Here is a 56,548-nt window from a genome sequence, read left to right as displayed (position 1 = left end):
GATCTCGCGGGTGCGCTCGATGATGGCCATGGCCATCGCGTTGCTGACCACGAACACCACGATCACGCCGATGATGACGCCCAGCGCGCCGAAGATGCGGTTGTAGAGCTGCTTCACGCTGCGGTAGAAGCTGGCCTGTTGCTCCCAGGTGCGTACTTCCAGCTGCGGCGCCAGCGCCTGCATGCGTGCCTGCGCGGCCGGCGTGCTTTCCATGCGGTCGAGGAACACGCCCAGCGAGGAGACGCGCTGCGTCGCCAGCAGGGCCTGGGCGCTCGCCAGGTCCAGATAGAGCGAGCGCTTGTCCATCTCGGCGATGCCGGTGGAGAAGATGCCCACCACCTGCACATCGATCGCGTTCAGCGCGCCCTCGGTGGTGCTGGCCAGCAGCGTGAGCGCATCACCGGGCTTGGCCTTGAGGCTGCGCGCCAATCCTTCGCCCAGCATCACCGCGCGCTGCTGGGTCGAGCTCAGCACCTGGCCGGCCCGGATCTGCAGGAACGGGCCCTTGATGGCGAACTCGGCGTCGGCGTCGATGCCGGCCGCCATCATCACGGTGGACTTCTCGCCGTTGGAGATCAGGCCGCTGAACTCGACGCGTGGCAGCACCTGGCGCACCTGCTCGTCGGCCAGCATCCGCGTGCGCAGCCGCTGCCAGTCGTCCAGTCCGTATTGCAGCGGGGTGTCCTCGTCCTTGTTGAACTGCGCCGGGCTGGCCACGACAAGATGGCCGGTGCCGCGTGCCGCCGCCTGGGCCAGGCTCTGGTAGGTGAAGATGGCAAAGCCACCCGCCAGCAGGATGGCGGCCGTGCCCAGTGCGGCAATGCCCAAGGTGACGAGCGAACGCCGGCGGTTGCGCAGGCTGTTGAGCCAGGCGAATTTGAGCCACTTCATTGCAGGGTCTCCGTGGTCTTGCCGTCCAGCAGCGCCACCACGCGGTCGCAGCGGCGCGTCAGGCGAGCGTCGTGGGTGGCGATGATGAAGCTGGTGCCCTGGCCATGGGCCAGCTCGCGCATCAGGTCCACCATCGTCTCGGCGGTATGTGAATCGAGGCTGGCGGTGGGCTCGTCGGCGATCACCAGTGCGGGCCGCTTCACCAGCGCACGCGCGATCGCCACGCGCTGGCGCTGGCCACCCGAGAGCGCGTCCGGCCGGTGCGCCGCATGCTCGTGCAGGCCCACCGCGCGCAGCGCCTCGGCCACCCGCGTGGCGCGCTCGCCGGCCGCCACGCCGGCGAGAAAGAGCGGGTAGTCGACGTTCTCCGCCACCGTCATCACCGGCACCAGGTTGAAGCTCTGGAACACGAAGCCGATGGCATCGCGGCGCAGCAGCGTGGCGGCGCGCTCGGCGCGCGCATCCACGGCGTGGCCGCGCAGCAAGACCTGACCCTCATCGGGGCTGTCGATCAGGCCGCAGAGATTCAGCAAGGTGCTCTTGCCGCTGCCCGACGGGCCGGTGAGGGCCAGTAACTCGCCCGCCGGCACATCCAGGTCCACGCCCTGCAGGGCCGGAATCACATGCTCGCCGAGGCGGTAGGTCTTGCGCACGCCGCGCAAGCTCATGATGGGATCGCGGGTGGCGCTCATGGCTGCGCCGCCTTCGGCTCGGCGCCGGCCTGCTTGGCCGCACGCGCCCGCACCGCCGCCTGGAAGCCCGCCGGGCTGCTGGCGAACAGCGGGTCCTTGAGGATCTCCTGCAGCAGCTGGCTGCCGCGCGCGCCGCGGTTGAACATGCCGGGCAGCCCCAGAAAGGTGTTGGCGGCGACGAAGCGCGTCTCCAGGCTCACCGGCGTGCCGCGCACGCGCTGCTGCTCATGTTCCTTGCCGAGCAGGGCCAGGCCCTTGTCGATCTGCGCCAGCCCATCTTCCGCATAGCTCATCTTCTTCCAGGGCAGCAGGGCGGTGGTGGCGCGCAGCGAGGTGGCCGCGCCGGCATAGGCGCGCAGCAGCGGATGCGCGGGCTCGGCCTTGGAGAGCGTGGTGAAGCGCTCCGCCGATGCCTCGATCAGCTCGCTGTGGCCTTGGGTGGCCTGGTTGAATTGCTGGAAGGCCTCCTGGAACTCGGTCTCGCTCAAGGCGCGGGCCGGCCCATGCAGCAGGGCGAGCGTGGCGGCGAGGCTCAGCAGGGTGGTGATGGCTGGGGTGGGTCTCATGATGGCTGGTGGCTGAGTGAAAGTGCGCTCAGCCTAGGCAGCCAGACCCGGGCGCCCCAGCGCGATGCGACCGGACCAAGCTGCGCGGCGCGAAGCGACGGTTTTGCGGCGCCAAAGAAAAGACCCGCCACCAGGGCGGGTCTCGCAAACGGGGGGCGAGTGGTCTTACTTCTTGGGCGCTTCGGTCTTGGCCGGCTCGGCCTTCACCGCGGGCTTGGCGGCGCTGGCTGCATGAGCTGCCTTGGCCTCGGCCTTGGCAGCGGAAGCCGCCGGGGTTGCGGGCGTGGCGGCGGTCGCTGGCGTGGCCGGCGTGGCGGCGGTTGCCGTGGCGGTGGCCGCCGGTGCCGGCATCTTGGCGGGGGCTGCGGCCGGGGCCGGCGTTTGGGCTTGGGCGACGGCGGCGCAAACAGTCAGCAGGCCGGCGATCAGGGTGGTCTTGTTCATGGTGTGTTCTCTTTCCGTCTGGTTCAGGATGTCAACAGGGCTTGAAGTCCGGGCGCGGCCCGGCTCAGGAGTTCTTGGCCGGCGCGTCGGCCTTGACGGCATCGGCCGCGGCTGGCTTTGCCACGTGCTTCTTCACATGCTTCTTGGCGTGCACGGCGGGCTTGGCGGCTTCGGCGGTGGTGGTGGTCGCGGCGGCGGTCTTCAACTCGGTTTTGGCCTCGGCCTTCACCGCGGCGGGTGCCGTGGTGGCGGCGGGAGCCGCGGTCGTGGCCGCCGTCGCGGGGGTTGCGGTCGGCGCAGGAGTTGCCGTGGCTCCGGGGTTTTGCGCCATCGCCAGGCCGGTGGACAGGGCCAGCAGAGCAGGGATCAGGGCGGTCTTCAGAGCATTCATTTGGATCACTCCAGGGTTGTTGAACTTGCCACTCCACAACGAGGCCCTGACCCCGGCAGTTGACGTTAACCCTAGGCGTTGCAAAGCGTTACACCGCACACCCATCGCACGGTCCGCCTGGGGTCAGGTCTTGCCTGGCACGCCGATGAGGCAAGATGGCGCATCGTTCCATCCACCAGCAGTGCCATGAGCTCACACTTCAATTGGTCCGCCGGCTATCCCAGTCAGCGCAGCCCGCTGTTCGCGCGCAACGTGGTCTCCACCTCGCATCCGCTCGCCGCGCAGGCCGGTCTACGCATGTTGGCCCAGGGGGGCAACGCGGTGGACGCGGCGATCGCGACCGCCGCCTGCATGACCCTGGTGGAGCCCTGCAGCAATGGTCTGGGCTCGGACGCCTTCTGCATCCTCTGGGATGGCAAGGAGCTGCACGGCCTGAACGCCTCGGGCACGGCGCCGCAAGCCTGGACGCCCGAGTACTTCTTCAAGACCTATGGCGCCGATGCCAAGGCCCCACCCAAGCGCGGCTGGGGCGGCGTGACCGTGCCCGGCGCGGTGGCAGGCTGGGTGGCCTTGAGCGAGCGCTTTGGCAAGCTGCCCTTTGCCGACCTGATGGCGCCGGCGATCGAGATTGCCGAGCGCGGCTATGCGGTGCCGGTGATCGTGCAGAGCAAATGGGCGATGGCCGCGGCCGTCGACGAGCTCACCCGTCAGCCCGGTTTTGCCCAGGCCTTCCTGCCACGCGGGCGCGCGCCCGCGGTGGGTGAGCTGTTCAAGTTCCCGGACGCGGCGCGCACGCTGCGCCTGATTGCGGCGAGCAAGGGCGAGGCCTTCTATCGCGGCGAGGTGGCGGCCGCCGTGGAAGCCTTTGCCAACGAGACCGGCGGCGCGATGACGGCGGCCGACTTCGCGGCCTACCGGCCCGAGTGGGTCAAGCCGATCTCGCAGGACTATGCCGGCCACACCCTGCACGAGATCCCGCCGAATGGCCAGGGCATCGCGGCGCTGATCGCGCTGGGCATCCTCAAGCACCTGGACCTGCCAGCGCATGCGGTGGACGGCGTGGCCTCGCAGCATCTGCAGATCGAGGCCATGAAGCTGGCGTTTGCCGATGTCTACCGCTACGTAGCCGACGCGGCGGCGATGCGGGTGACGGTGGAACAGCTGCTGGACCCCGGCTATCTTGCCGCGCGCGCCAAGCTCGTGCGCATGGACGCGGCGCAGGACTTCAAGGCCGGCAACCCGGTCAAGGGCGGCACCATCTACCTCACCGCCGCGGACGAGAGCGGCATGATGGTCAGCTTCATCCAGAGCAATTACATGGGCTTCGGCTCGGGCCTGGTCGTGCCCGGCTACGGGCTCTCGCTGCAGAACCGCGGCCATTGCTTCACGCTGGAGGCGGGCCACGCGAACGTGGTGGCGCCCGGCAAGCGCCCCTTCCACACCATCATCCCCGCCTTTCTGACCAAGGGCGGCCAGCCGGTGATGAGCTACGGCGTGATGGGCGGCAATATGCAGCCGCAAGGCCATATGCAGACCCTGGTGCGCATGCTGGACTATGGCCAGCAACCGCAGGCCGCCTGCGATGCGCCGCGCTGGCGCTTCAACGAGGGCCTGTCCATCAACGTCGAGCCGCACATGCCGCCGGCCACCATCGAGGGCCTGCGCGCGCTGGGCCACCAGATCGGCGACATCCACGACAGCTACCAGGACTTCGGCGCCGGCCAGTTCATCTGGCGCCTGGGTGATCCGGGCGTGGAGGGCTATGTGGCCGCCAGCGATCCGCGCCGGGATGGCGCCGCGGTGGGCTATTGAGCGCGCACGCCCAGCGCACCGCCCATACTTCTGGGACTTGCTGGGCGTCAAGCCGCGCTGCTACCATGCTCCGCAATCCCCTGCACCAAAACCCATGACCAAGCTGCTGGACCGCACCCGAACGCGCACACCCCGTGCCGGCGGCGTGCGCGCGCGCCGGTCTGGGCACTCGCCCGCGCCGCATTGACAACAACGCGCGCCGCGTGGCCCGCCGGTTCCTGACGCCGGCTTCGCGTTTTCCGTACTTACGCCCGCTGCGCGGGCCCGGCGTGGCGCTCACAAGGCGCGGCGCCTGCTGTTGGAGTGAATCCCATGCAAACCCAGGCGATCTCCTGGTTTGACCGGCTCAGACTTGCGCTCACCCTGCCACCCGGGGACCTGCTGCGCGACATGGTCTATCGCCGGCTCTGGACTTCGATACTGATCAGCTCGCTGGGCGGGCAGATCACGATGCTGGCCCTGCCGCTCACCGCGGCGGTGCTGCTGCATGCCAGCCCCACGCAGATGGGCCTGCTCACCGCCATGGAGATCGTGCCCTTCGTGCTGTTCTCGCTGCCCGGCGGCGTGTGGCTGGACCGCGTGCGCAAGCTGCCGGTCTATGTGGTGGGCGAGTCCATCCTCGCGGTGGCGGTGGCCACCGTGCCGCTGGCCGCCTGGATGGGTTGGCTGTCGATGACCTGGCTGTATGCGGTGGGCCTGGTGCTGGGCACGGTCTACACCCTGGCCGGCAGCGCGGCGCAGATCGTGCTGACCCAGGTGGTCCCGCGCGACCGCCTGGTGGAGGCGCATGCCAAGAACTCGCTCGCCTCCTCGGGCGCCGAAGTGGCCGGGCCCGGCATTGCCGGCCTGCTGATCAAGCTGCTGGGCGCACCCATGGCGCTGGCGGCCGACGCGGTGTTGGTGCTGATCTCGGCCGCCATCCTGCGCGGCATCAAGGTGCAGGAAGAGGTGCACAAGACCAGCGGCGCGGATTTCTGGCGCGACCTCAAGGCCGGCGTGGCCTTTGTGCGCAACAGGCGCCTGCTCATCAGCTTGGCCTGCACGGTGGGCGGCTGGCAGCTCTTCAACAACGCCGCCCAGGTGGTGCAGATCCTGTTCGCCACCCGCGTGCTGGGGCTGTCGGCCCAGACCGTGGGCCTGAGCTATGTGGCGCTGGGCGTGGGCACGGTGCTCACCAGCATATTCGGCCATCGCATCTCCAAGGCGATGGGGCCGGGCCCCTGCCTGATCCTGGGCCTGGCGGTGTGCGGCCTGGGCTGGCTGACGCTGGGGCTGGCGCCGGCCAATGAGCTGGGCATCGCGGCCTTTGCCTTCATGCTGTTTGCCTTTGGCGTCGGCGCGGTGCTGATCTTCATCAACTTCCTCTCGCTGCGCCAGGCGGTCACGCCCGGCCCGATGCTGGGCCGCATGACCAGCACGATGCGCTGGTTGATCCTGATCCCTGCCGGCCCTGGCGCCCTGATCGGCGGCTGGCTGGGCGAGTATGTGGACCTGCGCGCCGCACTCTTGTTTGCCGGCCTGGGCGCGCTGGCGGTGGCCGCGGTGGCGCTGCGCGTGCCCGCCATCCGCGAGGTGCGCGAGCTGCCCAGCATCGACAGCGGCGAGCCCGAGCCCGCGCTGGGCGCCGAGGCCCAGCCGGGCCGCATCGACCCCGACTGGGCCCCCAGCAAGTGACGAAGAATGAGCGAACCCCTCCCGCATGACAACACCTGACCCCATCCTGATCAAGGTTCCCGAAGAGATCGTCACCGAGCGGCTGGTGCTGGCGGCGCCGCGCGCCGGCCTGGGCCAGGCCCTGGCGGCGGCCGTCACCGAATCGATCGAGCACCTCAAGCCCTGGATGCCCTGGGCCCAGCTCGCGCCCACGGTGGAAGACAGCGAGGCGGTGATGCGCCGCATGCAGGCCGACTTCATCCTGCGCCGCGATCTGGTCTACCAGATCTACCGCAAGGGCGAGGACGGCCGCGCCGGCCGCCTGCTGGGCGGCACCGGCCTGCATCGGCTCGATTGGGAGGTGCGTCGCTTCGAGATCGGCTACTGGATGCGCAGCAGCGCGCTCGGCCAGGGCTATGTGAGCGAGGCGGTGCAGGCGCTCACGCGCATGGCCTTCGAGAGCCTGCGCGCACGCCGGGTCGAGATCCGCATGGACGAGCTGAACCCCAAGAGCCGCGCGGTGGCGGAGCGTTGCGGCTACGAGCTCGAAGGCGTGCTGCGCCAGGACGCGCTGAATGTGAACGGCGAGCCGCGCAATACCTGCGTCTACGCCCGCCTGAGCAACACCTGACCCTCGGCAGCTGCAGCTCGTCGGTTTCTCCTGGTGCCTGTGCGTCGTCCGCCCTAGAGTGCGCCGCTTGCACCACCAGGAGGAGAGTCGATGTTGCCCATGTCCGTCATGCGAGGGTTGGCGCAGCGCTGCCTGGTGGCGCTTGCGTTCGGCTGCTGCGCTGCGCAGGCAGCGCCGGCGGCACATGCGCTCACCGAGGCCGATCTGACCAGCTATCTGGACGGCTATGTGCCGGTGGAGATGGCGCGCGCCGGGATTGCCGGGTTCGGCATCGCCGTGGTGAAGGACGGCCGCGTGCTGCTGGCGCGCGGCTACGGCATGGCCGACCGCGCCAGCACGCGCCCGGTCTCGGCACAGGACACGCTGTTCCGCATCGGCTCGGTGTCCAAGCTGTTCGGCTGGATGGCGGTGATGCAATTGCAGGAGCAGGGCAAGCTGGACCTGGACGCGGATGTGCAGCGCTATCTGGACTTCGCGCTGCGCTCACCCGAGCTGGGGCCCATCACCATGCGCCAGCTGATGACGCACCGGGCCGGCTTCGAGGAGAGCATTGCCGGCCTCTGGGCCAGCCCCGGCGAGGACATGGAGCTGCGCCACTACCTGCTGCAGCACCAGCCCGCGCGCATCCATGCGCCGGGCACGGTGCCGGCCTATTCCAACTATGGCGCCACCCTGGCCGCCTATGTGGTGCAGCGCCTCAGCGGCCAGCCCTTCGAACGCTATGTGAAGCAGCACCTGCTGCAGCCCCTGGGCATGGCGCACACCAGCTTCGCCCAGCCCTTGCCGGCGGCGCTCAAGCCCTTCATGTCCTCAGGCTACGAGAACGCCTCGGGCGCCGCGCGCGAGTTCGAGCTGATACGGGTCGCACCGGCCGGCGCCGCCTCGGCCAGCGTGGCCGACATGGCGCGCTTCATGCTCGCCCAGCTCGGCGGTGGTGACCTGGACGGGCAGCGCGTGCTCAGGCCCGAGAGCATGGCGGCCATGCTCGCGCCGCAATGGCGCCACCATGCCCAAGGGCCGGCGCTGGGCCTGGGCTATTACGAGGAGGATGGTTTTGGCCAGCGCGTGATCGGCCATGGCGGCGATACGCAATGGTTCCACTCCGGCATGTATTTGCTGCCCGAGCAGGGGATGGGCATCTTCATCACCCAGAACAGCCTGGGCGAGCGCAGCCTGCGCGGCGAGTTGCTGCGGCGCCTGCTGGAGCGCTACTACCCGCCCGTCGCCGTGGCAGCGGCGGTCAGCGCCCCGGATGTCAGTGTGGCCGGTCGCTACCGCAGCAGCCGGCGCATCGACACCGGCCCCTTGCGGATGGCTGGCTGGTTGGGGCAGACGCAGATCAGCCTGGATGCCGAGGGCCGCTTGCTCAGCAGCAGCCAACGCGGCACGGACGAGCAGCCGCTGCGCTTTCGCGCCTTGGGCCAGGGCGTGTGGCAGGCCGAGGCGCAGGACCCGGCGGGCCCGGGCCGGCGCCTGTTCTTTCGCAGGGGCGAGGCCAGCGGCCGCTGGGAGATGAGCGGCCGGGCAGCGGTGCAGATCGAACAGCAGCTGCCCTGGTGGGAGGATGGCCGGCTGCTGCTGGCCCTAGTCGCCTCGGCGCTGGGCCTGGCCGGCCTGAGCCTGCTGAGCTGGCCGCTGGCGGCGCTGGCGGGGGGGCGGGCGCGCCGCCACTACCGGCAGGCTCGCCCCGAGCCGCGCCTGCAGCGTGCCCGTCAGGCCTTGCGCGCGGCCTCGGCGCTGCTGCTGACGCCCTGGTTGGCGCTGGCCCTGCTGGCCCTGCCGGGTCTGGGCGACATGGCTTACCTGAGCGGCCGCGTCTTCGGCCTGGGCTTGCGTGGCGTGCAGGTGCTGGGCTGGCTGCTGCTGCCCGCGCTCTGGCTGGCCCTGCGTGGCGCGGCGCTGCAATGGCGCACGCCGGGCAGCTGGTGGTGGGCGCGGCTGCACGCCGCGCTGATGGTGCTGGCCTGCTTCGTGGCGCTGGGCCTGGGCTGCTGGGGTCAGATCTTGCTGGGGAGCTGAGCGGCGCTTGCCGCCTCAGCCCGCCGGCGAAAACTTGTCCACCGCGTCGGTGATGATGCCGTCCACGCCGTTGGCGATCAGCCATTGCGCGCTGGCCTTGTCGTTCACCGTGTAGACCAGCGCCCGCATGCCGGCGCCATGGATGCGCGCCACCGTGGCGGCATCCATCAAGTGATAGTCGGCGATCACCGCCTGGCAGCCCAGGGCCTGGGCCTCGTCCAGCCAGGCGCCGCGCAGCTTGTCCAGCAGCAGGCCGCGTGGCATCTCGGGCGCGGCCGCGCGCGCGCCGCGCAGGGCCTCGGGTTCGAAGGAACTGAAGACGGGCAGCTCGGTCCGGCCAGCCCACAGCCGAAGCACCTCGCGGCCCAGCACCTCGCCGGTCTCGAGTTCCTGCCCGGGCGTGGGCTTGATCTCGATATTGAGCGAAAAGCGATTGGCGAGGATGAAGTTGGCCAGTGCCTCCAGACTCAGCAGCGGTTCACCGGCAAACGCGCGGCTGTGCCAGCCGCCGGCGTCCAGGCGCGAGAGCTCGCTCCAGTCGCGTTCCGCGGCGCGCCCGCGCGCCGAGGTGGTGCGGTTCAGCGTGCTGTCGTGCAGCAGAAAGGGCACGCCGTCGCGGCTCAGTTTGACGTCGCACTCGAAGGCGCGGTAGCCGTGCTGGGCGCCCAGGCGGAACGCGGCCAGGGTGTTCTCCGGCGCCAGCTTGCCGGCGCCGCGGTGCGCGATCCAGAAGGGCAGCGGGAGCGCTTTTTTCATACGCGTTGCGTGCTCTGGGCGTCGAACCAGTGCAGATGCTTGGCGCTCAGCTCCAGCATCAGCGTCTCACCCACCGTGGGCGGCACGTGGGTGGCGTCGATGCGCAGGGTGAAGAGCTCGCTGCCCAGCCGCCCGTAGACCAGCCGCTCGGCACCCAGCATCTCGATCATCTCCACCGTCAGCGGCCAGCCCTGACTGGCATTCCAATGGTCCAGGTGCTCGGGCCGCAGGCCCAGGATCAGCTCGCCATCGCGCGGCGCGGCGGCCGGCAGCGGCAGGCTGATGCCGCCGACGTGGAACATCGTGCCCTCGGCGCGGCCCTTCAGCAGATTCATGGGCGGCGAGCCGATGAAGCCGGCCACGAAGGTGCTGGCCGGGCGCGCATAGACCTCCTCGGGCGTGCCGATCTGCTCCATGCGGCCGCCGTTCATCACGATCATGCGCTGGGCCAGGGTCATGGCCTCCACCTGGTCGTGGGTCACGAACAGCGAGGTCACGCCCAGCTCGCGGTGCAGCTTCTGGATCTCCAGCCGGGTCTGGGCGCGCAGCTTGGCGTCGAGGTTGGAGAGCGGCTCGTCGAACAGGAACACCTGCGGGTTGCGCACGATGGCGCGGCCCATCGCCACGCGCTGGCGCTGGCCGCCCGAGAGCGCGCGCGGCTTGCGGTCCAGCAGCTGGCTGAGCTCCAGGATCTTGGCGGCCTTGTCGACGCACGCCTTGATCTCGTCGACCGGCACCTTCTTGATCTTGAGCCCGTAGGCCATGTTGTCGAACACGCTCATATGCGGATAGAGCGCGTAGTTCTGGAACACCATGGCGATATCGCGGTCCGCCGGCTCGACCTGATTGACCACGCGTGGCCCGATCGCGATCTCGCCGCCCGAGATTTCCTCCAGCCCCGCCACCATGCGCAAGAGCGTGGACTTGCCGCAGCCCGAGGGCCCGACGATGACGATGAACTCGCCATCGGCGATCTCGGCATCCACGCCGTGGATGACCTGGTTGGCCTTGGGGCCGGTGCCGTAGCGCTTCACGACCTTGCGCAGGGAAATGCTTGCCATGTTCTTTTCTCTTTACTTCTCGGCGTCGACCAGGCCCTTGACGAACCATTTCTGCATCAGGATCACCACCAGCGCGGGCGGGATCATCGCCAGCATGGCGGTGGCCATGACGATGTTCCATTCGTTGGCCGCGTCGCCGCCGGCGATCATGCGCTTGATGCCGATCACCACCGGGTACATGTTCTCCTCGGTGGTCACCAGCAGCGGCCAGAGGTACTGGTTCCAGCCGTAGATGAACTGGATCACGAACAGGGCGGCGATGCTGGTGCTGGACAGGGGCAGCAGCACGTCCTTGAAGAAGCGCATGGGCCCGGCGCCATCGATGCGCGCAGCCTCCACCAGCTCGTCGGGCACCGTCATGAAGAACTGGCGGAACAAAAAGGTGGCGGTGGCCGAGGCGATCAGCGGGATCGTCAGGCCGGCATAGCTGTTGAGCATCTTCAGGTCCGACACTACCTGGTAGGTGGGACCGATGCGCACCTCCACCGGCAGCATCAGGGTCACGAAGATGGCCCAGAAGAAGAAGCTCTTGAAGGGGAAGCGGAAGTAGACGATCGCAAAGGCCGAGAGCAGGGAGATGGCGATCTTGCCGATCGCGATGCCCAGCGCGCACATCAGGCTCACCCACATCATGCGGCCCACCGGCGCCTTCGAGTTCCCGCCGGTGGCGCTGCCCAAGAGCGCGTCGCGGTAGTTCTCCAGCAGGTGGCTGCCGGGCGTCATCGGCATGGGGGCCTGGACGATCTCCTGCGCCGTGTGGGTGCTGGCCACGAAGGTGATGTAGAGCGGGAAGGCGACGATCAGCACCCCCAGGATCAGCACCAGATGGGAGAGCAGGGTGAGGGCGGGGCGGCGCTCGATCATGTCAGTACTGCACCTTCTTCTCGACATAACGGAACTGCAGCACCGTCAGCGTGATGACGATGAACATCAGCACCACCGACTGCGCGGCCGAGCCGCCCAGGTCCATGGCCTTGAAGCCGTCGTAGTAGACCTTGTAGACCAGGATGGCGGTGTCCTTGCCGGGGCCGCCATGGGTGGCAGCGTCGATGATGCCGAAGGTGTCGAAGAAGGCGTAGACGACGTTGATCACCAGCAGGAAGAAGGTGGTGGGCGAGAGCAGCGGGAACACGATGGTCCAGAAGCGATGCCAGGGGCTGGCGCCGTCGATGGCCGCGGCCTCGATGAGCGATTTCGGGATCGACTGCAGGCCCGCCAGGAAGAACAGGAAGTTGTAGGAGATCTGCTTCCACACCGCGGCCAGCACCACCAGGGCCATGGCATGGCGCGAGTTGAGCAGATGGTTCCACTCGAAGCCGAGCGCGCCCAGCGCGTACGAGACCACGCCGATGCTGGGCGCGAACATGAAGAGCCACAGCACGCCGGCAATCGCCGGCGCCACCGCATAGGGCCAGATCAGCAGCGTCTTGTAGACCGCCGCACCCTTCACCACCCGGTCCGCCATCACCGCCAGCAGCAGCGAGACGCTCAGCCCCAGCACCGCCACCAGGGCCGAGAACAGCGCGGTGGTCTGGAAGGACTCCAGATAGCTGGCGTCACCGAACAGCGCGCGGAAGTTCTCCAGCCCCGCCCATTCGGTGGAGGTGCCGAAGGCGTCCTGCTGCTGCATCGATTGCAGCAGCGCCTGACCCGCCGGCCAGAAGAAGAACACGCTGATCACCACCAGCTGCGGCGCCAGCAGCAGCCAGGGCAACCAGGCGGATTTGAAGAGAACGCGTTTTTCCAGGGCCATGGCTCAGGTCTTGCTCAAGCGATCACAGCTTGGCCGTCTTTTGGAACTTTTCCAGTTGCTCGTTGCCGCGCTGGATGGCCGTGTCGATGCCTTCCTTGGGCGTCTTCTTGCCGGACCAGACGTTCTCCATCTCCTCGTCGATGATGGTGCGGATCTGCACGAAGTTGCCCAGGCGCACGCCGCGCGACTTGTCGGTGGTCTTGCGGATCATCTGCGTCACCGCGACATCGGTGCCGGGGTTGGCCTTGTAGAAGCCGCTCTTCTCGGTCAGCTCGTAGGCGGCCTTGGTGACCGGCAGATAGCCGGTGCGCTTGTGGCTTTCCGAGGCCACCTCGGCCTTGGCCAGGTAGCTGAAGAAGGCCGCGATGCCCTTGTACTCGGCCGGCTTCTTGCCCGCCATCACCCACAGGCTGGCGCCGCCGATCACGGTGTTCTGCGGCGCGCCGGCCACATCGGGGTAATAGGGCAGGGGGGCGATGCCGCTGGCGAACTTGGCGTTCTTCTTGATGTTGGCGTAGAGGCCCGAGCTGCCGGTCAGCATCGCGCATTCGCCCGAGTAGAAGGTGGCGTCGCCGGTGTTGCCGCGGCCCTTGTAGACGAACAGGCCCTGCTTGGCCATGTTCGCCAGGTTCTCGATATGGCGCAGGTGCAGCGGGGTGTTGAAGGCCAGGCGCGTGTCGGTGCCGCCGAAGCCGTTGTTCTTGGTGCTGAACTCCACGTTGTGCCAGGCCGAGAAGCTCTCGAACTGGGTCCAGCTCACCCAGGTGGTGGTGAAGGGGCACTTGTGGCCGCTGGCCTTGAGCTTGGCGGCCGCCAGGGCCACCTCGGGCCAGGTGCTGGGCGGCTTGTTGGGGTCCAGGCCGGCGGCCTTGAAGGCGTCCTTGTTGTAGTGGAAGACGGTGGTCGAGCTGTTGAAGGGCATCGACAGCATCTGGCCGCTGGGTGCCGTGTAATAGCCGGCCACCGCGGGCACATAGGCATTCGGGTCGAACTTGGCGTCGCCCATCTTCATCACCTCGCCCACCGGCACGATGGCGCCCTTGCTGGCCATCATGGTGGCGGTGCCGACCTCGAACACCTGCAGGATGTGCGGCGCATTGCCGGCACGGAAGGCGGCGATCGCGGCGGTCATCGATTCGTCGTAGCTGCCCTTGAAGGCCGGCACGATCTTGACGTCCTTCTGGCTGGCGTTGAATTCGCGGGCGAGGTCGTTGACCCAGTCACCCAGGGCCCCGCTCATCGAGTGCCACCATTGGATCTCGGTTTGTGCCTGTGCGCCGACGGACAGGCTGGCGATCAGGGCCGCGGCTGCGAGCTGATGTGCTTTCATGGACGTTGATGCTCCTCTCGAATGGGAAACCAGGCAGATTAGCCGCGCATTGTGACAGTTCACCAACTGGTAAATGTCATCCCGGGGTCAGTTCTTGCCCTGAATCAGAAGGCCGGCAAAGCGCCGGCGCGGGCCAAGGGTAATCGGGCTTGCGCGGGGCGTCCATGCTGCGCTGCGGTAGGATCAACGCCCTGCGCAGTCCGGGCTGCGGCGACTCGCTCCACGCCCTGCGCGCCACCCAGGCCACAAGCCAGCGGACCTTGCCTGCTCCTCGCTCTTTCCCTGCCCCCGCCGCCATGAATGCACCGCATCCCCTGATGCCCACAGAGTCCGCTGCTGCTGCCGCCGCGCACGAGGCCCCGCGCCTGCGCGAGATTCCCTACAACTACACCTCCTTTTCCGACCGCGAGATCGTCATCCGCCTGCTCGGCGCGCGCGCCTGGGAGCTGGCCAACTCGCTGCGCGACGAGCGCCAGACCGGCCGCTCCGCCCGCATGCTCTACGAGGTGCTGGGCGATATCTGGGTGGTGCAGCGCAACCCCTATCTGCAGGACGATCTGCTCGACAACCCCAAGCGGCGCCAGCAGCTGATCGATGCCCTGAAGCACCGCCTGCACGAGGTGGAGAAGCGCCGCAATCCGGCGCTGGACCCACAGCGCGACGCCTCGGTGGGCGAACTGCTGACGCTGGCCCAGGCCGCGGTGGCGCGCTTTGCCGCCCAGTTCGACGAGGTGGCCGAACTGCGCCGGCGTGCGACCAAGGTACTGGGCAAGCACACCGCCAAGGACAACATCAAGTACGACGGGCTCTCGCGCGTCTCGCATGTCACCGACGCCACCGACTGGCGCGTCGAGTACCCCTTCGTGGTGCTGACCCCCGATAGCGAGGCCGAGATGGCCCATCTGGTGAAGGGCTGCATCGAGCTGGGCCTGACCATCATCCCGCGCGGCGGCGGCACCGGCTATACCGGCGGCGCCGTGCCCCTGGTGTGGAAGAGCGCCGTCATCAACACCGAGAAGCTCGAGGCCCTGCGCGGCGTCGAGATGCTGGAGCTGCCCGGCGTGGGCCGGCCGGTGGCCACCATCTTCAGCGAGGCCGGGGTGGTGACGCAGCGCGTCTCCGACCTGGCCGAGCAGCATGGCTATGTGTTCGCGGTGGACCCCACCAGCGCCGAGGCCTCCTGCATCGGCGGCAATGTGGCGATGAACGCCGGCGGCAAGAAGGCCGTGCTGTGGGGCACGGCGCTGGACAATCTGGCCTCCTGGAAGATGGTCACGCCGGATGCCAAGTGGCTGGAGGTCATTCGCCTCAACCACAACCTGGGCAAGATCCACGATGTCGAGATGGCCAGCTTCGAGCTGCGCTATTTCGATGCCTCGGGCAAGAAGCTGGAGCGCAGCGAGCGCCTGGACATCCCCGGCCGCACCTTCCGCAAGGAGGGCCTGGGCAAGGACGTCACCGACAAGTTCCTCGCCGGCCTGCCCGGCATCCAGAAGGAAGGCTGCGACGGCCTCATCACCAGCGCACGCTGGATCGTCCACCGCATGCCCAAGCATGTGCGCACCGTCTGCCTGGAGTTCTTCGGCAACCCGAAGGACTGCGTGCCCTCCATCGTCGACATCAAGGACTACATGTTCTCGCTGGCCACCCAGGCGGGCGGCGCGAACACCGACGCCGAGGGTGCCGGCGCCACGCCGGTGCTGCTGGCGGGCCTGGAGCATCTGGACGACCGCTATCTGAAGGCGGTGGGCTATGCCACCAAGAGCAAGCGCGGCGGCCTGCCCAAGATGGTGCTGGTGGGCGACATCGTCGGTGACGACGAGGATGCGGTGGCGCGCGCCACCTCCGAGGTGGTGCGCCTGGCCAATGGCCGCAGCGGCGAGGGCTTTGTGGCCGTCTCGGCCGATGCGCGCAAGAAGTTCTGGCTCGATCGCAAGCGCACCGCGGCGATCTCCAAGCACACCAATGCCTTCAAGGTGAACGAGGACGTGGTGATCCCGCTGGAGCGCATGGGCGAGTACACCCTGGGCATCGAGCGCATCAACATCGAGCTGAGCCTGCGCAACAAGCTGGCCCTGGTGGAGGCCCTGCAGGCCTTCTTCACGCAGGGCAAGCTGCCGCTGGGCAAGAGCGACGACGCCAGCGAGATCCCCAGCGCCGAGCTGCTGGAAGACCGCGTGCAGCAGGCGCTGGCGCTGCTGAACGAAATCGGCCACCGCTGGACGCGCTGGAAGGACGAGCTGGATCTGCCGCGCCCGGAAGAGCGCAGCTACTTCGACCAGCTGCAGGACCATTCGCTGCGCGCCTCCTGGAAGACGCAGATCTTCAAGCCGCTGCAGAGCATCTTTGCCGGCGCCGCCTTCGAGGCCATCCTGGCCGAGTGCAAGCGCATCCATGGCGAGGTGCTGAAGGGCCGCGTCTGGGTGGCCCTGCACATGCATGCCGGCGACGGCAATGTGCACACCAACATCCCGGTCAACTCCGACAACTACCAGATGCTGCAGACCGCCCATGAGGCGGTGGCGCGCATCATGAAGCTGGCGCGTTCGCTGAACGGCGTGATCTCGGGCGAGCATGGCATCGGCATCACCAAGCTAGAGTTCCTCACCGACGAGGAGCTGGCGGGCTTTGCCGGCTACAAGCAGCGCGTCGACCCTGAGGGCCGCTTCAACAAGGGCAAGCTCTTGCGTGGCGGCACCGACTATGCCGACCTGACCAACGCCTACACGCCCAGCTTCGGGCTGATGGGCCACGAGTCGCTGATCATGCAGCAGAGCGACATCGGCGCCATCGCCGACAGCGTCAAGGACTGCCTGCGCTGCGGCAAGTGCAAGCCGGTGTGTGCCACCCATGTGCCGCGCGCCAACCTGCTCTACAGCCCGCGCAACAAGATCCTCGCCACCTCGCTGCTGGTGGAGGCCTTCCTCTACGAGGAGCAGACGCGCCGCGGCGTCTCGATCAAGCATTGGGAAGAGTTCGAGGATGTGGCCGACCACTGCACGGTCTGCCACAAATGCCTGAACCCCTGCCCGGTGAAGATCGACTTCGGCGACGTCACCATGAATATGCGCAATCTGCTGCGCAAGATGGGCCAGAAGACCTGGCGCCCCGGCAATGCCGCGGCCATGTTCATGCTCAACGCCACCAACCCCGAGACCATCAAGCTGGCGCGCACCGCCATGGTGGGCGTGGGCTTCAAGGCGCAGCGCCTGGCGCATGAGCTGCTGAAGGGCTTTGCCAAGAAGCAGACCGCCGCGCCGCGCGCCAGCGTGGGCGCCGCGCCGATCAAGGAGCAGGTGATCCACTTCATCAACAAGAAGCTGCCCGGCGGCCTGCCCAAGAAGACGGCGCGCGCGCTCTTGGACATCGAGGACAAGGACTACGTCCCCATCATCCGCAACCCGGCCAGCACCACGGCCGAGACCGAGGCGGTGTTCTACTTCCCCGGCTGCGGCTCCGAGCGCCTGTTCAGCCAGGTGGGCTTGGCCACCCAGGCGATGCTCTGGCATGCCGGCGTGCAGACCGTGCTGCCGCCCGGCTATCTGTGCTGCGGCTATCCGCAGCGCGGCTCGGGCCAGTTCGACCGCGCCGAGCAGATCATCACCGACAACCGGGTGCTGTTCCATCGCGTCGCCAACACGCTCAACTACCTGGACATCAAGACCGTGGTGGTGAGCTGCGGCACCTGCTACGACCAGCTGCAGGGCTACAAGTTCGAGGACATCTTCCCGGGCTGCCGCATCGTCGACATCCACGAGTTCCTGCTCGAGAAGGGCATCAAGCTCGACTCAAGCCAGGCCTACCTCTACCACGACCCCTGCCACAGCCCGATGAAGCTGCAGGAGCCGATGAAGACGGTGAAGGCCCTGGTGGGCCCCGAGGTGGTGAAGAGCGAGCGCTGCTGCGGCGAGAGCGGCACGCTGGGCGTGACGCGCCCCGACATCTCCACCCAGGTGCGCTTCCGCAAGGAAGAGGAGCTGCGCAAGACCGAGACGATGTTGCGCGAGTCCGGCAAGGTGGCGGCGGCCGAGAACCTCAAGATCCTCACCAGCTGCCCGAGCTGCCTGCAGGGCCTGACCCGCTATGGCGGCGACCTGCAGAACGGCCTGCTGGAAGCCGACTACATCGTGGTCGAGATGGCCAACAAGATCCTGGGCGAGAGCTGGATGCCGGACTACGTGGCCAAGGCCAACAACGGCGGCATCGAGCGGGTGCTGGTCTAGCCCGGGCTAGGGCAGGGCGGCGGCAGCGGCCTCGGCGCTCAGGTAGCGCTGCACGATGCGCTGCAGGCTGCCGTCGCGGCGCATCGCCTCGATGGTGCTGTTGTAGCGCTCCACGAAGCCCGGGTCGGTGCTGCGCATGCTGAAGGCGGTGGGGGCCGGTTCGTCCGACACCATCACCTGGGTCTTGAGCAGCTTGTCGCTCAGCTTCAGGCCCGCCAGCTCGAATTCGGCGGTCAGCTCGTCGGCAATCACGCCGTCGATGCGGCCGCGCTCCAGCATCTGCCACAGGCCGTGCCGATTGCTCACCTTGCTCACGCCGCGGGCAAACACCTCATCACGCATCAGGGCGGCGTAGTCGGGCCCGTAGACCACGCCGATCTGGGCGCCCAGCCTGAAGGGGCTGCCGCGCAGCTCGAGCAGGCTCTTGAAGGGCCAGCGCGCCGCGTCGGCGCGGCGTATGTAAAGCATATTGCGCGAGTGCAGCGCCGGCGTCGAGAACCAGGCATAGGCCTCGCGCTCGGGGCGCCTGAAGGCGCCGGCCAGCACATCCAGATCGCCATGCTCCAGCTCCACCAGGGCGCGCGCGAAGGGCATCTCCACCAGCTTCACGCCGCAGCCCATGCGGCGCAGCGCCTCGACGTTGATGTCGATCTGCACGCCCCCAATCGCGCCGTCGGGCAGGCGCATGGAGAAGGGCGGGTCGTCGTTCCAGCGCAGCTTCTTCTCGCAGGCCGGCGCGGCCGCCCGGGCCAGGCCGGCCAAGCCGGTCAGCGCGAGCAGCAGGGTGGCGGCGACGGCGTGTGGGTTCATTCCGCCGCCAGTTTGCGCTCCTTGATCAGCGCATGCCAGGTCTGGGTCTCGGCCTGCACGAAGCGCGCCAGCGCGGGGGCGTCGCTGGGCGCCAGCTCCAGGCCGAAGTCTTCCAGCTTGCTGCGCACCTCGGGCAGCTGGATCGCCTTCTGCATTTCGCTGGAAAGCCGCGTCACCGCCTCGGCCGGCGTGCCCTTGGGCACGAACAGGCCCTGCCAGGCCGCCACGTCCACGTTCTTCAGGCCCAGCTCCTCGAAGGTGGGCACGTCCGGCAGCTGCGGGATGCGCTTCTTCGTCAGCACCGCCAGCGGCTTGATCTTGCCGGCGCGGATATGCGGCAGGCCGGCGGCGGTGTCGAGGATGGCCATCGGCACCACGCCGGCCATCAGGTCCTGCACCGCGAAGGCGGTGCCGCGGTAGGGGACGTGCACGATGAAGCTCTTGCTGCGGTCCTTCACCAGTTCCATCGCCAGATGGTGCGGGCTGCCGATGCCGGGCGAGGCATAGCTGTAACGGCCCGGGTTGGCCTTCACCTCGTCCAGCCACTGCTTGCCGCTGCTGAAACCGGCGCCCGGGTGCACGGTGAGGATGAGCGGGAACTTGGCCATCAGCCCCACCGGCGCCAGATCGGCCGGCGCATAGGGCAGCTTCTTGTACATGGCGCTGTTGAACACCAGCGCGCCGTTGTCGCCGCTGAGGATGGTGTAGCCATCGGCGGGCGCCTTGGCCGCGGCGTCGGTGCCTATCATGCCGCCGGCGCCGGGGCGGTTGTCGATCACCAGCGGCTGGCCCAGCTGCTTGCCGAGCTGGGGCGCGAGCTGGCGCGCCAGGAAATCCGAGCCGCCGCCGGCCGGGTAGGCCACCACCCAGCGGATCGGTTTGGCCGGCCAGGTTTCGGCTTGGCTCGCATGACCGGCCAGCGCGGCCAGGGTGGAGATGGCGATGAGACAGACACGGCGAGCAAGCATCGATGCGTTCCTTCCACGGCAGGCGGCTACAGTCGCGGCATCTTAAGCCGCCCGGAACGCCTGCCATGAGCAACACCACCCACGCCTGCCCCCTGTGTGCCGAAGTTGGCGGCCTGCTCATCGTGGAGCGTCCGCAATGGCGCGTGGTGCGCGTCGCCGACGCCGACTTCCCGGCCTTCTACCGCGTCATCTGGCAGCCGCATGTGGCCGAGTTCAGCGATCTCGACCTGGCGGCGCGCAGCGCCTGCATGGAGGTGGTCTACCGCGTCGAGCAGGTGCTGCGCCAGGCGCTCGCGCCAGCCAAGCTGAACCTCGCCAGCCTGGGCAATATGGTGCCGCATCTGCACTGGCACGTGATCGCCCGCTTCGACTGGGACAGCCATTTCCCCAACCCGATCTGGGGCGAGCGCCAGCGCACGCTGGCCACGCCCGCCGAAGCCCGGCTGCCCCTGCCGCTGGCGCAGCTGGACGACCAACTGCGCGCGGCGCTGCTGTTCACCACGCGCTGAGCCGGTCAGACTAGCAAGACCTGACCCCCGGGGTCAGGTCTTGCTACGCCTGTCTAAGTGTTTTCACCCAACGGGAAACACCTGCCTGCAAGCTCTTACAGGTGGATGCGCCTGGCGCCGCCGCGCCTTCCTACACTGCGCGCTCCCTGTTGATTTGGGCGCATACCGCACCGAAATGGGGCTGCCCCGCCGCGCCGCGATCCGGCCTGGCGAGGCGCAAGGGGCGCCGCGATCGCGGCCGCCGCCAACACAACTTTGGAGCAAACATGAGCATCTTCCTTGGCAGACAGGGCGCCCTGGCGCTGGCCCTGTGCAGCTTGATCGGCACGGCGGCGCAGGCCGGCATCTCGGCCACCCAGGTGGACCGCCCCGCGGCGGCGCGCAGCACGCAGACCGACCGCCTGATCGTCAAATACCGCGACGCCAGCCAGACCCAGCAGATCGGCGGCCTGAGCATCCAGGTGGCGCGCAGCCTCGACGGCGCCACCCTCGAGGCGCGCCTGGGCCATGCGCAGGGCCTGGCCGCGCAGGCCGGCGTGAAGCTGCAGCTGCTGCGCCAGACCGGCGTGGGCGCGCATGTCTACAAGCTCGATCGCCGCCTCAGCCTGGAGCAGGTGCAGCGCCTGGCGGCGCAGCTGCAGCAAAGCGACGCCAGCATCGAATACGCGGAGCCCGATCGCAAGGTCTATGCCCTGTTCACGCCCAACGACAGCCAGTACAACCAGCAATGGGATCTGTACGAGGCCACGGCGGGCATCCGCGCGCCCGCCGCCTGGGACCTGGCCACCGGCACGGGCGTGGTGGTGGCGGTGATCGATACCGGCATCCGCCCGCACGCCGACCTGTCGGGCCAGACCGTGGCCGGCTACGACATGATCACCCAGACCAGCATTGCCAACGACGGCAGCGGCCGTGACGGCGATGCCAGCGACCCCGGCGACTGGGTGGCCGCCGGCGAATGCGGCACCGGCGAGCCCGCCAGCAACTCCAGCTGGCATGGCACCCATGTGGCCGGCACCATCGCCGCCAAGACCAACAATGCCAGCGGCGTGGCCGGCATCGCCTTCAATGCCAAGGTGCAACCGGTGCGCGTGCTGGGCAAGTGCGGTGGCTACACCTCCGACATCGCCGACGCCATCGTCTGGGCCTCGGGCGGCAGCGTGTCCGGTGTGCCCGCCAACGCCACGCCCTCGCGCGTCATCAATATGTCGCTGGGCGGTGGCGGCGCTTGCGATACCGCCACGCAGAATGCGATCAGCAGTGCGCGCTCGCGCGGCACGGTGGTGATCGTGGCCGCCGGCAACGAGAACCAGAACGCCAGCAACTCCAACCCGGCCAATTGCGCCGGCGTGGTGGCGGTGGCCGCCACCGACCGCTATGGCGCGCGCGCCTACTACTCCAACTACGGCACCGTGGTGGATCTGGCGGCGCCGGGCGGCGATGTGCGCGCCTCGGCCAGCAACGGCATCCTCTCCACGCTGAATGCCGGCACCAGCAGCCCGGGCGCCGACAGCTACGCCTATTACCAGGGCACCTCGATGGCCACGCCGCATGTGGCCGGGGTGGCCGCGCTGATGCTCAGCGCCAAGCCCGGCGCCACGCCGGATCAGATCGAGGCGGCGCTGAAGAGCAGCGCGCGCGCCTTTCCCGGCAGCTGCAGCGGCTGCGGCAGCGGCCTGCTGGATGCGGCGGCTGCCGTCACCGCCATCAGCGGCGGCGGCCTGCCCACGCTCAACGAGACCGAGGCCAACAACAGCATGGGCGCGGCCAATGTCGTGAGCGCGCCCGCCAAGGTGAGCGGCAGCCTGTCCAGCACCGACACGGTGGACTACTTCCGCATCAGCCTGCCGGCCGGCAAGACGCTCAGCGCCACGCTCACCGCCGGCAGCAGCAGCAGCGACTACGACCTCTATCTTTACAACAGCGCCGGCAGCCAGCTGCGTGCCTCGGAGAACGCCGCCGGCCAGAGCGACAGCTTCAGCTACAGCAATACCGGCAGTAGCGCCGTGACGCTCTACGTCCGGGCGCTGCGCTACAGCGGCTCGGGCAGCTACAGCCTGACGCTCAGCTGGTAAGCCGGCCGCCGCCGTTCATTCCTTCGATCCCTCCCTTTGCCCTGCGCTGCGGCGCAGGGTTTTTTTTGTGCGTGCCTCACCACACGGTGATCGGGTCGGTGCTAACCATGCCATCGCCCGGCTTGCAGTCGAAGGCCTTGGCGAAGGCCGGCGAGTTGGACATCGGGCCCAGCACGCGGAACTTGCCGGGCGAGTGGCCGTCGGTGCGCAGCTGGTTGATGAGGAACTCGGTGCGCACCTTGCCGCGCCAGACGATGGCGTTGGAGAGGAAGAAGCGCTGCTCGGGCGTGTAGCCGTCGACCTTCTCGGTCTTGCCGCTGCGCTTGAGCGCCAGCTGCAGGCCCTCGTAGGCGATCGGCAGGCCCGACATGTCGGAGATGTTCTCGCCCAGGGTCAGCTGGCCATTGATGGCCATCTCGGGCAGCGGGCGGTAGCCGCCATACAGCGCCACCACGCGTTCGGCACGCGCCTTGTAGGCGGCGGCGTCCTCGGCGGTCCACCAGTCCTTGAGTCGGCCCTGGCCGTCGTACTGGCGGCCGCGGTCGTCGAAGTGGTGGGTGATCTCATGGCCGATCACCATGCCGATGCCGCCATAGTTCACCGCGTCGTCGGCCTTGGCGTCGAAGAAGGGTGGCTGCAGGATGCCGGCCGGGAAGGTGATCTCGTTGAGGCCGCCCGCGAAGGCGTTGACGATGTGCGGGCTGGTGAACCAGCGCTTGCGGTTGGTCGGCTGGTCCAGCTCATTCATCTGGCGCTGCGTGGCCCAGGCATTGGCGCGCAGCAGATTGCCGGCGTAGTCGTCCTTGGCCAGGCTCAGGCCCTGGTAGTCGGGCCATTGCTCCGGTGCGCCGATCTTGGGCACCATCGCGTCCAGCTTCTCCAGCGCGCGCTGCTTGGTGGGCGCGCTCATCCAGCCCAGCTCGCTGATGCGGCGTCGCATCGCGCTCTTGATGTCGGCCACCAGCGCGAGCGCGCGCTGCTGCGCCTCGGCCGGGAAGGCCTTCTGCACGAACAGCTCGCCCAGCGCCTGGCCCAGCGGCGCGCCGCCGGTGCGCCCGCCGATCGCCAGGATCACCTCCTCGTTGCGCGGCGCGGGCGCCTTCAGGCCCAGGATGGTGGCGCCGTAGTAGTCGTAATGGGCCTGGGCAAAGGCCTTGGGCAGGCGGTCGGCGCTGGCATCCAGCAGGCGCAGGCGCAGGTAGTTGCGCCAGGTCGACGCGGGCGTGCCGGCCGCCAGCTGCCCGACGCGCTTGGCGAACTCGGGCTGGCTGACGATCAGGCGTTCCACCCCACCCTTGCGCGTGGGCGTGCCGGTAAGGCCGTTCAGATAGGCCAGCCAGTCGAAGCCCGGCGCGGCCGCGGCCAGCTCGGCCGGGCTCATGGGGTTGTAGCTGGCGCGCGGATCGCGCTGCTGGGCGCGCGGCTTGGTGGCCTCGGCCAGCGCGGTCTCCAGCGCCAGCACGGCGTCCAGCGCCGCCGCGTCCAGCGGCGTGCCGGCGGCGGCCATGAGGGCCTGGGCATAGCGGCGGTAGGCGGTCTTGATGCGCTCGGCGCTCGCGCTGGTGGCGAAATAGTCGTCGCGGTCGGGCAGGCCCAGGCCGCCGGCGCCCAGGGTCAGCGCCTGGCGGGTGGGCTCCATCGGGTCGGCGCGCACAAAGCCGCCCAGCGGCGCCACCACCTGCACGCGCGCCAGCTCGGCCAATAGCACGGGCAACTGGGTGGGCAACTGCTCGGGCGTCTGCAGGGCGTCGATGCGCTGCAGCAGCGGCTGCAGCGCGCCCAGGCCGCGCGCCTCGATGGCGGCCAGATCCATGCCGCTGCTGTAATAGGCGGCCAGCAGCGCCAGGCCCGGGCTGTTCTGCGCCTTGGCATCCTGCACCAGCTCGGCCAGCGCCTTTTCCAGCAGCGCGTCGTTGGCGCGGCGCAGGTCATCGAAGCTGCCGATGCGTGGGCGATTGGCGGGCAATTCGGTGCGGGATTCCCACAGTCCGTTCACATGGCCATAGAAATCGCTGCAGGCCGGCACCTCGCTGGAGAGGCCTTTCAGGTCCAGCGCCTGGGCGCCAAGCGTGGGCAGGAAGGCCAGCAGCAGGCCGGCGACGAGAGGGGCGGGGCGAAGCATTTTGTGCATCTGGGGTTCTGGTCAGAGGAGAGCGGTGCGGGCACCCTAGACCAGATCGGGCTCGGCAACCAGAGGTGATGCCCCGGCTACACTGGCGCCATGGCCGGCCTGAACCGCAATTCCCCCAAGCCCACCGAGCTCACCGTGCACCAGCAGTCGCGGGTGCTCGAGGTGGCGTTCGACGATGGCGCGCGCTTTCGCATCCCCTTCGAGCTGATGCGCGTCTACAGCCCCTCTGCCGAGGTGAAGGGCCATGGCCCCGGCCAGGAGACCCTGCAGACCGGCAAGCGCCTGGTGGGCATCGATGCGCTGGAGCCGGTGGGCCATTACGCCGTGCAGCCGCGTTTTTCCGACGGCCACGACAGCGGCATCTTCTCCTGGGACTATCTGTACGAGCTGGGCGCCAATGCCGCGCAGCTCTGGCGCGATTACGAGGCCCGCCTGGCTGCCGCCTGCGTGGATCGCGATGCGCCGATGCCTGGCAAGGCCGCCGCCCACGGCGGCAGCTGCGGCCACCACCATTGACGAATATTTGAAGGCCCCATCATGAGCAGCACCCATTTCGGCTTCCAGACCGTCGACGAGCGCGAGAAGGCCAGCCGCGTGCGCGGCGTGTTCGATTCCGTGGCCTCGCGCTACGACATCATGAACGACCTCATGTCCATGGGCATGCACCGCGCCTGGAAGGCCTACACCGTGGCGGTGGCCAACCTCAAGCCCGGCGAGCGCGCGCTCGACATCGCCGGCGGCACCGGCGACCTCGCCAAGGCCTTCGCCGCCAAGGTCGGCGAGACCGGCATGGTGGTGCACACCGACATCAACGAGGCGATGCTGCGCCAGGGCCGCGACCGCCTGCTCAACGAGGGCGTGGTGCTGCCCACCAACCTCTGCGATGCCGAGGCGCTGCCCTACAAGGATGCCAGCTTCGATCTCGTCAGCGTGGCCTTCGGCCTGCGCAACATGACGCACAAGGACCGCGCGCTGGCCGAGATGTGCCGCGTGCTCAAGCCGGGCGGGCGCCTGCTGGTGCTGGAGTTCTCCAAGGTGGCCGAGCCCTTGCAGAAGCCCTACGACTGGTACTCCTTCAAGATCCTGCCGCGCCTGGGTCAATGGATCGCCGGCGATGCCGAGAGCTACCGCTATCTGGCCGAGTCGATCCGCATGCACCCCGATCAGGCCACCCTCAAGGCCATGATGAAGACGGCCGGCTTCGGCCATGTGGACGTGCACAACCTCAGCGGCGGCATCGTCGCGCTGCACGCCGGCATCAAATGCTGACAGGCGCAGCTCCGAGGCCTGCCTCCTAGGGTTTCTTCCCCCCGCGTTTGAGCGCCAACGAGCCGCTCGCGTGCCCCAATTGGGGCTATGGTTTGCGCTATCCCTGCGCTGGCAGGGGGTCACGTCTTGCGCCTGCGGGCGAGCCGCCGCTTTTCGTAACGCGCTGACGCCTTAGGGGGGTCAACTGTCATTTCGCAAAGCTACACTCGCTGGCCGAAGACGGACCGGGTGCTGCCTGTGCTTGTGCGCGGGCGGCCGTGCAGGGTTGGGGAGAGCCGGGCACAGCGATGATCACTGTGATGTTGGTGGCTCTGGGTCCTTTGGAATACAGAAAGTCAAAGCAATGAACTTGATGATGAAGAAGCAGGGCGCGGCGGGTCTGCGCGTGGCCGTGATCGCAGCGGCCGCCCTCACGCTGGTGCTGGCCGGCTGCGGCGACAAGAAGGGCGGCGACAAGGCCTCCCAGACCGCCGCCAAGGTGAACAAGGAAGAGATCACCGTTCATCAAATCAACTTCGTGCTGCAGCGCCAGCAAGGCCTCAAGCCCGAGCAGGCCGAAGCCGCCTCGCGCCAGGTGCTGGAGCGCCTGATCGAGCAGGAGCTGGCGGTGCAGAAGGCGCAGGACCTCAAGCTCGATCGCGACCCCCGCGTGGTGCAGCAGATAGAGGCCGCCAAGCGCGAGATCCTGGCCCGCGCCTATGTCGAGCGCACCGGTGAGGCGGTGGCCAAGCCCACCGCCGAAGAGATCGCCGCCTACTACAGCGCCAAGCCTGCGCTCTTCAAGGAGCGCCGCCTCTACAGCCTGCAGGAAATCGCCATCGAGGCCAAGCCCGATCAGCTCGAGACCCTGCGCAGCAAGCTGCAGGCCGCCAAGAACATGGGCGAGTTCGTCGAGTTCCTGAAGGCCAACGAATTCCGCTTCACCGGCAACCAGGCCGTGCGCGCCGCCGAGCAGCTGCCGCTCGCCAGCCTCGACCGCATCGCCGCGATGAAGGATGGCGACTCCGTCATCAGCCAGGGCCCCAACGGCCTGCAGGTGCTGTTCCTGGTGGGCTCGCGCAGCCAGCCGGTCGGCGAGGACCAGGCGCGCCCCGCGATCGAGCAGTTCCTCACCAACCAGCGCAAGAGCGAGCTGGTGCAGAAGGACATGAAGGCCCTGCGCGAGGCCGCCAAGATCGAGTACGTCGGCAAGTTTGCCGAGGGCGCGCCCGGCGCGCCCGGCGCGCCCGGCGCGGCCCCGGCTGCCGAGGCCACGCCGGCGGCCTCCGTCGCAGCGCCCGCACCCGCACCGGCCGCCAGCGGCCTGGACGCCTCCGCCATCTCCAAGGGAATGGGCCTGAAGAAATGATCGCCAGCCACGTCAAGCACACGCAGCGCCTCGGCGCATGCCTCGCGCTGGTCGGCGCCTTGTCGACCGGCGTTTTTTCTGCCGGCAGCGCGCTCGCGCAGGCCGCCACCACCGCCACGGCCGAATACCGCCTGGGTTCCGGTGACGTGCTGCGGATCAGCGTCTACCAGAATCAAGACCTGACCCTCGAGACGCGCGTCTCCGAGGCCGGCGTGCTGACCTTCCCGCTGCTGGGCACCATCCGCATCGGCGGCCTCTCGGTCACCCAGGCCGAGGCGCTGATCGCCGACGGCCTGCGCAAGGGCAACTTCGTCAAGAACCCGCAGGTCACCATCGTGGTGCTGCAGGTCAAGGGCAACCAGGCCAGCGTGCTGGGCCAGGTGAACCGCCCCGGCCGCTATCCGCTGGAGCTGGCCGACACGCGCCTGACCGACCTGCTGGCCAATGCCGGTGGCGTGGCCGGCACCGGCGGCGAGACCCTGGTGCTGACCGGCACCCGCAACGGCCAGCCCTACCGCACCGAGATCGACCTGCCCGCCATCTTCGCCCCCGGCGGCCGCGGCCAGGACGTGGTGATCCAGAACGGCGACGTGCTGTGGGTCGACCGCGCCCCGATGGTCTACATCTACGGCGAAGTGCAGCGCCCCGGCCCGATGCGGCTGGAGCGCGGCATGACCCTGATGCAGAGCCTGGCCACCGGCGGTGGCATCAACCAGCGCGGTACCGAGAAGGGCATCCGCGTGCACCGCAAGGGCAGCGACGGCAAGGTCCAGGTCATTCAGCCGGCGATGGACGAGCAGCTGAAGGATGGTGACGTGGTGTACGTCAAAGAGAGCTTGTTCTAAGCCGAGGTCAGCATGTCATTCGCACAGTTTCTGTCTATCCTCCGGGCGCGCTGGAAGATCTCTTCCGCGATCTTCCTGACCATGTTGTTGGTGACCCTGATCGTGAGCCTGGTGCTCCCGAAGAAGTACACAGCGGTCGCCTCGGTGGTGCTGGACGTCAAGCCCGATCCGCTGAGTGCCGTGCTCTACTCGGGCGGCCCCAACCAGAGCCTGATTGCCACCCAGATCGACGTCATCACCAGCGATCGCGTGGCCTACCGCGTGGTGCGTAACCTCAAGCTGACCGAGAATGCCACCATTCGCGATCAGTGGCAGGACGACACACAGGGTGAGGGCACTATCGAGCAGTGGCTGAGCGACACCTTTCAGAAGAACCTCGACGTCAAGCCCTCGCGCGAGTCGAATGTGATCAGCGTGGCCTACAAGGCGCCGGATCCACGTTTCGCCGCGGCGCTGGCGAACGCCTTTGTGCAGGCCTATCTCGAAACCAATCTTGAGTTGCGTGTCGAGCCCGCCAAGCAGTACTCGGCCTTCTTCGACGTGCGGGCCAAGGAAGCGCGGGATGTGCTGGAGAAGGCGCAGTCGCAGCTGTCCGAGTTCCAGAAGGAAAAGGGCATCATCGCTTCCGACGAGCGCCTGGACGTTGAGAACGGCCGCTTGAACGAACTTTCTAGCCAATATGTGGCTCTGCAGGCGCAGGCCAGCGAGTCGGGCAGCCGCCAGGCTGCCGCCCGTGGCGGCTCGGCCGATCGCATCCAGGAAGTGCTGGCCAACCCGCTCATCGCCAGCCTGAAGGCCGACCAAGCGCGCGCCGAGGCGCGTCTGCAGGAATTGAACGCCAAGTTGGGCGACAACCACCCCCAGGTGCTCGAACTCAAGGCCAATCTGGCCGAGTTGCGCAAGCGTGTCGACGCCGAGACCAGCAAGGTGACCGGCGGCGTGTCGGTGGCGAATTCGATCAACCAGCAGCGCGTGAATGAACTGCGTGCCTCGCTGGCGGCTCAGCGCAACAAGGTGCTGCAAATGAAGGCCGTGCGCGACGAAGGCTCGGTGCTGCTGCGCGATGTCGAGAATGCCCAGCGCAGTTACGACCTGATCATGCAGCGCCTCAACCAGACCACCCTGGAGAGCCAGGCCAATCAGAGCAACGTCTCGGTATTGACGCCGGCTGTGGCGCCAGTGCAGGCCACCACTCCCCGCCTGGGCCTGAACATGGCGCTGGCGGTGTTCGTTGGCGGTCTGTTGGCACTTGGTGTGGCCATCATCCTCGAGATGAACGATCGTCGCGTACGCAGCGCCGAAGACATCGTGCAGGCGGTGGCCTTGCCCATCATCGGCACCATGCCTCGCCCCACGGCGAAGCGGCTCTTTGGTCGCACGGCCAAGGCCAATCTGATGCAAAGCCGTTTGCTTGGGCCGAACACCGGCTCGGGCGCGAGTGCTTGAACATGCACGCCGACACAGCAGAGGATTCCAAGACCGTGAGCACAGAACAAGCAGCGACGACCATCCAAGGTCGCACCATCGGTGACATCATCCGAGACGCCCGCAGCCTGAGCGCTGCGGAAGTCGAGAAGGTGCTGGTCTATCAACGCGAGCGTGGCGTGCGCTTCGGCGAGGCAGCGGTGGCGCTTGGGCTTGCCAGCGAAGACGATGTGCTGAGCGCATTGGCGCAGCAGTTCCACTATCCCTTGGCCACGGCCGAGCGGCGCGTGTCCAGCCCCGAACTGGTGGCCCTGAACCAACCCTTCTCCGTGCAGGCCGAGGCTATTCGTGCCACCCGCAGCCAGGTAACCATGCGCCTGAACGGCGCTGTCGGGCCGCGTACTGCATTGGCGGTAATCAGTCCGCAAGGTGGCGATGGCAAAACCTATCTGGCGGCCAATCTGGCGGTTGCGCTGGCCCAGTTGGGCGGCCGCACCTTGCTGGTGGATGCCGATCTGCGCTCGCCACGCCAGCATGAGGTGTTCCGGGTCTCAAACGCCGCCGGTCTCACCACGATTCTTTCTGGCCGAACCGAGGCGCAGGTGATTCAGCATGTTGAGGGCGTGCCCAGCCTGTTCGTCCTGCCCGCTGGCGCCATCCCGCCCAATCCCCTCGAGCTGATCGAACGTCCTGCTTTCGGACTGTTGATGCGGGAACTGAGCTCCAAGTTCGACCACGTCATCGTTGACACTGCGGCTGCTGCTGTTGGCGCGGATGGTTGCGTGGTTGCGGCCAAGTGCGGTGCGGCCCTGGTCGTGGCCCGCAAAGACGCGTGCAAGTACGACGAATTGCAGGATCTGGTGGCCAGCCTCTCAGGCAGCTCGGTGAAGCTGCTTGGCGCCGTGATGAACGAATTCTGATCCAGTGAGCAGGCTGGATGTCAGCACCCCTATGTCGAGCAGCGTCACGCCAACATGGCTACCCCGAGGCCTGGATCTGCCGGCAGCCCTGCTGGTGTTCGGCGCCTTGCTGGCCATGTATGGGCCAGTCTATGTCGAGCTGAGTCAGAGCATCTGGCGCACCGATGAGCAGGGCCATGGCCCCATCATCTTTGCCGTCAGCCTGTGGCTCCTGTTTGCAGCTCGCCATCGTCTGGTCGAACTGGAGGACAGGCCGGCGCCGCTGTCTGGCTATGCCTTGCTGGTGTTTGCCTGTCTGCTGTTCGCGGTGGGCTGGTCGCAGGACATCTGGATCTTCGACATGGGCTCGCAGATCCTGGTGCTTGCCGGGCTGGCACTGATCTTCAAAGGGTGGGGCGGCCTGCGCCTGATCTGGTTCCCGCTGTTCTTCCTGCTCTTCATGGTGCCGCTGCCCGAGTCCCTGGTAGCTGCCGTCACCGCACCTCTCAAATCGGCGGTGTCGGCGGTGGCGAGTGCCTTGCTGTACCACATGGGCTACCCGGTGGGGCGCTCGGGTGTCACGCTGACCGTCGGGCAATACCAGTTGCTGGTGGCCGACGCCTGTGCCGGCCTGAATTCGATGTTCACGCTTGAGGCGCTGGGCATGCTTTACATGAACCTGATGAAGTACACCTCGGCAGGCCGCAATATTGCTCTCGCCCTGGCGCTGGTGCCAATCGCCTTTGTGGCCAATATCTGTCGCGTGATGATCCTGGTGCTGGTGACTTACTACTTCGGCGATGAAGCCGGCCAGGGTTTTGTGCATGGCTTCGCCGGCATGGTGCTGTTCATGCTGGCACTCGGCATGATGCTGGTGATGGACAAGCTGCTGGGATTGTTCTTCCGGGCTGAGCGGGGCGTCCGGCAATGAAGCGTCTGCGCCTACATGCGGTCGCGGTGGCGATCTGCCTGGTGTCGGCCGCTGTGCTGGGCCATGTGGCTCGGCCCACCATTCATCTGGCCGATCAGCAGCAAAAGCTCGATCTGGAGCTCACTTTCCCCAAGCGCATCGGCGCCTGGGTGGAAGACGAGCGCCAGCCGGTCGGCATCGTCTCGCCCGATCTCAAGGCGATTCTCGAGAAGCTCTACGCGCAGACGCTTAGCCGCACCTATGTGAATGCCGACGGCACGCGCATCATGCTGTCGGTGGCCTACGGTGGTGACCAGTCCGATGCCACTCGTGCGCATCGCCCCGATGTCTGCTATCCGGCGCAAGGTTTCGATATCGTTTCGAGTGTCAATGCCGAAGTGGCCCTGCCCGGCGGTGGCCTGCCTGTGCGCCGCATGGTGGCAAAGCTGGGTGGCCGTATCGAGCCCGTGACCTTCTGGTTGGCGGTGGGCGAATACGCGGTGGTTTCTGGGCAGGAGCAGAAGCTGGCGCAACTGCGCTATGGGCTGCGCGGCATCATTCCGGATGGCATGCTGGTGCGTGTCTCCAGCATCAATGCCGATGACAAACAGGCCTATGCCCAGCAAGCCCAGTTTATTGCCGACCTCAAGCAGTCCATGGCCCCGGGCCTGGTGCCGCGGGTGTTCGGTAGCAAGTTGAAGAGTTGAAGGGAAGTTCCGTGACACCAGCTACAAAGAAAATTGCGTTGATCACCGGCGTGACAGGCCAGGATGGCGCCTACCTGGCCGAGCTGCTGCTGAACAAGGGCTACGAGGTGCATGGCATCAAGCGCCGCGCCTCCTCGTTCAACACCGACCGCATCGACCACCTCTACCAGGATCCGCATGTCGACCACCAGAGCTTCAAGCTCCACTATGGCGACCTGACCGACAGCACCAACCTGATCCGCATCATCCAGCAGGTGCAGCCCGACGAGATCTACAACCTCGCCGCCATGAGCCATGTGGCGGTGAGCTTCGAGACGCCCGAGTACACCGCCAATGCCGATGGCATCGGCACGCTGCGCATCCTGGAGGCGATCCGCATCCTCGGCCTGGAGAAGAAGACGCGCTTCTACCAGGCCAGCACCAGCGAGCTCTACGGCCTGGTGCAGGAAACCCCGCAGAAGGAGACCACGCCCTTCTACCCGCGCAGCCCCTACGCGGTGGCCAAGCTGTATGCCTACTGGATCACGGTGAACTACCGCGAGGCCTACGGCATGTATGCCTGCAACGGCATCCTCTTCAATCACGAGAGCCCGATCCGCGGCGAGACCTTCGTGACGCGCAAGATCACGCGCGCCATCGCGCGCATCGCGCTGGGCCTGCAGGACTGCCTCTACCTCGGCAATATGAGCGCGCTGCGCGATTGGGGCCATGCGCGCGACTACGTCGAGATGCAATGGCTGATGCTGCAGCAGCAGCAGCCCGAGGACTTCGTCATCGCCACCGGCGTGCAATACAGCGTGCGCCAGTTCGTCGAGTTCGCTGCCGCCGAGCTGGGCATCACGGTTGCCTTCGAGGGCGAGGGCGCGGCCGAGATCGGCCGCGTGGCGGCGGTGACGGGCGACAAGGCCAAATGCAAGGTGGGCGAGGTGATCGTCAAGGTCGACCCGCGCTACTTCCGCCCCACCGAGGTCGAGACCCTGCTGGGCGACCCCAGCAAGGCCAAGGAAAAGCTGGGCTGGACGCCCAAGACCACGCTGCGCGAGCTGGTGAGCGAGATGGTGCTGGCCGACTACACCGCCGCGCGCCGCGACAGCCTCGTCAAGCTCGCCGGCTTCCAGGCCTACGACTACAACGAGTGAGCGCGGCCGTGCAGATGCAAGCAGACAGCAAGAGCGCCAAGATCTTCGTCACCGGCCATCGCGGCATGGTGGGCTCGGCCCTGGTGCGCCGGCTGCAGCGCGGCGGCTACACCAGCATCGTCACCGCCGCTCGCGCCGAGCTGGACCTGCTGGATCAACGCGCCGTGCAGGCGTGGCTGGCGCGCGAGCAGCCCGACTACATCTTCATTGCGGCGGCCAAGGTGGGTGGCATCCAGGCCAACAACGTCTATCGTGCCGACTTCCTGTATCAGAACCTCATGATCGAGGCCAATCTGATCCATGGCGCGCATCTGGCGGGTGTGCAGCGCCTGATGTTCCTCGGCTCCAGCTGCATCTACCCCAAGCTGGCGCCGCAGCCGCTGCGGGAAGACTATCTGCTGACCGGCCCGCTGGAGACCACCAACGAGCCCTACGCGATCGCCAAGATCGCCGGCATCAAGCTCTGCGAGGCCTACAACGCCCAGTACGGCCGCCAGTACATCAGCGTGATGCCCACCAATCTCTACGGGCCCAACGACAACTACGACCTCGCCAGCAGCCATGTGCTGCCGGCGCTGATACGCAAGGCCCATGAGGCCAAGCTGGCGGGCCAGCCGAGCCTGGTGGTGTGGGGCTCCGGCACACCGCTGCGCGAGTTCCTCTACGTGGACGACCTGGCCGATGCCTGCGTGTATCTGATGGAGCGTGGCTACGACGGCAGCCTGCTCAATATCGGCACCGGCAGCGACCTCAGCATCCGCGAGCTGGCGCAAGCCGTACAGCGCGTGGTGGGCTTCACGGGCGAGCTGGTGTTCGACGCCAGCAAACCCGATGGCACGCCGCGCAAACTGATGGACGTGAGCCGGCTCGCCGCCCTGGGCTGGATCGCCAGCACCGCGCTGGAAGACGGTGTGCGCCTGGCCTATGCCGACTACCTGAGCCGTACGGCGGATTGAGCTGACATCATGATGCAAGCAGGCAAACGCAAGTTCGAGTGGCCGGCCCTCCTGCTTGGCACCGGGCTGGTCCTGATGGCCATGCTGTTGGCGGCGGTCAATGCCGCCATTGGCCCCTATGCGGCCTTGCCCTACTTGGGCCTGGCTGCACTGGTGGTGTTCTTTGTGCTGCCGCTCGATGTGCTGATGTTGCTTGCCTTTGTGGCTGCCAGCGTCGTGGCGGGCGTGATTGACTACTTTGCCCATGTCCAGCAAGCCTTCTGGCTGCCCTACCTGATGGGCCTGCTGTTCGCCTTCCGCGCCCTGCTCGAGCGTTTGCGGCCCGTGCCCGCGGCGCAGCGCCTGGCCGAAGGCGGGCGGCGCAGCCAGCCGGGCCCGCGCGGGCCGCGCCTGCTCACGGTGCTGGCCATCGCCTATCTGGCCACCGGCCTGTTTGCCACCGCCGTGGCCTTGCCCTCGTTTGGCCAGGTGTTCGTGGCGGCCAAGAATTATTGGTTCATGTGGGGCGTGCTGCTGGTGGTGATCTGGTGTGCGCTGCCCGAGCGCGCCAGCCGCTGGTTCTGGAATGCGGTGATCGTGGTGGCCTGCCTGCAATGGCCGGTGGCGGCCTACCAGCGCTTTGTCATTGCGGCCAAGCGCAACGACGCCGCAGCTTGGGATGCCGTGGTCGGGACTCTGGGAGGCAACCCCGAGAGCGGCGGCCACAGCGCCGCCATGGCGCTGCTGCTGTGCCTGGCGATGGCAGCGCTGTTCTGGCGCATGCGCGAGCGACGCCTGCATCCGCTCTGGGGCGGCCTGCTGGTGCTGATGTGCATGGCGCCCATCGCCATGGCCGAGGTCAAGGCTGCCTTCGTCTGGCTGGCCCTGGTGTTCCTGCTGTTGTTTGCGCGCCAGGTGTTGCGCCAGCCGGTGCGCGCGGTGCTGACGCTGGTGATGGGCGGCACCCTGCTGCTCGGTATCGGTTGGGTCTACAAGACTGCCTTCTATGAGGCGCGTGGCGGCAGCCAGACACTTGAGCAGATCTACGACAAGCAGCTGAAATACGCCTTCGACCCCGACGAGTACCGTGCTGAGTATGGCCGCTTGGGCCGGGTGGCCGCCCTGAAGTTCTGGTGGCAGCGGCACGATCTCGGCAGCGATGCCTTGCACTTCTTCGTGGGGCACGGCCTGGGCGCAAGCCGTGGCTCCAGCCTGCTGGGCATGGGCGATGAAGCGCGCAAGTACACGATTGCGCTGGACACGACGGGGGCGAGTACCTTGCTTTGGGATAGCGGGCTCGTCGGCACACTGTCATTCCTTGCAATGCTGTCGCTTGCTGCCCTCATGGGCGTAAGGCTAAGTGGTCATGGCGGTCTGACGGCAGCGCAGCGCGAAACTGCTTTTCTGGCCGGCAGTTTGTTGGGAATGGCGGCCCTCGGTGTGATCTACAACCGCGATGCCGTGGATACGCCGGTGGTTCAGTTGCTGGTGTTCTTTTCCATGGGACAAGTTGTGCTGTTGCGGCGATTGGGCTATCGCGCCAGCGCTGCGCTCGCCACACCTTCGATCATGGCCATGTCTGCTGCGGAGTCCGGCCTGAGTACACCGCGAGGCGGGTAGCCGCATGAGTGCCGGTTCGCATCCCGGGGGCGCGCAACCATTCAGCGTGGCGCGCCTTCGCAGCGGAATGCTCTTCTTCGCGGTGGGGAAACTGGCGGCCGGCCTGGTCGGGCTGAGCTGGTTGCTTGTCCTTGTTCGAGTGCTGGATGTGCCTTCCTACGGCGCGTACATCGTCCTCATCGCGCTGCTGGAAATTGCGCTGTTGGTCAGCAATGCTGGCGTGTTTGCATTCGCTCAGCGCTATCTGACCGAGGCGCGGCTTCCCCAGAACTTGCACAAGCTCACGACGTTGGTGTGGTGGTCTTTGGCCTATCGCATGCTGACGCTAGCCGCTGTTGCCGTCGCCCTGTCAGGGTGCGCGCAGCTGGCTGCCAATGCGTTGGGGCAACCGATACTTGGCGAGGCACTGCCTCTGTATGCCGGCGTTGTCTTCGCGGAAGGTTCTGCCCGCTATCTGGAGCTGGTATTTGAATCGCTGCTTGAGCAGGGCCGGGCGCAGATCTGCGCAATCGCCAGAAATGGCATGCGCTTGCTGGTGGTCGTAGCGCTGTGGCATTGGCACGGTGAGCTCAAGCTTGCCGATGTCATCGCGGTTGAGCTTGCTAGCTTCAGTCTCGGCCTGCTGCTCGGCATCTGGTTGATGCACGGCGCTCATCGAGCGCGCTTGCATTCATTGGGGGCAAGGCAGGCCGTCAACGAACCCGTAGGGGTGAGGGCCTCTGACTTCGGGTTGAGCCGGCTTCTGCCATTTGCGCTGCCGCTCTATCTGGCGCAGTGCATGACCCAGCTCTACAGCCCCGACGCCATCAAGCTCATCGTCAGTCGGTTGTTGGGTGCAGCAGAGGCTGCGAGCTTTGGTTTCGCGCACGCAGTCAGTTTTGTGCTGCAGCGGTACTTGCCGGCGAATCTGCTGCTGGGCCTCGTCCGGCCGATGTTGGTGGCGCGGCAGCAGCAGCCGGGCAACACTCAGCAGTTGAATGAGGTAGGCAATTTGGTCTTGAAGATCAATCTGCTGTTGCTGCTGCCGTTGGCTGCGCTGTTTGCGGTGGCCGGCGGCGCGTTCACCGACTGGCTGTCTGGCGGGCGCTACCCGGATGCGGGGCTGACCCTGTTCTTGCTTACCTTGCTGTTGATCCTCAACGGCACCCATCTGGTGCTGTCGATGCTGGCCACCACCATGGAAAACAGTCGCGCGGTGCTTTGGGGCACCGTGGTGTCGGTGCCTGGCGTGTTGCTGGGGGTGGCACTGGCCCCACGGCTTGGCTCCACTGCCATGGTGCTGGGCCTGTGGACCAGTGAGATCCTTTGGTGCAGTTTTACCTTGATGCTGCTGCGTCGCAGCGGCTTTGGCTTTCGTATCGATGGGCTGGCTTGGGGCAAGCTGCTAGCGGCCGCCGCGTTGGCGGCGTTTGCCGCATGGTTGCTGGACCTCTGGGTAGGCACGCATGGCCGTGCAAGCCTGTTGCTTGCGGTGCCGGTGGTGCTGATTTTCTATGCGGGCGCGGCGTGGGTAAGCCAGCCATTTTCCGCCGCCGAGCGGGTGCTGATATGGCGGATGCTGCCACAGCGCTTGGGCGGCAAGCGTGCGACGGTCGATTCGGTACATCCCGATTGAGACGCTTTCAAAGACATCACGACATGAAGTTCTATCTTGCCGGTCAGCAGAATTTTGGCAATCGCGGCTGCGAGGCCCTGGTGCGCTCCGTCATCGGTATCGTGCGGGAGCGTTTTCCTGGCGCCGAGTTCATGGTGCCAACGCTGGATGCAGCTCGCGACGGGCGTCAATGGCCAGGCATGTCGGCCCAGGGCGGTCAGTTCGTACCGGCTCCGCCGCGACCGGCTTCGATCAAATGGTGGAACCGGGCCATTACCCGTCTGCCGGCTCTGCTGCCGCTCTGGGAGCCGCGCTACACGCCAAGCCCGGAGGTGTCGGCCGACTTCGCTCAATGCGATGCCGTGCTGATGATCGGTGGCGATGTGATCTCGCTCGACTACGGACCGGGTTCGCTGTTCATCTGGAGCGGCCTGATGGATGCGGCTCGCCGCGCAGGCAAGCCGACCATGCTTTTTGCCGCCTCCGTGGGGCCCTTCACGGCGGATCCCGTGATCGAGCGCTACATGGTCAAGCACCTGAAGCGCTACTCGGCGATTACCGTGCGCGAGACAGCCAGCTTGCGCTATTTGCAGGGCCTGGGCCTGAGCAACGCGACGCTCGTGGCCGACCCCGCCTTCCGCCTTGAGCCTGAACCCACCGAACTGCCGGCTCCTTATGCCGGCGCCACGGATGGTGTGCTCGCCTTCAACGTGAGCCCGCTGATCGCGCAAGGTTGGGAGCGGCAGAACCCGGGCGGCTCCCTGTTCGGCGAATGCTCAGCCTTCATCACACGCGTGCTCAGCGAGACTTCATTGCGAGTGGCACTATTGCCGCACGTCGATCCACTCGACGGCAATGCCGAGAACAGTGACTCGGCCTACATGGCCAAGTTGCTCGCAGCCTGTGGTGGCGCAAGCGAACGCTTGGCCCTCGTGCCGCGCGGCTACAACGCCGCCCAACTCAAGGCCATCGTAGGCGCCAGCCGCTTCCTCATTGCCGCGCGCACCCACGCAACGGTGGCTGGCTGGTCGCAGCAGGTGCCCACCATCTCGATCGCCTACAGCATCAAGGCCAAGGGCCTGAACCAGGATCTGTTCGACACGCTGGACTACGTGCTCGACACGCCCAAAGTGTCGCGCGCGACTCTGTGGGCTTCGTTCAGCTTGCTGCGCGAGCGCGAATCAGCGCTGCATGAGCATTTGGCGCAGCGCATCCCGGTGTGGCGTCGCAATGCGGGCGGCAGTGCCGACGCGCTTGCCGGTGCCTTGCAGAAGCCATGACCATGGGCGTTTGCGAACTCACCATCGTCATCAAGGCCTTGAACGAGGAGCGCAACATCGAGCGCACGGTGGCGACTGCGCGCGCAGCCGCGGCAGGCATCTCTGCGCAGATTCTGCTGGCCGACTCGCTCTCGGACGACCGGACAGTGGAGCTTGCGCTGGCGCAGGGCGCCGAGGTGGTGCAACTGCTGCACAAGCGTGATCGCTCCTGCGGGGTGGGCGCGCAGCTGGGTTTTCAGCACGCACGTGGGCGACTGATCCTGCTGATCGACGGCGATATGGAGCTGCAGCGCGACTGGCTGCTGGCCGCCATGCAACGCCTGGATGTCGATCCCGGCCTGGCTGGCGTTGGTGGGCTGATCGAGGACATGAATTTCGACAATATCGAGTTCCGTGCGCGCAAGCAGCGTGATCCAAGGGACATGAAGCCGGGCCCGGTGGATCGGCTCAACGGCGGCGGGCTGTTTCGCCGCGAGGCGATTGAGGCAGTGGGCTACTTCACCAACCGCAATCTGCACTCCTGCGAAGAGCTTGAACTTGCTTTGCGCCTCACGGCGGCGGGCTGGCGCATGGAGCGGCTAGGCTTGGTGGCCGTGCGTCATTACGGTCATACCGATCCGCTCTGGATCTTGGTGCGCAAGCGCTGGCGCTCGGGCTATGTGAATGGCGCTGGCGAATTGCTTCGTGCCAGTCTCGGCACGCCCTGGTTCGGATCAGCGCTGAAGGGTGTGCGCAAGCTGATGGTGGTGCTGGGTTGGTGGCTCGTGTTGCTGATGCTGGCGTTCGGCTCATTGGCGAAACTGGTCACGGTTTGGGTGTTTGTGGCAGCCTTGCTTTCGCCACCTCTGCTCATGGCGTTGAAGAAGCGCAGCTTGGTCATGGGCTGCTACGCGGTGCTTTCTTGGTGTGTTGACCTTGCGGGTTTGTTGCGGGGCGTGGTCAAGCCTCAGATCGATCCGGCGTTGCCCGTGGCCAGCCAAGTGCTCGCCAGCGACGTGAGTGACAGTTAATGTTTAGCGCAAACGCCCGGCTTGCTACCTGGGCTGCGGCGTGGGCCTGCTTTAGCTCGGGCGCAGCCTGGTCAGCTGATGTTCAGTGGGTCAGCCTGCCCAGCACTTCGATCGAGGTCACCGGCAGCAACAACCCCCTGGACTTCAGCGCCCTCAACGCCGACGGCGCCGCCGGCAAATATGGTTGGGCCCGCGTGGTGGGCGAGGGCCACATCGGTTTCGAGCAGCGTGCCACGCCGACGCGCTTTCTGTGCGCCTCGATGGCGCTCTCCGGGCTCAGCGGCGGCTTGCCGAGCAAGCGCGATGCGCCGCGGTTGGTGGAGGCGCTGCGGCGCAGTGCCTACAACCTGGTGCGGCTGCATTTCGTCGACGCCCACCTGATGGCCGGGCGCAAGGGTGATTTCGATTTTGATCCCGAGCAGTTGGACCGTTTGCACTTCCTGCTCGCCCAACTTAAGCAGGCGGGCATCTACTGGCTGGTGGATGGCATGACCTCCGACAACGCCGCCTACGGAGATGTGCAGCCAAATCGTTATGTGAAAAAGCACCAGGCCAAGCTCGATGCGCTGGTGTCGGAGGCCGGCTTCGAGCATTGGGCCGCGCTGGTCGAGCGGCTATGGGGCCGCACCAATCCCTACACCGGGCTGGCGCCGCTGCGCGATCCGGCCATGCTGGGCATGATCCTGGTGAACGAGGGCTCGCTGGCCTTCATGGCCACCACCGGAGGCGGCCGCTACCCCGAGGCGCTGCAGCCGCGCTTCCAGGCCTGGCTCAAGCAGCGCTACGCCGATGACGCGGCTCTGGCCAGGGCCTGGGGTGCCGCGCTGCCGGCCGGCGAGTCGCTGCAGGGCCGCATGGCCTTGCCCGGCGAGCTGCGCGGCCGCGGCCCACGTGATATCGACTTCGCGCGCTTTGCCGTGGAGCTGGAGGACCAGGCGCGCCAGGCGATGGAGCGGCAGGTGCGCAAACTGGGTTTCAAAGGGCTCACGACGGCCTTCGACAACTGGGGCTTTCTGCAGGCCGATCTGAGCCGGGCCGGCAACGCCTGGGTGGACATGCACAGCTACCATAGCCTGCCCAGCAACCATGGCCAGGCGGGCTCCAGCATCGAGCAGAGCAGCGTGCATAGCAACGTGGCGCGCTACGTGAGAGAGCTGACGAATGCGCGCCAATGGGGCAAGCCCTTCACGGTGAGCGAGTACGGGCAGCCGTTCTGGAACCAGTGGCGGCATGAGTCGGCCCTGCTGATGCCGGCCGTGGCGGCGCATCAGGACTGGGATGCGATCTGCCAGTTTGCCGAGTTTCCGGTGCAGTTCGATTACGGCCCCACGCCCTACCGGCGCATGCAGGCGATGTACCCATTTGGCGTGGGTGGCGATCCGATTGCCCGCGCCACGGAGCGTCTGGCGGCGCTGCTGTTCCTGCGCGGCGATGTGGCGCCGGCACAGCACCGCATTCGCTTGCGCCTGGATGGCGAGCGCCTGCTAGCGCGCAGCGGTGGCTGGGAGCAGGTGCCCGAGGGGCTTTCGCGCATGGGCCTGGTGGCAGCGATCGGGCTCGAAGTCGGAGCGCCCGGCGCGCCGGCGGCCAAGGCCCGCGCCAACGAGTTGGCGTTCGAGCTGACGGATGCGCGACCGGCCTGGCTGGCCAAGCTGGAGTCGGGCCTGCTGAAGGCGGGGGCCGAGGCCCTCATCAGTGAGCCCACCATTCTGCGTGAGCAGGGGCTGATCGGCCCGGCCAATCGCACCAGCATGCGCGAGCGGCGCTATGAGACCGACACCGGCCAGCTGCTGTTCGACGCCGGCGCGCAGCGCATCAGCTTGCAGACCCCACGCAGCGAAGCGGCCACGCTACAGCGCGGTGCTATCAAGCTGGGCGCGCTGGAGGTGCTGCAAACCTCGGGGCCGGCGCTCTTTGCGCTCTCTTCGCTGGACGGCAAGCCGCTGGCCGAGAGCCGGCGCATGCTGCTGTTCGTGCTGACCGATGCGCAGAATACCGGCATGAGCTTCGATGATGCCGAGCGCACGCGCCTGCGCCAGCTGGGCGTTCACCCGCCGCAGATACGCAGCATCGAGGCACGCTTGGCGTACCGCGGCCAGCAGGCGCAGCGCCTGCGCGTGTGGCCGCTCTCGTTGGCGGGCGAGCGGCGCGCGCCGTTGACCACCCAGCTGAGTGAGGGTGCGCTGCAACTGCGCCTGGACACGGGTGGCTTGCCCGATGGCCCGGCGCTGTATTACGAACTGGCGGTTGAGGGCAGCTGAGTGGCCCACCGCGGAGATTCCTAGATGCCATCGACGACAACAGCTGTGCGAATCTTCTATCCCGCCGACCCGGTGGGCGTGGTGCCCGGCGGGGTAGACACCTTTCTGCGCGGCATCCTGAAATGGGCTCCGGCTGATCTGCGCTTCAGTCTGGTGGGCATGAGCACCGACACCGCGGCGCGTCCGCTGGGCCGTTGGACGCATTGCGAGCTGGGGAGGCGCGGGTTCGACTTTTTCCCGGTGGTGCGGGTTGCCGATGCCGGGCAACGCTCGCGCATCCCGCTTTCGGTGCGGTACTGCGCCGGCCTGCTGCGCTATGGCAGCCCCTTGCGACAGGGCTTCGATGTGATGGAGTTCCATCGCGTCGAGCCGGCATTGCTGTTCCTGCGTGATACGCGGCCCAAGAATGCCTTCTTCCATCAGGACATGGCGGTGATCCGCTCGGCCCAGGCCGACATCCTGTGGCGCCACTTGCCGGGCCTGTACTTCAGCATCGAACGCCGCGTGGTGAATGGCCTGGCCTCGGCCTGGTGCGTGCGCCAGGAGGGTGTGGAAGCCTTGCAGGGGCGCTTCCCGGCGAAGGCCGAGGTCATCCGCTTTGTGCCCACCTGGGTGGACACGGAAGTGTTCAACCCGGCCAGCGAAACCCAGCGCGCGGCGCTGCGCGCCGAGTTCGCGCAGCGGCATGGGCTGGACACTTCGGCCAGTTGGGTGATCTCGGTGGGCCGGCTGGACAGCCAGAAGAACCCGCAACTGCTGCTGCAGTCGCTGTGCCGCCTGCAGGCCCAGGGCCACAAGCTGCAATGGCTGATCGTGGGCGATGGCGTGCTGCGTCCGGCGCTGGAGCGCGAGGGCCAGGCCAGCGGCATGGTGGGCAGCATGAAGTTTCTCGGCCTGCTGCCACCGGCGCAGATCGCCGACTGGCTGCGCGCTGCCGATCTGTTTGCGCTCTCATCCGCCTATGAGGGCATGCCGATGGCGTTGCTGGAGGCGCTGGGTGCGGGCCTGCCGGCGGTGTGCACCCAGGTGGGCGAGGTGAGGCGCGTGGTGCAGCCCGGCGTGAACGGCGAGATCGCCGCGGCCCAAGATGCCGAGAGCTTCAGCGCCAGCCTGGCAGCGGCGCTGGCGCGCCTGCCCGCCTTGCGCGGTGAGCCTGCGGTGCAGTCCATCCAGCCCTACCAGCCGGCCCAGGTGTTGGCACCGGTCTACGACAATTACCGCCTGATCGCGGCGCGGGCGCGACGAGCGCAAGGCAAGGGAGTGGCAAGTCATGGTGGATGAGAGCAGGGCAGTGCAGGCGCAGGGCCTGGCCCCGGGTGTGGAGCGCCAGCGCGGCCTGGTGATCGGGGTGCCGATCGATGCGCTGAGCTGGGAGCAGGCGCGCGCGCGCTTGATGGCCTGGGCGCGCGCGCGCAGCTCGCGCTATGTGTGTATCTGCAATGTGCATTCCGTGGTGACGGCGCGCCAGGAACCCGACTTCATGCGTGTGGTGAGGGAAGCCGATATGGCCACACCCGATGGGGCTCCGGTGGCCTGGACGTTGCGCCGCGCCGGCTTTGCGGGACAGCCGCGCGTGAATGGGCCGGACCTGATGTGGAAGCTTTGCGCCGATGCCGAGCGCGAAGGCGTTGCAGTGGGTTTTTACGGCTCGACCCCCGCCACGCTCGAGTTGCTCAAGCCGGTGCTGGCACAGGCCTTTCCGAAGCTGCGGCTGGATTACTGCGTCTCGCCACCGTTCCGGCCGCTCAGCGAAGCGGAGGATGCCGAGGTCTGCCAGGCCATCAATGCCAGCGGGGTGGGCCTGCTGTTCGTGGGCCTGGGTTGCCCCAAGCAGGAAAGCTGGATGGCGGCGCACCGCGGCCGTATCAACGCGGTGATGCTGGGCGTCGGTGCGGCCTTCGACTACCACGCCGGCACGATCAGCCGGGCCCCGCACTGGATGCGCTCCGTGGGCCTGGAATGGTTCCATCGTCTGTGCTCCGAGCCGCGGCGACTGTGGCGGCGCTACTTGGTGACCAATAGCATCTTCATCTGGCATACGCTGGTGGCTGGTGCTTCGAACCGGGGCGACAAAGCATGAGTCTCAAAGCCAAGCTGAAGCAAGCCCTGCAGTCCTATCCTGCCGCCTGGAATGTCTACTGGACCACCAAGCAACAGCTGCGTCGCGTGTGGCTGCTGAAGTACTTCGCCAAAGATATCGCCAAGACCTACCGTGCCATGTACTGGCCCACTGATAGTGGCAGTCGCAGCAAACTCTCGGCCGAGCTGCTGTTCCAGTATCACAAGCTCGAGAAAGGCCTGGTGATGCCCGGCGCGCACCGCCTGTTCGGCGTGGAGCCGGCCAACGCCACCATCAAGCTGTTCCGGCGCTGGGCGAGCCTGGGCCATTCGCAGACCGATCCGGTCTTCCTGGGCGCGCTGGAGACGCTGCGCAGTTACCGAGACCGCATCGTCAATGAACAGCTGGACCCGCAGCGCGTGGTGCTGCCGCAGCTGGAACGGGTGTTCGCCGACTTCAAGGCCGCGGCGCCCGAGTTGAGCACGCCGGTCGCGCTGGACAGCCTGGCCGGTGCCGCTTTCAGCGCCAGTGCGGGTGGTTTCGCACGCCTGGCTGAAGCACGCCGCAGCTGTCGCAACTTCAAGACCGAGCCGGTGCCGATGGCCTTGATCGAGGCGGCCTCTCGCAGCGCTCAGCTGGCGCCTTCGGCCTGCAACCGCCAGCCCTGCCGCCTCTATCTCGTCAGCGATGCAGAACGACGCAAGGAGCTGCTGTCGTTCCAGAACGGCAATCGCGGCTTTGGCCATCTGGTGCCGCATGTAGCGATCCTGACCGCAGACGAAGACGGCTTCTTCGACGCCAGCGAACGGCATGAGCCGTACATCGACGGCGGTCTGTTCGCCATGAGCTTCATCCTGGCATTGCGGGATCTGGGCGTGGGCAGCTGCTGCCTCAACTGGTGTGTGCCTGCGCGCAATGACGCCGAGGTGCATCGCCGCTTCGCACTGCCGGATTCGCAGCGCATCGTCATGTTGATCGCAATCGGCTATGACGCTGAGCAGAGCCTGGTGCCGAGGTCGCCGCGCCGCAGCGCGGGCGAGGTGTTGATCCCGATAGCCTGACTCGAGCGGATGCTCAAGCGCTGAAAATTCGGCGCTAATTCTGCAGCCAGCTTGGGTCCTTGCTGAACAACATGCGAGCGCTCTTGGCTGGCAGTGCCAGCGGCCATGTCACCGGCGCGCCCGTTTCCGTGACGGTGGTGCAATTGTTGAAGCCCACATTGATGCAGCTGACACTGGTGGGCTGGCTGCTTTGATTGACGACCAGCCGACCATAGCTCAGCGGCGATGACAGCTGCATCGCGCTGACCTGGAATAGTTCAACGCTGTCAACCAGCAAGGTTGCAGCAACGGTGGCCTTGATCGTCAGGCGTATGTCGCCCTTCAAACTACGGGCGAAGAAGGCTTCACGTACCAGTCGACCCAACGGCGCGATGTCGGTGGCCGGTTCCAAATAGCCCGCGCTGGGATAGGGTGCGACATTGCCGCGCACCTCGACTTTGGCCGAGGTGGGCTTGTCGAGTGCATGTGCGCGGTAGCGGACGAACATCAGATCCGGTCCAGTGAGAGCAGGCGTCAGGCCGGTCTGCTGCAGCACGTCGTTCGAGGTGGCCGGGACCAGGCTCGCGCAGGAACCGGTGCAGGCGGCTTGTGTACCGAATTGCACGATCTTGGCACCCGAGGTGTAGGAGTAGGCCGTCCACGGCAGGGCGGTACTCTCCATGGTCGAGTTGCCCAGCAATTGGGTGCCTTGTACCGACACAACGCTGGCCAGGTAGGGTGCGGCCGTGATGTCGGTGGGTGCGTATGCCGCCCAGGCCTTGCTGTTGTTGACCAAGTTGCTGGCTCCCGACCGAAGGATCCAGCGCAAGGAGCTATCGCCGGCAATATGGATCGCCACATTGCGCGCAACCGTGTTTTTGGCCGTCGAATTGAACATGCCGGCAGCGCTGGTCTGGTGGATCCATAGCTGCGGAGTGCCGCCTACGCTCACGGGGTTGCCATCGGCGCCCTTCACAAAGTAGCTGGGCACAAATAGGACGTTGTCTTCGACGCGGTTCCCCATCACCGAGAGACTGTCGGTGCCTGAGGACTGGACCCTCACGCCGGCCTCGCGGATGCCGTAGATCAGATTGCGCGCAATGACGTTGTACTTGGACTTGTGCAGATTGATGCCGACATGGGCATCGTCGATGTAGTTGGAGGTCACGTCCAGGTTGTCGCTACCTTCATCGAGGTAGATGCCTGCAACAAGATCTGGCGCGCCACCCGACGTGCCAGCGCCGGAGCCGATCAGGTTTGGACTGCTGGTGCGCAGGATGTGGTTGTTGCTGATGCTGGAGCGCAAGGTGGATGCGCTGGATCCCCATGAGTAGATGGCGCCGCAGTCGCTCAACAACAGGCAGCTGTCTTCCAGGTGGTTGTCGTTGATTTGTACATTGGCTTGATTGCCGAACAGAATGGCGCTGTAGCCCGAGCGACGCACGTCGTTGCCGCTCACGACCGAGTTTTTGATCTGGCTGAGGCGTATGCCGGCTACCGGGCGCAGTATGCCGATCACGGCACTGCCGGTGTCGACCACAGTGTTTTGCAAAATCTTGCTTTCCGTGACTGCACTTCCGATGCCGGAAACGCCTGAACCGGTGACGACGTTGTTATCTATCGTCACGCCCTGCGCCGCCGCGAGGCCGCTGGTGGAGAGCACATTGATGCCGTTGCTGCGGGCATTGCTGACCAACAGCTGCGAGACGCGCGCGCCGCCGCTTTCGACTACTTGCAGGCCATCCGTACCGGCGTCGCTGATGGCAAGGTTCTCCACCCGCACACCCGGAATGCCCGAGACGGTGAGCGTGGCCACGTTTTGAACGTATTCGAGTGCGGTCCCGGCCACGCTGGTGCCGGCGGGCAGGAAGACCGAGAGCGTGTTGCTGGCGGGGTCGTACAGCCATTCATTGGGCGCATCCAGCATCCAGCTCTTGCCCTCCAGGAAGTAGCCAGCGCCAGCCGAGATCGCGGTACGCGGTGCAGCTTTCAAGGTAATGGTGCCGGTCGTTGCGTCATACGCGCCAACCTCGCCCGCCTCGATCATGTAGGGCGCACTTCGCAGAGCCACCGCGGCACCCACCAGATCTCGACCGTTCAGTGCCGCCTTGTCGGCTGCCGACACCACAAGCTTGGTGCCGCCGGTTCCTGATAACGATGCCGAGAAAGCGGTGTTGGGTGCGCTGTAGTTCGGCTGGCGGGCTCGCTGCATAGGCTTGCCGTTCTGCACCATCCCCGTCACCGGCGCGGCAACCGTGCTCGCATAGACCGTGCCATTGGCCGATGTGCTGGCCACGCGCCAACCAGCTGCGGCAATCGCAGTGCCGCCCTTGATCAGTGGCCGACGTCCATTGGCACAGCTGCCGTAGGCACCGATCAGAACCTGGCCTTGCGGGGCGAATGCCTTGCTGAAGCTCGCGCGTTCGGCCCAGGTGCCATCACAGTGCAGCAACAGTGCATCGCCGGCATTGAGTTGGGCCCTGGAGGCGCGCTGCAGGGTTTGCCAGGGCTTGTCGCTGGTACCGGCATTGGCGTCGTTGCCGAGGCCGCTGTGAACGTAATAAGCCGTGCCCGCGAAAGCTGGGGCGTATGTGGTGGTCGTGGCCTGGCTCACACTGCCTGTCGCCACGGCCTGTATGGTGCGCCGAGAGGAGTCGGGGGCCGCCACGATGCTCGCTACCACGCTACTGGGGAAGCCGCTGGCTCCGGCCGTAGTCGTGCTGCCGCCGCGGGTGACGGTGCTGGCGGCCACACCCGCCAGGCTTGCGGAACTGCCGCTACCCGAACCGGAGCCGCCTGAGCCCACAATGGCGGCGTTCGTCTTGGCGGTTGCGGGCAGAGCCGCCGCGAGCGTCGTGCGCGCGGATGCTGCACTTCCCGAGCTGGCTGACGAGGCCGCAATGGCGGCCGACGCCGTATCGGCAGGCACGATTGCCGATGCCGCCTGGCCTTGGGCTCCCGATGCCGCCTCGGACGCTGCCTCGACGGATAAGGCCTGACCCGACGGCGTCTGCGCCTGGGAGGACTTGGCGTCAGTCGAGTTGTCGCTGCTGCTGCCACCACATGCTCCAAGCAAGAGCACGACGGCGAGCGTACAACAGGAAAAGGCCAGACGACGAATGCTGGACTGCGGCATGAAAACGCCCTCTATCGAAACGGTTGGAGTGTTGGGGCCTGCCAATCGGCTGCTGGCTCAGCGTGTCGGTGTTTTCGGCAGTCTCCTTTTCAGCTTGAGCGTGACGTCTGTCAACCCCCAACAGGCCGCGCACGCATGGCTAGCCTAGCAACTTCCCCGCCAGAATTTGCACCGTGCGCTCTGCCGCCCGGCCGTCCCACAGCAGCGGCCGGCGGCCCTTCTTGCCGTTGCCGGCAATCGCCTCGAGTGCGTACTTGATGACGTTGGCAGGGTCGGTGCCGGCCAGCACATTGCTGCCTTCATCGACGGTGACGGGGCGCTCGGTGTTCTCGCGGATGGTGACGCAGGGCACGCCCAGGGCGGTAGTTTCCTCCTGCAGGCCGCCGCTGTCGGTGAGCACCACCACGGCGTCCTTCCACAGGTGCAGAAAGCTCATATAGGCCTGCGGGCCCATCAGGGTGACGCCCGGGCCCAGGTCGATGCCGAACTTCTCGATATTGGCGCGCGTGCGCGGATGCACCGGGAACACCAGCGGCAGCTCCTGGCCGACGCGGCGCAGCACCGTGGCCACGTTCTCCAGCGCCGCGGCGCTGTCCACATTGCTGGGGCGGTGCAGGGTCACCACGCCGTAGCGGGGGTGGCTGCGCTTGTAGGCGTCGCTCTCCAGGCCCGAGGTGTCCTGGCTCTTGAGCTTCTCGGCCTGGTAGAGCACGTTGTCGACCATCACATGGCCCACGTCCCAGACGGCGCTCATGTCCTTGCCCTCTTGCTGCAGATGGCGGTAGCCGCTGGGCTCGGTGACGAAGAACCAGTCGCTGATGGAATCGGTGACCAGGCGGTTGATCTCCTCGGGCATGGACATGTCGCCGCTGCGCAGGCCGGCCTCAACATGAGCCACCGGGATGCCGGCCTTCTTGGCCACGATGGAGCAGGCCAGCGTCGAGTTCACATCGCCCACCACCAGGCAGGCCTGCGGCTTCTCGGCCGCCACCAGCTGCTCGTAGGCCAGCATGATCTTGCCGGTCTGCTCGGCGTGGCTGCCGCCGCCGCAACCCAGGCGCACGTCGGGCGCGGGGATGCCCAGCTCTTCGAAGAACACCTCGTTCATGTCGCGGTCGTAATGCTGACCGGTGTGCACGATCTTCCAGGCCAATCGCCCGTCGGCCTGCAGCGCGCGCACGATGGGCGCAATCTTCATGAAGTTGGGGCGCGCGCCGGCGATCAGGTGGATGCAGGGTTTGTTGGAGGACATGAAGTGAGGCTTTGTTGCAGGCAGATGCTGGATCAGGCGGCGATTCTAGGTGTCGACCCGGCAGCGAGCGACGCTTGAACAGGGGGCGGGTGCGGCAATGGACTGAGGGAGAATACGCCGCGGCCACCGTTCAGCAGCTGGCCGCATCTGAATCTGAGGGAATTGCGTGAAAGTACTCGTTACCGGCGCTGCCGGCTTCATCGGCATGCATGTCAGCCAGATCCTGCTCGCGCGCGGCGATGAGGTGGTGGGCCTGGACAATCTGAACGACTATTACGACCCCCAGCTGAAGCTGGACCGGCTGGCGCGCCTGACGCCCAAACCTGGCTTCCGCTTCGTCAAGCTCGACGTGGCCGACCGCGCCGGCATGGAAGCGCTGTTCGCGGCCGAGAAGTTCGACCGCGTGGTGCACCTGGCGGCCCAGGCCGGGGTGCGCTATTCGATCGAGAATCCGCACGCCTATATCGAGAGCAATATCGTCGGCTTCACCAACATCCTGGAAGGCTGCCGCCACCATGGGGTGCAGCACCTGGCCTACGCGTCGAGCTCCAGCGTCTACGGCGGCAACACGCTGATGCCCTTCAGCGAGCACCACAGCGTCGACCATCCGGTGAGCCTGTATGCGGCCACCAAGAAGGCCAATGAGCTGATGGCACATACCTACAGCCATCTCTACCGCCTGCCCACCACCGGGCTGCGCTTCTTCACTGTCTACGGCCCCTGGGGCCGGCCGGACATGGCGCTGTTCCTGTTCACCAAGGCGATCCTGGAGGGCCGCCCCATCAATGTGTTCAACCACGGCAAGATGGTGCGCGACTTCACCTATATCGACGACATTGCCGAGGGCGTGGTGCGCGTGCTGGACCGCGTGGCCACGCCGGACGCCGACTACGACTCCGACAAGAGCGACCCGGCGCGCTCCAACGCGCCCTACCGCGTCTTCAACATCGGCAACCACGATCCGATCGAGCTGATGGGCTTCATCGAGGCGATCGAGCAGGCCTGCGGCCGCGAGGCGGTGAAGAACTTCATGCCGCTGCAGGACGGCGATGTGCCGGCCACCCATGCCGACGTGGAAGAGCTGGCCGCCTGGACGGGCTTCCGCCCCGCCATGCCCGTGCCCGAGGGCGTGGGCCGCTTCGTGGCCTGGTATCGCGAGTACTACAAAACCTGAGCCTGGCTTTTCCCGGGTTTCTTGTCACGCCGGGCTGTTAGATTGCTGAAGCTGCCAGGTGGCAGCGTGAGGGATCACCGGCGATGAAGGTCACAACGATAGGCACGGGCTATGTGGGCTTGGTGACGGGCGCCTGCCTGGCCGAGATGGGCAACCATGTGGTGTGCCTGGACACCAACCCCGACAAGATCCGCATCCTCAACGAGGGCGAGATCCCCATCCATGAGCCCGGCCTGGCCGAGGTGGTGCGCCGCAATGTGGCGAGCGGCCGCCTGCAGTTCACCACCAATGTGGACGCGGCGGTGGACCATGGCACCATCCTCTTCATCGCGGTGGGCACACCGCCCGGCGAGGATGGCTCGGCCGACATGCAATATGTGCAGGCGGCGGCGCGCAGCATCGGCGCGCGCATGACCGACTACAAGCTGGTGGTGGATAAGAGCACCGTGCCGGTGGGTACCGCCGACGCGGTGCGCAACGCCATCGAGGGCGAACTGGCGCGCCGCGGCGTGGCGCTGGAGTTCTCGGTGGTCTCCAACCCCGAGTTCCTGAAAGAGGGCGCTGCGGTGGAGGACTTCATGAAGCCCGACCGCATCATCGTGGGCTCGGATGACGAGCGCGCCACGCTGTTGATGCGTGCCCTGTACTCGCCCTTCAACCGCAACCGCGACCGCCTGGTGGTGATGGATCTGCGCAGCGCCGAACTCACCAAGTACGCGGCCAACGCGATGCTGGCCACGCGCATCAGCTTCATGAACGAGATGGCCCTGCTGGCCGAGCAGGTGGGCGCCGACATCGAGTGGGTGCGCCGCGGCATCGGCAGCGATCCGCGCATCGGGCATGACTTTCTCTACTCGGGCGCCGGCTATGGCGGCTCCTGCTTCCCCAAGGACGTGAAGGCCCTGATACGCACGGCCGAGGCGGCCGGCAGCGGCATGCGCGTGCTGCGCGCGGTGGACGAGGCCAACGAGCGCCAGAAACTGGTGCTGGTGGACAAGGTGGTGCAGCGCTTTGGCGATGACCTGCGCGGCCGCCATTTCGCGCTCTGGGGTCTGGCCTTCAAGCCCAATACCGACGATCTGCGCGAGGCACCCAGCCGCGTGGTGATTGCCGAGCTGCTGCGCCGCGGCGCCACCATCTGCGCCTACGACCCGGTGGCCATGGCCGAGGCGCAGAAGGCGCTGGCCGGCCTGGAAGGCCTGGGCTACGCCGCCTCCGCCAACGCCGCGCTGGAGGGCGCGGATGCGCTGGTGATCGTGACGGAATGGAAGGAGTTCCGCACCCCGGACTTCGAGCTCATCAAGAGCGCGCTCAAGCAGCCGGTGGTGTTCGACGGCCGCAACCTCTACGAGCCGCCGCTGATGCAGGCCTTGGGGTTAGAGCATTGGGGCATCGGGCGCGGCACGCGCCCGGTGGCGCCGAACTAGTCGAAGCTGCGGGCCTCGGCCAGCGGCGGCGCCTTGGCGTCCTTCTCGGCCAGCAGCAGCGGCACGCCGGCGTCGGGCCACTGGATGCCGATCGCAGCATCATCCCAGCGCACCGCGGCTTCCGCCTGCGGTGCGTAGTAGTCGGTGGTCTTGTAGAGAAAGTCGGCGCTCTCGCTCAGCACCAGGAAGCCGTGGGCGAAGCCGGGCGGTATCCAGAGCTGGCGGTGGTTCTCGGCGCTCAACTCCACGCCGTCCCAGCGGCCGAAGTTGGGGCTGCTGCGGCGCATGTCCACCGCCACGTCGAACACCGCGCCGCTCACCACCCGCACCAGCTTGCCCTGCGCGTGCGGCGGCAGCTGGAAGTGCAGGCCGCGCAACACGCCGCGCGAGGAGCGCGAGTGGTTGTCCTGCACAAAGCGCACTTCGCGGCCCACGGCCCGGTCGAAGGCGGCCTGGTTCCAGCTTTCGGTGAAGAAGCCGCGCGCGTCGCCGAACACGCGCGGTTCGATGATCAGCACCTCGGGCAGGCTGGTCGGCGTGGCCAGCATCAGAAGGCCTTGTCGCTGATCAGCTTCATCAGGTACTGACCGTAGCCGTTCTTGAGCATGGGCTGGGCCAGACGCTCCAGTTGCGCGGCATCGATCCAGCCGGAGCGGAAGGCCACTTCCTCCGGACAGGCCACCTTGAGCCCCTGGCGCTTCTCCAGCGTGGCGATGAACTGGCTGGCATCGAGCAGGCTGTCGTGCGTGCCGGTATCGAGCCAGGCATAGCCACGGCCCATGATCTCCACCTGCAGCTGCTGCTGGCGCAGGTACTGGGCATTCACATCGGTAATCTCCAGCTCGCCGCGCGCACTGGGCTTGATGGCCGCGGCGATATCGCAGACCTGCTCGTCGTAGAAGTACAGGCCGGTGACGGCGTAGTTGCTTTTCGGGGCGCGGGGCTTTTCCTCGATCGAGAGCGCCTGCTGCTGGCCATCGAACTCCACCACGCCGTAGCGCTCGGGGTCGGTGACGTGGTAGGCGAACACGGTGGCGCCCTCGCGGGTGTCTGCCGCATGTCTGAGCAGGCCCTGGAAATCGTGGCCGTAGAAGATGTTGTCGCCCAGCACCAGGGCCGAGGGCGCGCCGTCGATGAAGGGCTTGCCGAGGATGAAGGCCTGGGCCAGCCCATCGGGGCTGGGTTGCACGCAGTAGCTGAGATTGATACCCCAGCGGCTACCATCGCCCAGCAGGGCCTCGAAGCGCGGCAGATCCTGAGGCGTGCTGATCAAGAGGATGTCGCGCATGCCCGCCAGCATCAGAGTGCTGAGCGGGTAATAGACCATGGGCTTGTCATACACCGGCAGCAGCTGCTTGCTCATCGCCAGCGTGGCCGGGTGCAGGCGGGTGCCGGAGCCGCCGGCGAGGATGATGCCTTTGCGTTGTTTCGTCATGGCGCAATCTGGAGAATTTCGGTCAGCATACGCTCGACGCCCAACTGCCAATGCGGCAAGTTGAGGCCGAATGCGGCCCGCAGTTTGGCCGTTGAGAGCCGCGAGTTGAGCGGCCGCCGCGCCGGCGTGGGGTAGTCGCTGCTGGGGATGGCGAGCAGCTGATCGGGCGCCACCCGCAAGGCCTGACCCCGCGCGCGCGCGAACTCGATCACATGGCGCGCATAGGCATGCCAGCTGGTCTCGCCCGCGGCCACCGCGTGATAGACGCCGCTCAGCGCGGGCTTGGCCAGGGTGGCGCGGATCATGTGGGCGCTCAGGTCGGCAAGCAGATCGGCGCCGGTGGGCGCACCGATCTGGTCGGCGATCACCTTCAGCTGTTCGCGTTCGGCGGCCAGCCGCAACATGGTCTTGGCGAAATTGCCGCCGCGCGCCGCATAGACCCAGCTGGTGCGCAGGATCAGGTGCGCACAGCCGCTGGCGCGGATCGCCTGCTCGCCGGCCAGCTTGCTGCGGCCGTAGGCGCTCAGCGGCGCGGTGGGCGCGTCCTCGCTGCGCGGCGCCTCGCCGCTGCCGTCGAACACGTAGTCGCTGCTGTAGTGCAGCAGCAGCGCGCCGCTGGCGTGCGCGAGGCCGGCCAGCAGGGCGGGGGCCGTGGCGTTGATCTGCTCGGCCAGGGCGGGCTCGCTCTCGGCCTTGTCGACGGCGGTATAGGCGGCGGCATTCACGATCACCTGCGGCGTATGGGCGCGCACCGTGGCGCCCAGGGCGGCGCCGTCGGCGAGGTCGCCGCCGTCATGACGATCGAGCGCGACCAGCTCGCCCAGGGGGGCAAGGGCACGCTGCAACTCCCAGCCGACTTGCCCGTTCTTGCCGAGCAAGAGGATCTTCATCTCAGTTCCCGTATTGCTTGGAGACCCAGTCGCGATAGGCGCCGCTCTGCACCCGCGCCACCCATTCCGGGTTGGCGAGGTACCACTGCACCGTCTTGCGTATGCCCGAAGCAAAGGTCTCGGCCGGCCGCCAGCCCAGCTCGCGCTCGATCTTGCGCGCGTCGATGGCGTAGCGGCGGTCGTGGCCGGGGCGATCTTTCACATAGCTGATGAGGCGGGCATAGGGGCCGGCGGGGTCGGGCCGGAACTCGTCGAGCAGGGCGCACACGGCGTTGACGATGTCGATATTCGCCATCTCGTTCCAGCCACCGATGTTGTAGGTCTCGCCCAGTCGGCCGCCGGCCAGCACCGCGCGGATGGCGCTGGCGTGGTCGCTGACGTAGAGCCAGTCGCGGATCTGCCGACCATCGCCATACACCGGCAGCGGCTTGCCGGCCAGCGCGTTGACGATCATCAGCGGGATCAGCTTCTCGGGGAAGTGGAACGGGCCGTAGTTGTTGGAGCAGTTGGTGGTGACCACCGGCAGCCCGTAGGTGTGGTGCCAGGCGCGCACCAGATGGTCGCTGGCGGCCTTGCTGGCCGAGTAGGGGCTGTTGGGCTCGTAGGCATTCGTCTCGGCAAAGGGCGGGTCCTCGGCTTGCAGCGAGCCGTAGACCTCGTCGGTCGAGACATGGTGGAAACGGAACGCCGCCTTGGCCGTGTCGTCCAGCGCGCCCCAGTAGCCGCGCACCGCTTCCAGCAGGGTGTAGGTACCCTCGATATTGGTGCGCATGAAGGCGCCGGGGCCGCTGATCGAGCGGTCCACATGGCTTTCGGCGGCGAAATGGATCAGCGCGCGCGGCCGCTGCTCGGCCAGCAGGCGGTCCACCAGGGCACGATCGCAGATATCGCCCTGCACGAACAGATGGCGTGCGTCGCCTTGCAGGCTGGCCAGGTTCTCCAGATTGCCGGCGTAGGTGAGGGCGTCCAGGGTGACGACCTTCTCGTCACTCTGGGCCAGCCAGTCCAGCACGAAGTTGCTGCCGATGAAACCGGCCCCGCCGGTGACGAGGATGGTCATGCTGGATTGGCCTCGATCGGATTACAGACGCCAGAGCTTGAGCCCAGCGGCCTGGATCGCCTTGGCGTCGAAGGCGGCCTTGACGTCGATGAAGGCGCCGCCCTTGATGAGCTTGCGGCCGATGTCGTCGATCGACAGGGCCTTGTATTCCTTGTGGGCGACGGCGGCGACGATGGCGTCGGCGCGTGGCAGCTCGTCCCAGCTGACGGTGCGCACGCCGTACTCGTGCTGGGCCTCGTCCGGGTCGGCGGCCGGGTCGGTGACGGTCACCTCGACGCCATAGCTCTGCAGCTCATGGATGATGTCGATCACCTTGGAGTTGCGCAGGTCGGCGCAGTCTTCCTTGAAGGTCAGGCCCAGCACATTGACCTTGGCGCCCTTGATATAGCTGCCGGCGGCAATCATGTGCTTGATGGTCTGCTCGGCGATGAACTTGCCCATGCCGTCGTTGATGCGGCGGCCGGCCAGGATCACCTGCGGGTGGTAGCCCAGCATGTCGGCCTTGTGGGTCAGGTAATAGGGGTCGACGCCGATGCAATGGCCGCCCACCAGGCCCGGCTTGAACTTGAGGAAGTTCCACTTGGTGCCGGCGGCCTCCAGCACCTCGGAGGTGTCCAGGCCGATCTTGTCGAAGATGATGGAGAGCTCGTTCATCAGCGCGATGTTCAGGTCGCGCTGGGTGTTCTCGATCACCTTGGCGGCCTCGGCCGTCTTGATGCTGGAGGCGCGGTGCACGCCCGGGATGATGATGCGCTCGTAGACCTTGGCCACCGCATCCAGGGTTTCGGGCGTGTCACCCGAGACGATCTTGAGGATCTTGGTGAGCGTGTGTTCCTTGTCGCCCGGGTTGATGCGCTCCGGGCTGTAGCCGACGAAAAAGTCTTTCTTCCACTTCAGGCCCGACTCGCGCTCCAGTACCGGAATGCACACCTCTTCGGTGGCGCCGGGGTAGACGGTGCTCTCGTACACCACGATGGCGCCCTTCTTCATGTGCCGGCCCACGCTGGTGCTGGAACCGATCAGGGGCTTGAAGTCGGGGATATGGGCCTCGTCCACCGGCGTGGGCACGGCAACGATGATGACGTCGGCCTCGGCCAGGCATTTGGGGTCGCTGGAGT

Annotated in this window: 47 protein-coding genes (2 of these 47 only partly in view); 27 read left to right on the top strand and 20 right to left on the bottom strand. The window is 66.9% G+C overall.

Annotation, left to right across the window (positions count from 1 at the left end; genetic code table 11):
* The 5 genes from AC3WQY_RS02850 to AC3WQY_RS02830 form a co-directional block, all read right to left on the bottom strand.
* Positions 1-891, bottom strand: the 5' portion of a protein-coding gene (locus AC3WQY_RS02850) for an ABC transporter permease (RefSeq protein ID WP_285231096.1). 318 nt of this gene lie to the left of the window's left edge; the window shows 891 of its 1,209 coding nt (coding positions 1-891); the start codon lies at positions 889-891; its stop codon lies beyond the left edge, outside the window.
* The gene (locus tag AC3WQY_RS02845) at positions 888-1,583 is read right to left on the bottom strand and encodes an ABC transporter ATP-binding protein (RefSeq protein ID WP_285231097.1); all 696 of its coding nucleotides are present in this window, start codon (positions 1,581-1,583) and stop codon (positions 888-890) included. The genes AC3WQY_RS02850 and AC3WQY_RS02845 overlap by 4 nt, the downstream gene beginning before the upstream one ends.
* Complete coding sequence (locus AC3WQY_RS02840; protein WP_492705618.1) at positions 1,580-2,149, bottom strand: hypothetical protein; 570 nt, start codon at positions 2,147-2,149, stop codon at positions 1,580-1,582. The genes AC3WQY_RS02845 and AC3WQY_RS02840 overlap by 4 nt, the downstream gene beginning before the upstream one ends.
* Positions 2,150-2,314: 165 nt before the next feature.
* The gene (locus tag AC3WQY_RS02835) at positions 2,315-2,593 is read right to left on the bottom strand and encodes a hypothetical protein (protein WP_285231099.1); all 279 of its coding nucleotides are present in this window, start codon (positions 2,591-2,593) and stop codon (positions 2,315-2,317) included.
* Between the two features lie 64 nt (positions 2,594-2,657).
* Positions 2,658-2,984: a hypothetical protein gene (locus tag AC3WQY_RS02830; RefSeq protein WP_492705616.1), complete on the bottom strand. Its 327-nt coding sequence runs from the start codon at positions 2,982-2,984 to the stop codon at positions 2,658-2,660.
* A 186-nt stretch (positions 2,985-3,170) separates the two neighbouring features.
* Between AC3WQY_RS02830 and AC3WQY_RS02825 the strand changes: the two genes are divergently transcribed.
* The 4 genes from AC3WQY_RS02825 (at position 3,171) to AC3WQY_RS02810 (ending at position 9,099) form a co-directional block, all read left to right on the top strand.
* Positions 3,171-4,796 (top strand): gamma-glutamyltransferase family protein, encoded by a 1,626-nt coding sequence (locus AC3WQY_RS02825; RefSeq protein WP_492705614.1) that lies wholly within the window; start codon positions 3,171-3,173, stop codon positions 4,794-4,796.
* 312 nt (positions 4,797-5,108) lie between these two features.
* Positions 5,109-6,470, top strand: coding sequence for an MFS transporter (locus tag AC3WQY_RS02820; RefSeq protein WP_492705612.1), 1,362 nt, complete (start codon positions 5,109-5,111; stop codon positions 6,468-6,470).
* Positions 6,471-6,495: 25 nt separating this feature from the next.
* Positions 6,496-7,080, top strand: coding sequence for a GNAT family N-acetyltransferase (locus AC3WQY_RS02815; protein WP_492705610.1), 585 nt, complete (start codon positions 6,496-6,498; stop codon positions 7,078-7,080).
* A 90-nt stretch (positions 7,081-7,170) separates the two neighbouring features.
* Positions 7,171-9,099: a serine hydrolase domain-containing protein gene (locus AC3WQY_RS02810; RefSeq protein WP_492705608.1), complete on the top strand. Its 1,929-nt coding sequence runs from the start codon at positions 7,171-7,173 to the stop codon at positions 9,097-9,099.
* Positions 9,100-9,114: 15 nt separating this feature from the next.
* Here the strand turns inward: AC3WQY_RS02810 and ugpQ are convergent, their stop codons facing one another.
* Genes ugpQ through ugpB form a run of 5 tightly spaced genes read right to left on the bottom strand, consistent with a single transcriptional unit; the run spans position 9,115 to position 13,999 of the window.
* Entirely contained in the window at positions 9,115-9,855 is a 741-nt protein-coding gene (gene ugpQ / locus AC3WQY_RS02805; protein WP_492705606.1) for a glycerophosphodiester phosphodiesterase, read from the bottom strand.
* Complete coding sequence (locus tag AC3WQY_RS02800) at positions 9,852-10,916, bottom strand: sn-glycerol-3-phosphate import ATP-binding protein UgpC (protein ID WP_492705604.1); 1,065 nt, start codon at positions 10,914-10,916, stop codon at positions 9,852-9,854. The genes ugpQ and AC3WQY_RS02800 overlap by 4 nt, the downstream gene beginning before the upstream one ends.
* A gap of 12 nt (positions 10,917-10,928) precedes the next feature.
* Positions 10,929-11,780 carry a sn-glycerol-3-phosphate ABC transporter permease UgpE gene (gene ugpE / locus AC3WQY_RS02795; protein WP_285231106.1) on the bottom strand — a complete coding sequence of 284 codons (852 nt, stop codon included), beginning with the start codon at positions 11,778-11,780 and terminating at the stop codon, positions 10,929-10,931.
* A 1-nt stretch (position 11,781) separates the two neighbouring features.
* Positions 11,782-12,663, bottom strand: coding sequence for a sn-glycerol-3-phosphate ABC transporter permease UgpA (gene ugpA, locus AC3WQY_RS02790; RefSeq protein WP_492705754.1), 882 nt, complete (start codon positions 12,661-12,663; stop codon positions 11,782-11,784).
* 28 nt (positions 12,664-12,691) lie between these two features.
* Positions 12,692-13,999, bottom strand: coding sequence for a sn-glycerol-3-phosphate ABC transporter substrate-binding protein UgpB (ugpB, locus tag AC3WQY_RS02785; RefSeq protein ID WP_285231107.1), 1,308 nt, complete (start codon positions 13,997-13,999; stop codon positions 12,692-12,694).
* A 296-nt stretch (positions 14,000-14,295) separates the two neighbouring features.
* Here ugpB and AC3WQY_RS02780 point away from each other — a divergent pair, with 296 nt between their 5' ends.
* Positions 14,296-18,222 carry a DUF3683 domain-containing protein gene (locus AC3WQY_RS02780; protein WP_492705601.1) on the top strand — a complete coding sequence of 1,309 codons (3,927 nt, stop codon included), beginning with the start codon at positions 14,296-14,298 and terminating at the stop codon, positions 18,220-18,222.
* Between the two features lie 6 nt (positions 18,223-18,228).
* Here the strand turns inward: AC3WQY_RS02780 and AC3WQY_RS02775 are convergent, their stop codons facing one another.
* Both AC3WQY_RS02775 and AC3WQY_RS02770 read right to left on the bottom strand, forming a co-directional pair.
* Complete coding sequence (locus tag AC3WQY_RS02775; RefSeq protein ID WP_492705599.1) at positions 18,229-19,032, bottom strand: substrate-binding periplasmic protein; 804 nt, start codon at positions 19,030-19,032, stop codon at positions 18,229-18,231.
* Positions 19,029-20,000 carry a Bug family tripartite tricarboxylate transporter substrate binding protein gene (locus AC3WQY_RS02770; protein WP_285231110.1) on the bottom strand — a complete coding sequence of 324 codons (972 nt, stop codon included), beginning with the start codon at positions 19,998-20,000 and terminating at the stop codon, positions 19,029-19,031. Before AC3WQY_RS02770 ends, AC3WQY_RS02775 begins: the two co-directional genes overlap by 4 nt.
* A 65-nt stretch (positions 20,001-20,065) precedes the next feature.
* Here AC3WQY_RS02770 and AC3WQY_RS02765 point away from each other — a divergent pair, with 65 nt between their 5' ends.
* Both AC3WQY_RS02765 and AC3WQY_RS02760 read left to right on the top strand, forming a co-directional pair.
* A complete protein-coding gene (locus tag AC3WQY_RS02765; protein WP_492705596.1) occupies positions 20,066-20,509 on the top strand; it encodes an HIT family protein in 444 nt (147 codons plus the stop codon).
* 266 nt (positions 20,510-20,775) lie between these two features.
* A complete protein-coding gene (locus AC3WQY_RS02760; protein ID WP_492705594.1) occupies positions 20,776-22,584 on the top strand; it encodes a S8 family peptidase in 1,809 nt (602 codons plus the stop codon).
* Between the two features lie 76 nt (positions 22,585-22,660).
* Here the strand turns inward: AC3WQY_RS02760 and AC3WQY_RS02755 are convergent, their stop codons facing one another.
* Positions 22,661-24,706 (bottom strand): M13 family metallopeptidase, encoded by a 2,046-nt coding sequence (locus AC3WQY_RS02755; RefSeq protein ID WP_492705592.1) that lies wholly within the window; start codon positions 24,704-24,706, stop codon positions 22,661-22,663.
* 99 nt (positions 24,707-24,805) lie between these two features.
* On the opposite strand from AC3WQY_RS02755, the gene AC3WQY_RS02750 reads away from it, so the two are divergent.
* From AC3WQY_RS02750 to AC3WQY_RS02665, 18 genes are all read left to right on the top strand, one after another.
* Positions 24,806-25,231, top strand: coding sequence for a gamma-butyrobetaine hydroxylase family protein (locus AC3WQY_RS02750; protein WP_492705590.1), 426 nt, complete (start codon positions 24,806-24,808; stop codon positions 25,229-25,231).
* 21 nt (positions 25,232-25,252) lie between these two features.
* Positions 25,253-25,984 carry a bifunctional demethylmenaquinone methyltransferase/2-methoxy-6-polyprenyl-1,4-benzoquinol methylase UbiE gene (gene ubiE / locus AC3WQY_RS02745; RefSeq protein ID WP_492705588.1) on the top strand — a complete coding sequence of 244 codons (732 nt, stop codon included), beginning with the start codon at positions 25,253-25,255 and terminating at the stop codon, positions 25,982-25,984.
* A 352-nt stretch (positions 25,985-26,336) separates the two neighbouring features.
* Entirely contained in the window at positions 26,337-27,332 is a 996-nt protein-coding gene (locus tag AC3WQY_RS02740; RefSeq protein WP_492705586.1) for an EpsD family peptidyl-prolyl cis-trans isomerase, read from the top strand.
* Positions 27,329-28,177: a polysaccharide export protein EpsE gene (gene epsE, locus AC3WQY_RS02735; RefSeq protein WP_285231116.1), complete on the top strand. Its 849-nt coding sequence runs from the start codon at positions 27,329-27,331 to the stop codon at positions 28,175-28,177. Before AC3WQY_RS02740 ends, epsE begins: the two co-directional genes overlap by 4 nt.
* A gap of 12 nt (positions 28,178-28,189) precedes the next feature.
* Positions 28,190-29,623, top strand: coding sequence for a chain length determinant protein EpsF (epsF, locus tag AC3WQY_RS02730; protein ID WP_492705584.1), 1,434 nt, complete (start codon positions 28,190-28,192; stop codon positions 29,621-29,623).
* Between the two features lie 35 nt (positions 29,624-29,658).
* A complete protein-coding gene (locus AC3WQY_RS02725; protein ID WP_492705582.1) occupies positions 29,659-30,522 on the top strand; it encodes a polysaccharide biosynthesis tyrosine autokinase in 864 nt (287 codons plus the stop codon).
* Between the two features lie 94 nt (positions 30,523-30,616).
* Complete coding sequence (xrtB, locus tag AC3WQY_RS02720; RefSeq protein ID WP_492705580.1) at positions 30,617-31,432, top strand: exosortase B; 816 nt, start codon at positions 30,617-30,619, stop codon at positions 31,430-31,432.
* Complete coding sequence (gene epsI, locus AC3WQY_RS02715) at positions 31,429-32,118, top strand: exosortase-associated protein EpsI, B-type (protein ID WP_492705578.1); 690 nt, start codon at positions 31,429-31,431, stop codon at positions 32,116-32,118. Before xrtB ends, epsI begins: the two co-directional genes overlap by 4 nt.
* 11 nt (positions 32,119-32,129) lie before the next feature.
* The gene (gene gmd / locus AC3WQY_RS02710) at positions 32,130-33,257 is read left to right on the top strand and encodes a GDP-mannose 4,6-dehydratase (RefSeq protein ID WP_492705576.1); all 1,128 of its coding nucleotides are present in this window, start codon (positions 32,130-32,132) and stop codon (positions 33,255-33,257) included.
* A gap of 14 nt (positions 33,258-33,271) precedes the next feature.
* Positions 33,272-34,213 carry a GDP-L-fucose synthase gene (gene fcl / locus AC3WQY_RS02705; RefSeq protein ID WP_492705752.1) on the top strand — a complete coding sequence of 314 codons (942 nt, stop codon included), beginning with the start codon at positions 33,272-33,274 and terminating at the stop codon, positions 34,211-34,213.
* 12 nt (positions 34,214-34,225) lie between these two features.
* Entirely contained in the window at positions 34,226-35,812 is a 1,587-nt protein-coding gene (locus AC3WQY_RS02700; protein ID WP_492705574.1) for a hypothetical protein, read from the top strand.
* 4 nt (positions 35,813-35,816) lie between these two features.
* Positions 35,817-37,427 (top strand): polysaccharide biosynthesis protein, encoded by a 1,611-nt coding sequence (locus AC3WQY_RS02695; RefSeq protein ID WP_492705572.1) that lies wholly within the window; start codon positions 35,817-35,819, stop codon positions 37,425-37,427.
* A gap of 23 nt (positions 37,428-37,450) precedes the next feature.
* On the top strand, positions 37,451-38,686 hold the full coding sequence (locus AC3WQY_RS02690; RefSeq protein ID WP_492705570.1) for a polysaccharide pyruvyl transferase family protein: 1,236 nt from the start codon (positions 37,451-37,453) through the stop codon (positions 38,684-38,686).
* Positions 38,683-39,696 (top strand): glycosyltransferase, encoded by a 1,014-nt coding sequence (locus tag AC3WQY_RS02685; protein WP_492705568.1) that lies wholly within the window; start codon positions 38,683-38,685, stop codon positions 39,694-39,696. The genes AC3WQY_RS02690 and AC3WQY_RS02685 overlap by 4 nt, the downstream gene beginning before the upstream one ends.
* Complete coding sequence (locus AC3WQY_RS02680) at positions 39,696-41,957, top strand: beta-galactosidase (protein ID WP_492705566.1); 2,262 nt, start codon at positions 39,696-39,698, stop codon at positions 41,955-41,957. The genes AC3WQY_RS02685 and AC3WQY_RS02680 overlap by 1 nt, the downstream gene beginning before the upstream one ends.
* Before the next feature lie 45 nt (positions 41,958-42,002).
* The gene (locus AC3WQY_RS02675; RefSeq protein ID WP_492705564.1) at positions 42,003-43,238 is read left to right on the top strand and encodes a glycosyltransferase family 4 protein; all 1,236 of its coding nucleotides are present in this window, start codon (positions 42,003-42,005) and stop codon (positions 43,236-43,238) included.
* Positions 43,228-44,037, top strand: coding sequence for a WecB/TagA/CpsF family glycosyltransferase (locus AC3WQY_RS02670; RefSeq protein WP_492705562.1), 810 nt, complete (start codon positions 43,228-43,230; stop codon positions 44,035-44,037). Before AC3WQY_RS02675 ends, AC3WQY_RS02670 begins: the two co-directional genes overlap by 11 nt.
* A complete protein-coding gene (locus AC3WQY_RS02665; RefSeq protein ID WP_492705560.1) occupies positions 44,034-45,077 on the top strand; it encodes a nitroreductase family protein in 1,044 nt (347 codons plus the stop codon). The genes AC3WQY_RS02670 and AC3WQY_RS02665 overlap by 4 nt, the downstream gene beginning before the upstream one ends.
* Positions 45,078-45,111: 34 nt before the next feature.
* Here the strand turns inward: AC3WQY_RS02665 and AC3WQY_RS02660 are convergent, their stop codons facing one another.
* On the bottom strand, positions 45,112-48,192 hold the full coding sequence (locus AC3WQY_RS02660; RefSeq protein WP_492705558.1) for a right-handed parallel beta-helix repeat-containing protein: 3,081 nt from the start codon (positions 48,190-48,192) through the stop codon (positions 45,112-45,114).
* 139 nt (positions 48,193-48,331) lie between these two features.
* Positions 48,332-49,444 (bottom strand): non-hydrolyzing UDP-N-acetylglucosamine 2-epimerase, encoded by a 1,113-nt coding sequence (gene wecB, locus AC3WQY_RS02655; protein WP_492705556.1) that lies wholly within the window; start codon positions 49,442-49,444, stop codon positions 48,332-48,334.
* A gap of 166 nt (positions 49,445-49,610) precedes the next feature.
* Between wecB and AC3WQY_RS02650 the strand changes: the two genes are divergently transcribed.
* Together AC3WQY_RS02650 and AC3WQY_RS02645 are read left to right on the top strand one after the other, a co-directional pair.
* Positions 49,611-50,618 carry an NAD-dependent epimerase gene (locus tag AC3WQY_RS02650; RefSeq protein WP_492705554.1) on the top strand — a complete coding sequence of 336 codons (1,008 nt, stop codon included), beginning with the start codon at positions 49,611-49,613 and terminating at the stop codon, positions 50,616-50,618.
* 83 nt (positions 50,619-50,701) lie between these two features.
* Positions 50,702-52,045 carry a UDP-glucose dehydrogenase family protein gene (locus AC3WQY_RS02645; protein WP_492705552.1) on the top strand — a complete coding sequence of 448 codons (1,344 nt, stop codon included), beginning with the start codon at positions 50,702-50,704 and terminating at the stop codon, positions 52,043-52,045.
* On the opposite strand, the gene rfbC is transcribed toward AC3WQY_RS02645, so the two are convergent.
* The 5 genes in view from rfbC to AC3WQY_RS02620 are tightly spaced (at most 21 nt apart) and all read right to left on the bottom strand, a layout consistent with a single transcriptional unit that may run on beyond the window.
* The gene (rfbC, locus tag AC3WQY_RS02640) at positions 52,042-52,593 is read right to left on the bottom strand and encodes a dTDP-4-dehydrorhamnose 3,5-epimerase (protein ID WP_492705550.1); all 552 of its coding nucleotides are present in this window, start codon (positions 52,591-52,593) and stop codon (positions 52,042-52,044) included. The two genes, AC3WQY_RS02645 and rfbC, sit on opposite strands and share 4 nt — an antisense overlap.
* Positions 52,593-53,480, bottom strand: a complete 888-nt coding sequence (rfbA, locus tag AC3WQY_RS02635; RefSeq protein ID WP_492705548.1) for a glucose-1-phosphate thymidylyltransferase RfbA — start codon at positions 53,478-53,480, stop codon at positions 52,593-52,595. Before rfbA ends, rfbC begins: the two co-directional genes overlap by 1 nt.
* Positions 53,477-54,370 carry a dTDP-4-dehydrorhamnose reductase gene (gene rfbD, locus AC3WQY_RS02630; protein WP_492705546.1) on the bottom strand — a complete coding sequence of 298 codons (894 nt, stop codon included), beginning with the start codon at positions 54,368-54,370 and terminating at the stop codon, positions 53,477-53,479. The genes rfbA and rfbD overlap by 4 nt, the downstream gene beginning before the upstream one ends.
* Before the next feature lies 1 nt (position 54,371).
* Entirely contained in the window at positions 54,372-55,430 is a 1,059-nt protein-coding gene (rfbB, locus tag AC3WQY_RS02625) for a dTDP-glucose 4,6-dehydratase (protein ID WP_492705544.1), read from the bottom strand.
* A 21-nt stretch (positions 55,431-55,451) separates the two neighbouring features.
* Positions 55,452-56,548 carry the 3' portion of a nucleotide sugar dehydrogenase gene (locus tag AC3WQY_RS02620; RefSeq protein ID WP_285231137.1) on the bottom strand. 184 nt of this gene lie beyond the right edge of the window, so the window shows 1,097 of its 1,281 coding nt (coding positions 185-1,281); its start codon lies off the right edge, out of view; its stop codon occupies positions 55,452-55,454.

It is taken from the genome of Roseateles sp. FW301-B2 (assembly GCF_058788955.1).
Note: the sequence above shows the minus strand (reverse complement) of the source record. Positions and strands in the feature narration are given on the sequence as shown.

Excerpts from the sequence above, each read along its gene's own strand:
- AC3WQY_RS02845 (WP_285231097.1), bottom strand. The coding sequence starts at position 1,583 with ATGAGCGCCACCCGCGATCCCATCATGAGCTTGCGCGGCGTGCGCAAG.
- AC3WQY_RS02840 (WP_492705618.1), bottom strand. The coding sequence starts at position 2,149 with ATGAGACCCACCCCAGCCATCACCACCCTGCTGAGCCTCGCCGCCACG.
- AC3WQY_RS02835 (WP_285231099.1), bottom strand. The coding sequence starts at position 2,593 with ATGAACAAGACCACCCTGATCGCCGGCCTGCTGACTGTTTGCGCCGCC.
- AC3WQY_RS02830 (WP_492705616.1), bottom strand. The coding sequence starts at position 2,984 with ATGAATGCTCTGAAGACCGCCCTGATCCCTGCTCTGCTGGCCCTGTCC.
- AC3WQY_RS02825 (WP_492705614.1), top strand. The coding sequence starts at position 3,171 with ATGAGCTCACACTTCAATTGGTCCGCCGGCTATCCCAGTCAGCGCAGC.
- AC3WQY_RS02820 (WP_492705612.1), top strand. The coding sequence starts at position 5,109 with ATGCAAACCCAGGCGATCTCCTGGTTTGACCGGCTCAGACTTGCGCTC.
- AC3WQY_RS02815 (WP_492705610.1), top strand. The coding sequence starts at position 6,496 with ATGACAACACCTGACCCCATCCTGATCAAGGTTCCCGAAGAGATCGTC.
- AC3WQY_RS02810 (WP_492705608.1), top strand. The coding sequence starts at position 7,171 with ATGTTGCCCATGTCCGTCATGCGAGGGTTGGCGCAGCGCTGCCTGGTG.
- ugpQ (WP_492705606.1), bottom strand. The coding sequence starts at position 9,855 with ATGAAAAAAGCGCTCCCGCTGCCCTTCTGGATCGCGCACCGCGGCGCC.
- AC3WQY_RS02800 (WP_492705604.1), bottom strand. The coding sequence starts at position 10,916 with ATGGCAAGCATTTCCCTGCGCAAGGTCGTGAAGCGCTACGGCACCGGC.
- ugpE (WP_285231106.1), bottom strand. The coding sequence starts at position 11,780 with ATGATCGAGCGCCGCCCCGCCCTCACCCTGCTCTCCCATCTGGTGCTG.
- ugpB (WP_285231107.1), bottom strand. The coding sequence starts at position 13,999 with ATGAAAGCACATCAGCTCGCAGCCGCGGCCCTGATCGCCAGCCTGTCC.
- AC3WQY_RS02780 (WP_492705601.1), top strand. The coding sequence starts at position 14,296 with ATGAATGCACCGCATCCCCTGATGCCCACAGAGTCCGCTGCTGCTGCC.
- AC3WQY_RS02775 (WP_492705599.1), bottom strand. The coding sequence starts at position 19,032 with ATGAACCCACACGCCGTCGCCGCCACCCTGCTGCTCGCGCTGACCGGC.
- AC3WQY_RS02770 (WP_285231110.1), bottom strand. The coding sequence starts at position 20,000 with ATGCTTGCTCGCCGTGTCTGTCTCATCGCCATCTCCACCCTGGCCGCG.
- AC3WQY_RS02765 (WP_492705596.1), top strand. The coding sequence starts at position 20,066 with ATGAGCAACACCACCCACGCCTGCCCCCTGTGTGCCGAAGTTGGCGGC.
- AC3WQY_RS02760 (WP_492705594.1), top strand. The coding sequence starts at position 20,776 with ATGAGCATCTTCCTTGGCAGACAGGGCGCCCTGGCGCTGGCCCTGTGC.
- AC3WQY_RS02755 (WP_492705592.1), bottom strand. The coding sequence starts at position 24,706 with ATGCTTCGCCCCGCCCCTCTCGTCGCCGGCCTGCTGCTGGCCTTCCTG.
- AC3WQY_RS02750 (WP_492705590.1), top strand. The coding sequence starts at position 24,806 with ATGGCCGGCCTGAACCGCAATTCCCCCAAGCCCACCGAGCTCACCGTG.
- ubiE (WP_492705588.1), top strand. The coding sequence starts at position 25,253 with ATGAGCAGCACCCATTTCGGCTTCCAGACCGTCGACGAGCGCGAGAAG.
- AC3WQY_RS02740 (WP_492705586.1), top strand. The coding sequence starts at position 26,337 with ATGATGAAGAAGCAGGGCGCGGCGGGTCTGCGCGTGGCCGTGATCGCA.
- epsE (WP_285231116.1), top strand. The coding sequence starts at position 27,329 with ATGATCGCCAGCCACGTCAAGCACACGCAGCGCCTCGGCGCATGCCTC.
- epsF (WP_492705584.1), top strand. The coding sequence starts at position 28,190 with ATGTCATTCGCACAGTTTCTGTCTATCCTCCGGGCGCGCTGGAAGATC.
- epsI (WP_492705578.1), top strand. The coding sequence starts at position 31,429 with ATGAAGCGTCTGCGCCTACATGCGGTCGCGGTGGCGATCTGCCTGGTG.
- fcl (WP_492705752.1), top strand. The coding sequence starts at position 33,272 with ATGCAAGCAGACAGCAAGAGCGCCAAGATCTTCGTCACCGGCCATCGC.
- AC3WQY_RS02700 (WP_492705574.1), top strand. The coding sequence starts at position 34,226 with ATGCAAGCAGGCAAACGCAAGTTCGAGTGGCCGGCCCTCCTGCTTGGC.
- AC3WQY_RS02695 (WP_492705572.1), top strand. The coding sequence starts at position 35,817 with ATGAGTGCCGGTTCGCATCCCGGGGGCGCGCAACCATTCAGCGTGGCG.
- AC3WQY_RS02690 (WP_492705570.1), top strand. The coding sequence starts at position 37,451 with ATGAAGTTCTATCTTGCCGGTCAGCAGAATTTTGGCAATCGCGGCTGC.
- AC3WQY_RS02685 (WP_492705568.1), top strand. The coding sequence starts at position 38,683 with ATGACCATGGGCGTTTGCGAACTCACCATCGTCATCAAGGCCTTGAAC.
- AC3WQY_RS02680 (WP_492705566.1), top strand. The coding sequence starts at position 39,696 with ATGTTTAGCGCAAACGCCCGGCTTGCTACCTGGGCTGCGGCGTGGGCC.
- AC3WQY_RS02670 (WP_492705562.1), top strand. The coding sequence starts at position 43,228 with ATGGTGGATGAGAGCAGGGCAGTGCAGGCGCAGGGCCTGGCCCCGGGT.
- AC3WQY_RS02665 (WP_492705560.1), top strand. The coding sequence starts at position 44,034 with ATGAGTCTCAAAGCCAAGCTGAAGCAAGCCCTGCAGTCCTATCCTGCC.
- AC3WQY_RS02660 (WP_492705558.1), bottom strand. The coding sequence starts at position 48,192 with ATGCCGCAGTCCAGCATTCGTCGTCTGGCCTTTTCCTGTTGTACGCTC.
- wecB (WP_492705556.1), bottom strand. The coding sequence starts at position 49,444 with ATGTCCTCCAACAAACCCTGCATCCACCTGATCGCCGGCGCGCGCCCC.
- AC3WQY_RS02645 (WP_492705552.1), top strand. The coding sequence starts at position 50,702 with ATGAAGGTCACAACGATAGGCACGGGCTATGTGGGCTTGGTGACGGGC.
- rfbC (WP_492705550.1), bottom strand. The coding sequence starts at position 52,593 with ATGCTGGCCACGCCGACCAGCCTGCCCGAGGTGCTGATCATCGAACCG.
- rfbA (WP_492705548.1), bottom strand. The coding sequence starts at position 53,480 with ATGACGAAACAACGCAAAGGCATCATCCTCGCCGGCGGCTCCGGCACC.
- rfbD (WP_492705546.1), bottom strand. The coding sequence starts at position 54,370 with ATGAAGATCCTCTTGCTCGGCAAGAACGGGCAAGTCGGCTGGGAGTTG.
- rfbB (WP_492705544.1), bottom strand. The coding sequence starts at position 55,430 with ATGACCATCCTCGTCACCGGCGGGGCCGGTTTCATCGGCAGCAACTTC.